The sequence below is a fragment of the Geodermatophilus sp. SYSU D00779 genome (assembly GCF_054050595.1).
This window is the reverse complement of the sequence record NZ_JBJGZQ010000005.1, coordinates 1-55027: the sequence shown is the minus strand read 5'-3', so window position 1 is coordinate 55027 and position 55027 is coordinate 1. Positions and strand designations below refer to the sequence as shown.

Here is a 55027-nt window from a genome sequence, read left to right as displayed (position 1 = left end):
GCCGCGGCGTGAGCGGGGCGCTGGTCGACCGGGTCCGTGCGCGGCTGGTCCTCGAGCCCGGGGTCCCGACGCGGGCCGCCGTGGCCGCGCTGGTGCGGGAGGAGTCCGGCGGCCTGCTCGGCGACGACGACGTGCTGCAGGCGGTCCGTGACGCGGTCGACGAGCTGGCCGGGGCGGGTCCGCTGGAGCCGCTGCTGCGCGAGCCGGGTGTGAGCGACGTGCTGGTCAACGGCCCGGACGAGGTCTGGGTCGACCGCGGCAGCGGCCTGGAGCGCACGCTGGTGCGCTTCCCGGACGAGGACGCGGTGCGCCGCCTCGCCGTCCGCCTCGCCGCCGCGGCCGGACGGCGGCTCGACGACGCCGCGCCCTGGGTGGACGCCGGCCTGCCCGACGGCACCCGGCTGCACGCGGTGCTGCCACCCGTGTCGGGCAGCGGCACCTGCCTGTCGCTGCGGGTGCTGCGCCGGGCCTCGCTGTCCTTCGCCGACCTGGCCGCGCGCGGCGCCCTCCCCGGGGCGTCCGGGGAGCTGCTGCGGGCGCTGGTCGCCCGGCGGCTGGCCTTCCTGGTCACCGGCGGCACCGGCTCGGGCAAGACGACGCTGCTGTCGGCGCTGCTCGGCCTCGTCCCGGGCGGCGAGCGGCTGGTGCTCTGCGAGGACGCCCCGGAGCTGGTGCCGGCGCACCCGCACGTCGTCCGGCTGGCCACCCGGCCGCCCAACGTCGAGGGCGTCGGGGAGGTGACGCTGCGCGACCTGGTCCGCCAGGCGCTGCGGATGCGGCCCGACCGGCTGGTGGTGGGCGAGGTCCGCGGCGCGGAGGTCACCGACCTGCTCACCGCGCTCAACACCGGGCACGACGGGGGTGTGAGCACCCTGCACGCCAACCGGCCGGCCGAGGTCCCCGCGCGGCTGGAGGCGCTCGGCGTCGCAGCCGGCCTCGACCGGCTGGCCGTGCACAGCCAGGCGGCCGCGGCCCTGTCCGTGGTGGTGCACCTGCGCAGGTCGCCGTCGGGACGGCGGGTCGAGGAGATCGGCGTGGTCCGCCGCGCCGGGGACCTCGTCGTCGTGGAGTCCGCCTGGCGCGCCGGCGGCGGCCCCTGCCCGGGCGCGCCACGGCTGTCGGAGCTGCTGTCGGCGGGGTGCGGGTGACCGGCGGGCTGCTGCTGCTCGCCGCCGCCCTGGCGCTGTGGCCGGGCCACGCGGCGCTGCGCCGGGAGCGCCGGCGTTCGCTGACCCGCCGCTGGGACGCCGTCCCCCGCCCGACCGCCGGGGTCCCGCTGCCGGCCGTCGCCGCGGTCGTCGCCGGCGCGGTCGCGGCGCTGCTCAGCACTCCGCTGGTGGCGGCCCTGGCCGGCGGCTGCGCGGCGCTCGCGGCCCGGGCCGAGCTGCGTCGCCGGGCGGGCGTGGAGGAGGAGGCGCGGCTGGCCGCGCTGGTCGAGGCGCTGACCGCCTTGGCCGCGGAGCTGCGCGGTGGTCGCTCGCTGGACGAGGCCACCCGCGCCGCCGTCGCCGCCTGCGCGGACGAGGACAGCGGCCGGGCGCTCGCCCGGGCGCTCCGCTTCCCCGAGGACGGCGGCGGGGAGTGCGGCGGTGAACTCGGGCGGGCGCTGGACCGGGTGGCGGCGGCCGCACGGCTGAGCGCACGCACCGGTTGCTCGCTGGCCGCGGTCGTCGGCGCGGTCGAGGACGACCTGCGTGCCCGGTCGCGGCAACGGCTGGAGCTGCGCTCGGCCACCGCCGGGTCGCGGGCCAGCGCGGCGCTGCTGGCCGGGCTCCCGGTGCTGGGGCTGGTCATGGGTGGGGGCGTGGGAGCCGACCCGTGGCAGGTGCTGACCACGACGCTCACCGGCCAGCTGCTGCTGGTGGCCGGCGTGGGGCTGGAGGTCGCCGGGCTGGCCTGGTCGGCGCGGCTGGTGTCGCGGGCCGCCCGGTGAGCACCACCGCGGTGGCGCTGCTGGGAGCGGCCGCGCTGCTCTGCTGGCCGGCCCGCTCGCCCGTGGCCGTCCGTGCCCGGTGGCTGGCCGACCGGGACGGGACGACCGCAGCCGGGCCCGGCCCCGCCGACCTGCGGAGGCGGTGGCTGCTGGCCGGTGCCGCCGGCCTGGCCGCCGGCCTGCTGGTCGGCGGCGCGACGGGAGCCGGGGTGGCCGGGCTGGTCGCGGTCGGCGGAGAGCGACTGCTGCGCCGTGGCGCGCAGGAGGGCGGACGGGCCGGCCCGGCTCCGGAAGCGGACCTGCCGGTGGCCTGCGACCTGCTCGCGGTCTGCCTGGAGGCGGGGCTGCCCGTGGGCGGCGCCCTGGCCGCCGTGGCCACCGCCCTGCCCGGTCCGCTCGGCCCCGAGCTGGCCACGGTCGCCGGCCTGTACCGGCTGGGTGCGGCGCCGCGACGGGCGTGGGCCGACGTGCCTCCGGGGCTGGCCGTCCTCGGCCGGGCGCTGGTGCGCGCCGGCGAGTCGGGGTCGACCGTCGTCCCGGCGCTGCGGTCGCTGGCCGCCGACGCCCGCGCCGGTGAGCGCAGCCGCGTCGACGCCGCGGTCCGCCGGGCCGGGGTGTGGGTGCTGGCGCCCCTCGGCGCCTGCTTCCTGCCGGCCTTCCTCTGCCTGGGCGTGGTGCCGCTGGTGCTCGGCATCGCCGCCGACGTCTTCGGCTGAGGCCCGCGGCCGGCGTCCACAGCGTGCGGCGGCGTCCACAGATCCGTCGCGGACCTGGGCCCGGGCCGCCGACGTCGCGAGGGTCGACGGCGACGGCCCGGGAGGCGGGCCGCGATCCCGAGGAGGCACCGTGACCGCACCCTGCGAGACCCGACCCGACGAGGAACTGCCCGACGCAGCTGGGGCCCCGGTGCACGAGGCGGCACCTCGCCGCCTGCGAGCGCGCTGGGCCCGGGTCCAGGCCGCCGCCGAGGCCGGGATGAGCACCGCCGAGTACGCCGTCGGCACCGTCGCGGCCTGCGCCTTCGCCGCCGTGCTGTACCGCGTCGTCACCGGCGGCTCCGTCGTCGAGGGGCTCAGCGCCCTGGTGGCCGACGCACTGGCCACCCTGTCCTGATGGTCCCGCGGCGGCGCGGCCCCGTCCGCGGTGAGGCGGGCATGGTGACGGCGGAGACGGCGGTGGCGCTGCCGGTGCTGCTGCTCGTGCTCGCCGGCGCCGTCGCCGCGGTGACCGTCGTCGGGGCCCAGCTGCGGTGCATCGACGCGGCCCGCGAGGGTGCCAGGGCGGCCGCCCGGGGTGAGGACACCGCGCTGGTGACCGCGCTCGCCGGGCAGGCCGCCCCCGACGGGGCGACGACCACGGTGGCCGTCGGCGGGTCCGCCGTCACCGTCACGGTGACGGCGGAGGTGGCGCCGCTGGGCCCGGTCCCGCTGCGGGTCCCGGTCTCGGCCTCCGCGGTGAGCCGGCGCGAGCCGGGCACCGCGGAGGAGGCGGGGTGAGCCTCCGGTCCCGGATGTCGGGGGAGCGGGGCTCGGCCACGGTGTGGGTGATCGCCCTCGCCGGCGTCCTCGCCGCCATCGGTGTGGCGGCGGTGCTCGTCGGGGGGGGGGGGGGGGGGGGGGCCCCCGGCCCCCCCCCCCCCCCCCCCCCCCCCCCCCCCCGGCCCCCCCCCCCCGCCCCCCCCCACCCTGCTCGACTCCCGGACGACCGGGCCGCGGCGAGCGATCCGCCGCTCACCCCGTGCCCTCCTGGGACTCTGCCAGGAACGATCCCCCGGCGCGGCGGCGCGGTCGATGCCGTTCCGGATGGGAGCGCGGGACGGGGCCCGGCCGCGGCGGGTCAGGTGCGCTCGCGCCGGCGCTCGATCGCCTCGAGCACCGTCTTGCGGCCCTTGCCCAGCTCGCGCTCGGCCCGCTCGGCGCGGTCGAGTTGGGAGTCGCCGCTCATCGCCGACACCCGCTTGCGGGCCTCGGCGGCGTCGACGTCGAGCAGCTCGGCGGCCTTCCGGGCCTCCTTGGCCGCGTCGGTGTTGGCCACGTGCTGCTCGTCGCCCTCCTGCTTGCGCCGGTCGGTGGCCGCCTTCTCGTCGTCGGTGAGCAGCTGCCAGGCGGCGTCGGGCAGGTAGCGCCGGGTCCCGTCGGCGCCGCGGGCGCGGTCGCCGCCGTCCGCGGTGTGCCACTCCTGGTCGGTCCACTCCCGCAGGTGCTCCTGCGACTCCGTGCGCTCGCCCTCGTGCCGGTAGCCGCCGCCGTGCGCCTCGTACTCGTGCGTGAGCAGCTGGCTCTTGCGGGCGCTCCACTGCCCGGGCTGCCCGCCGCGGTCGCCCGCCTTGATCTCCTCCTTGAGCCGCGCGCGCAGCTCCGGGTCCGTGTAGTCCGCCGCGTAGTCCTCCGCCGACTTCCCGCTCATGGCCGCCGGGGTACCCGCGGTGTAGCCACTCCACCCACGCCGGTCGGGACGCTCGGCCGGCCGGCGTCCCCGCCGACGCGGGCGCGCGGCCTGCGCCCAGCGGCGCGGGCTGACGCTCGTCCAGCGCCGGGAGGCGGGCACGGAACTCGAGGCCTCCGAGTAGCCGATGCGCTCGGCGACCTGCTCGACGACGGCGCGCAAGTCCGTCCCCTCCTCGTCGAGGGGCCGGCGCAGCGTCCGCACGCTCGTGTGCAGCGCGGCGGCGACCTGTTGCTGGCCGGGCATCCGCCGCGGGTCCCGCCGCAGCAGGTCGCGCACCCGCCGCTCGTGCCGCGGCGTGGGTCGTCGAAGAACAGCGCGAGCTCGCCGTCGCCCTCGTGCGCGCTGATGCGCGTCAGGGCGTAGGTGAGGGCCAGAAGTGCATGGCAACCGGCCGCCGTCGTGGCCCACCGGCTGACCGCCGACGGCACCCCGCTGGTCGGGCAGTTCCTCGTCCACCCCGCGGTCGACGCCGAGGGCGAGTACCCCTCCCGCGTGGGGAACGCCAAGGCCTACTTCCTCGAGGAGGACACCATGACTGGTTCCACGGCCACCACGCCGGAGCCTGGGAGGACGCCGAGGACGCCGAGGACGCCCGGTCGTCCCCGCTGCGCGGCGCCGACCTGAGCGCCCTGCCCCGGCGGTCGTCGTCACGGCGGAGTACGACCTGCTGCGCGACGAGGGCGAGGCCCGCGGGCAGCGCTGCAGGTCGCCGGTGTCCGCGCCGACGTGCAGCGCTGCGACGGCATGATCCACGGCTTCGACATCGGCCCGGTCTCCCGGCCGCGCAGGCCGCCATCGACGAGAGCTCCGCGCTTCGGGGAGCTGATCCGGGGCTGGGGAACCCGGGGTCCGGCCGTGCCCGGCCTCGACATCGACGTCCTGAGAGGTCGACGTCCTGGGGCAACCGCGGGGTCAGCCGGTGCGGGCGCCGGGCTCCCGGCCGGTGAGCACCCGGGTGACCGCGGGGGAGGGGCGCAGCTCCACGGGACGGCCGGCCAGCTCGGCGGCCTCGACGTGGTCGAGCAGCAGCTCCGCGCCGGGCTCGGACAGCGCGGTCACCGACCGGGCGTCGATGCGGTCGACGCGTGCCGGCTCGCGGCCGTAGCGGCGCCAGAACGCGTCGACGGCGGCGGCGTCGACCGCGCCGGCCAGGCAGAGCAGCCGCCCGCCGGTGGTGTTCAGCAGGCGGACGACGCCGCGCCTGCTCAGCGGGCTGTCGGGGGCCTCCGGGCTCACCTCCCCAGTGTGCGGCCGTCGTGTCCGCCGGGCCGGTCGAGCGCGGTCCCGGCCGGTCGGGGTCCGCGCGGTCCGGACGGGGAGGATGGGAGCGTGGAGAACCTCCTCGACGTCGCAGACCCCTGGACGGCGCAGCGCCTCGGCGCCGAGATTGAGGCGGCCGCCCGCCGGCTGGCCGGGGTGGTGGAGCGGACGCCGCTGCAGCGCAACGCGCGGCTGTCGCAGGCGACCGGGGCCGACGTCTGGCTCAAGCGCGAGGACCTGCAGGTCGGCCGGTCCTACAAGATCCGCGGCGCCTACAACACGATCAGCCAGCTGGACGCCGGTCGGCAGGCCGCCGGGGTCGTGTGCGCCAGCGCCGGCAACCACGGGCAGGGCGTCGCCTACGCCTGCCGGGCGCTGGGGGTGCGCGGCTCGGTCGTCGTCCCGGGGACGACGCCGCGGCAGAAGCGCGACCGCATCGCCGCGCTCGGCGGGGAGATGGTCGACCTGGTCGTCACCGGCGACACCTACGACGAGGCCGCGGCCGCCGCGCTGGCGCACGCGCGGGACACCGGCGCGACGTTGGTGCCCGCCTTCGACGCCGTCCCCACCGTGGTCGGGCAGGGGACCGTCGCCCTCGAGCTCCTCGAGCAGCTGCCCGCCCCGCCGGACGTCGTCGTCCTCCCCGTCGGCGGCGGTGGCCTGCTGGCCGGCTGCGCCACGTGGCTGCGGCAGCACAGCCCCGGCACCCGCATCATCGGCGTCGAGCCGGCCGGGGCGGCGAGCATGGCCGCGGCGCTGGCGGCCGGGGAGCCGGTGGAGCTGCCGGCCCTGGACACGTTCGTCGACGGCGCCGCCGTCCGCCGGGTCGGCGAGGTGACGTTCCCGCTGGTGCGGAACTCCGGTGCGGAGCTGGTCGCGGTGCCCGAGGGCCAGATCTGCACCGAGATGCTCGACCTCTACCAGGTGGACGGCGTCATCGCCGAGCCCGCCGGGGCGCTGGCGACCGCCGCGCTGACCGGCGGGCTGGTGCCGGTGGAGCCGGGGCAGACGGTGGTCTGCCTGCTGTCGGGCGGCAACAACGACGTCAGCCGCTACGGCGAGGTGGTGGAGCGCTCGCTGGTGCACCGCGGCCTCAAGCACTACTTCCTCATCGAGTTCCCGCAGGAGCCCGGCGCGCTGCGGCGCTTCCTCGACGAGGTGCTCGGTCCGGACGACGACATCGTGCTGTTCGAGTACGTCAAGCGCGACAACCGGGAGACCGGCGCCGCGCTCACCGGCATCGAGCTCGGCAGCGCGGCGGACTTCCCGGTGCTGCTGGCCCGGATCGAGGCCAGCCCGCTGCGCATCCAGCACGTCGCCCCCGGGACGACGGCCTACCGCTTCCTCGTGTGACGTGCGCGGGGTGACCACCCGGCTGCTGACCGTGGGCGACCGCGAGCTGCTGCGGACGGCGACCCTGGCGAACGTGAACTGGTCGGGGGAGCAGCGGTTCACGCACCGCGACGTCGACGAGCGGCCCGACCTCCGCCACTACACCCTGTTCCGGCCCGAGCGCGGGGACCTCGGGTTCGTGGCCGAGACCCGGGACGTGGTGGTGGGCGCGGTCTGGGCGCTGTTCCTCGACAGCGACGACCCCGGCTACGGGTTCGTGGCGGACGGCGTCCCGGAGCTCAGCCTCTGCGTCTGGTCGGGGTACCGCGGCCAGGGGATCGGAGGCGAGCTGCTGCGGCGGGCACTCACCGAGGCGCGCCGGCGGGGGATCGGCCGGGTGGGCCTCAGCGTCGAGGCCGGGAACCCGTCGGTGCGCCTGTACCGGTCGGCCGGCTTCGCGCCGGTGCCGGGCGCGGCCGAGGGGACCATGGCCGTCGATCTCTGACCCGGCGGCTCAGCTGCAGTCGATCCGCGCGGCCAGGGCGTGCAGCCGGGTGCCGATCACCGGGTCCAGCGAGGTGGCCCGTGCCACCGGGCCCAGCACGGGCTCGGGGGGTGGTGCGCGGGGGTGGGGTGCAGGGTCCCAGCGAGGCCACGGGCCGTTGCCAGCTCCGTCACAGGTTCGCGCGACACCATCTCCTCGACGGCTGGACACACCGGCCGCTGACCGAGGAGACCACCGTGCGCAAGAAGTTGGTCGTCGCCGCCGCAGCAGGCGCCCTGACGCTGACCGGACTGGCCGTGGCCGTTCCCGCCGTCGCGGCCACCGATGAGACGGGCGACACGTCGACGTCCGTCGTGGACCGGATCAAGGACGCCCTCTCCGGCCTGGTCCAGGACGGGTCGATCAGCCAGGAGCAGGCCGACGAGGTGGCCACCACGCTCGGCGATGCCGACCTCGGGTGGCACGGCCACCACGGCGGCTGGTTCGGCCTCGACACCGCCGCCGAGGCGCTGGGCATGACCGCGGACGAGCTGCGGACCGCGCTGGAGGCCGACGGCGCCACGCTCGGGAAGGTCGCCGAGGAGAAGGGCGTCGCGGTGGACACGCTCGTCGACGAGCTGGTGCAGGCCAAGCAGGAGCGCATCGCGCAGGCCGTCGAGAGCGGGATGCCCCAGGACGTGGCCGACGAGCGGCTGGCCGACCTGGAGCAGCAGGTCACCGAGTGGGTCAACTCGACCCACGAGGACATGCCGGGGCGCGGCTGGTGGGGCCCCCGCGACGCCGACGACTGACACCGGCACAGCAGAGCGGCGCCGTCCCCCCGTGGGGCGGCGCCGCTCCGCTGCCCCGCGGGGGTGGACGGCAGCGCGGAGCGGAGGTTAGCCTGGCCTTACCGCGTCCGGACGGGCCGGAGCACGAGGCGAGGGAGATCCGCGTGGGGCTGCGACTGCCGGTCGGCGACGTGACCGTGCTGCTGGGCCCGGCGGCTGCCCGCCGTCAGGTGATGGCCGCGCTCGACGACGACAGCGGCCGCTGCGCCTCCGGGCACTCCGCCGTCCGCGTGCAGCGCCTCGCGGCAGCCGCGCACGACGACGTCGACCGGCGCATCGAGGCGATCGAGGCCGTGCGCGAGGCCGGGGCGACGATCGTGCTCGTCGACCGGCTCACCGAGGGGCTGGCCGCGCCGGACCGCCGCGCAGTCCTCACGGCGCTGCGCCCGGTGGCCACCGGTGGCCGGGCGGTCCTGGTGGACGACGACGACCCGGTCGCCGCGCTGGCGGTGGCCGACGGCGCGCTGCGCGCCGACCCGGCCGGCGGGTTGTCGACCGAGTCGCTCGGGGACCTGGACTACCTGGCCTCGTAGCCGAAGGACCCCGCTGCCCCCCACTGCTCGCAGGCTCGCAGCGGGACCCTGCAGCGGGGCCGTTCCATCAGGTCACCTGGCCTCGTATGTCAAGCAGTCCGCAGCGTCGGTGCTCGGCCCGACCTGCACACCGGGGGCGTGGCACTCGAGCTTGTCGTTGTGCACGCAGTCCGAGCGGTGGCAGGCGCCGACCAGCCCGTTGCGGTCCAGCCCGCCGCGGAAGCTGATCTCCACGAACGTGCCGCAGTGGGCGTGGTCGCCCCCCACGGTGATCGCGCCCGCGTGGCAGCTGTGCTCGGCGTTGTACGAACAGCTGTCGACGGTGCAGTTCTGGACCTGGGGCATGTCCTGGAGAGAGGTCATGGTCAAGGTTGGCACGTCCCCCGGGGGCCCGCCAGCAAACTGAGGCTTGCCTACGTGCAGGTCACGGCCCTGGTCTCACAGCGGTCTCACAGCTGCTCCACCCCCGTCGCCGAGCTCCGGCGGGGACCATGGCGGGAGATCAGGAGGAGGTGGCCGCACGTGAGCGTGCAGACCGGACCTGCCCCCACCGCGGCCTTCGGGCACGGGGGGCCGCACGGCGTCCTGGTGGTCGTCGGCGGGCTCCCGGGGAGCGGCAAGACGACCCTGCTGCGCCGGCTCCTCGCCGACGGCGCGCCCGGGGTCGTCGGCCTGGACTCCGAGGACGTCGCCGCGCGGGTGCAGGCCGTCGCCGTCCGCGTCCCGTACCGGGTGGTCCGGCCGCTGGTGCACGCCTGGCACCGGGTGCGGGTGCTGCGCGTCGTCGCCGGGCCCGCGCCGGTCGTCGTCCTCACCGACCCCTGGACCCGGCCGTGGTGGCGGGCCGCCGTCCTGCGGACCGCGTGGCGGGCCGGACGTTCCGTGCGGCTGGTGCTGCTCGACGCGTCGCGGGAGCTGGCCGAGAGCGGGCAGGCCGCCCGCGGGCGCGGGATCCCGGCGCGGTCGATGCGCCGGCACGCCGCCCGTTGGGGTGCCCTGCTGCGGGACGTCGCCGGCCCGGACCGTGGTGCCGGGCTGGACGCGGTGACCGTCGTCGACCGGGTGCGGGCCGGCCGCCTGACGCTGGCCGACCTGCTGGGCCGGTCGGCGGCCTGAGGCGGCGGGGCCCAGCGGGGGACCCGGCCGGGTCGGGTGGTTCCGGAACCCGGCTGGGTAGGGCGCGGCGGTGGAAGAACTCCTGGTGGACGCGCTCGGCGTCCTGGTCCCCGTGGTGGAGGCGTGCGGCGCCGCGGTGATCGTCGTCGGGGCCCTGTGGGCCTTCGTCCGGTTCGTCGTCGTGGGCCTGCGCGACCGGGACGCCGGCGCCTTCGTGCCCGTCCGGCTGACCCTCGGCCGCTTCCTGGCGCTGGGCCTGGAGTTCCAGCTCGCCAGCGACGTGCTGCGGACGGCGGTCGCGCCCACCTTCCGCGAGCTCGGCCAGCTGGCCGCGGTCGCCGCCATCCGGACGGCGTTGAACTACTTCCTGGCCCGGGAGATCAACGAGGAGCGCCGCCAGCTCGCCGAGGACCGGGCGCAGGACGGCACGACGACGCGGCCGGCGCGGCCGACGTGAGCGCGGCCGTCCAGAGCGCCGGCGCAACGCTGGCACTGCTGGTGACCGCGGCGGCCCTGGTCGCCGGGCTCGTCGCACTGGTGGCGACCCGCTCTCCCGCCGCGGCGCTGCCGGTGTTCCTCGACCTGCTCGTCGCGGCCGGGCTGCTGCGGCTGGTCGGGCAGCCGAGCTGGCCGGCGCTGGCCACCGCAGCCACGATCCTCGTGCTGCGCCGGCTGATCGGGTTCGGCCTGCGCACCGGCGGACGCACCTGGGCCGCCACCCGGCCGGACCGCCCGACCCGCCTGGCGGACCTGCGCCGGCTGGTGCGCCCGGCCTGGCGAGCCTGAGCCCATTCCGTCCGGCGCGGTCCCCTCACGCACGGCCAGGACGCGCGCGCGGCCGTTGACGGCCGGGGGCAACCCCGAGTTGATTCCTGACACCGGGTGTCGCACAGACGCCCCGGGCCAGGGGGAGCACGGTATGCCGGCGTGGACGGTGCAGGTCGCAGAGGACCACGACGAACGGGTGGAGGCCGAGATGCTGGCCACCGAGGCCGGAGCGCTCATCGCGTTCTCGGAGGAGGGGCTGGTGCTGCGCGCCTGGGCCCCCGGACAGTGGCGGACGGTGCGTCACCTCGAGGCAGCGGAGGCGTTCGGGGGCGGGGCGGGCAGCAGGGGCGACGTGCTGCACTGGGTGCCTCGGGTCTGAGGCAGCCCGTCACGCGTGCGGGGACCGGGCACCGCGCGAGCGCAGGTGTCCCGCGAGCGCGAGCACCGCGGCCAGCGCCATGACCAGGCCGAAGACGAGCACGCCGTCGACCGTGTCCACCGCGGCCGCCCCCGCCGCGGCGTAGAGCACCGCGGGCACCGCAGTCCCGACGGTGGCGGCGAGCAGAGCGGCCGGCCAGCGCAGCGGCGAGGTGCCGGCCAGGACGGCCACGGTCTCGGCGAGCACCGGGACCGGGCGCGTGACCACGATCGCCAGCGCGCCCCAGCGGGTCAGCAGCCGGTCGGCCCGCCGCCGCTGGGCCGGGGTGGTCACCCGCTCGACCAGCCCGCGTCCGCGCCGTCCCACGGCGAACCCCACGGCGGTCGCGCCCACGCCGCCGAGCAGGGAGAGCGCGGCCCCGGGCAGCAGACCGAAGAGCGCGCCGTGGGCCACCATCACCAGGCTGGCCGGGACCGGGACGGCGACGTCGGCCACCAGCAGGGCGACGCCGAGCACCGCGGCCAGCGCGCCCACGGCCCGCAGAGTGGGCAGCGGATCGGTGAGCAGCGGGACGCCGGCGGCCTCCACCACGGCGAACAGCAGCAGCGAGGTGCCCGCCAGGGCGGCGACCACCAGTCCGTAGCCGCGGGGGAGCACGGGCGTCACACGTCGCGGCGGTGCAGCACCGCGTCCGCGGCGAACTCCAGGAAGACCTCGCGCAGCAGCAGCTGGTGCGCGCTCTTCTCCGACACGACCCGGAAGGCGACGTCCACCGCCCGCGGCCGGCCCAGGGCCAGGCCGAGCTGCTCGGCGACGGCGAAGGCGCTCATCGAGTCGAGGTTGGACATGGTCAGCTGCCGCAGGTCCCGCCAGGCCGGGCCGCTGCCGCCGGCGAGCAGGCCCTGCACCTGGCCGGCCAGCTCCCGGCCGAGGCCGAGCACGGCCCCGGTCAGTGCGGTGAGCCGGTGCGGGGCGGCGGGGCGGACGTCCAGGCCGGCGGCGATCTCGTCGACCGCGGCCTCGTGCCGGCGCGCGGCGTCGTGCAGCTCGGTCAGCCAGGTCCGCACCTGGGGGTCGCCGACCAGCGGCACGGTCCGGCCGAGCAGCTGCCGGTAGCCGGTCTGCAACGAGGCCAGGGTGGCCAGCCAGGTCGCCGCGCGCTGCCGCTGGGTGGCGAGGGTGGCCTCGTCCAGCTCGACCAGCAGCGGTGTCCTCGTCACGACGCCTCCCCGGAGCCGTCGCGGACGACGCGCCACAGCACGCCGGTGTGCCCGTAGGACAGGTGCTTGCTCGGGTCGACGGTCGAGACGCCGAAGTCGAGGACGTACAGGCTGCCGTCGGGCGCGGCTCTGACGTCGACCGGCCGCTCGATGCCGCCGCTGCCGTGCGCCGACGCCGGTCCGGGGTGCCGGTTGGTCATGAACGGCTCGGCCGACCCGGTGGTCGGGTCGACGGCGACCACCCGGAAGCCGTGGTCGAGGTCCTCCGCCCGCGGGGAGTTCATCGGCGCGAGGGTGCCCCACTCGGCGACGAACAGCAGGCCGCGCATGCCGAAGGCGTCCGAGCGCGAGACGTCGAGGCCGCACAGCGCCGAGTGCGGCTGCTCCAGCCACACCGCCGGCCCCGCCCACTCCGGCAGCGGGTCGGCGATCAGCTGCTCGGCCGGGCGGCCGCGGGTGGGCCGGTGCGACTCGTGCCAGACCGGGTGGCCGTCGCCGCACAGGTCCGGGAAGCCGTACCAGGCCGGCGTCCCCACCTCGCCGTGCGGTGTCTGCGCCGCGTCGATGCGCCAGACCCGGTCGGGGTCGTTCGCGATCGCCCGGTCGCCGTTCTCCTCGTAGTCGTTGTCGGTGACGTACAGCTCGCCGTCCTCGGCGAAGACCCTGCCGTACGGGTTGCGCACCCCCCAGGCGAGCAACTCCATCCCGCTGCCGTCGGGGTGGGCGCGCCAGATGCCGCTGCTGCACTTGAGCCGGCCGTGCACCACCTCGCCGGGCTCGGCGGGGGTCCCGAAGGGCTTGAAGGCGCCGGTGGTCGCGTAGAAGGGGTAGGGCGCCGTCGGGTCGTGGGTGACGACGTTGTTACCGGTCAGCGTCACGTCCACGCCGGGGACGTCGTGGACGCGCTGGTGCCGGGCGAGGTCGACGACGTAGCCCTGCGGCAGGACGACGCCGTTCTGCGACACCGAGCCCTGGCCGAAGTACATGAGCCCGTCGGGGCCGAAGACCGGGCCGCCGGGCTCGTGCCAGCCGCCGTCGGGCAGCCCGTCGACGACGGTCGTCACGCGGCCGTCGGCCAGGTCGTACCGCACGATCCGCGACTGGTGGCCGCCCTTCGCGGAGACGTAGGCCGAGCCGTCGCGCAGCGCGATGTGCCGCGGACCGCCCAGCGGCTCCTCACCGAGGGCGTCCAGGGTGCCGTCGGGGCGCAGCCGCAGGATGCGGCCGGGCAGGTGCGGGCGGGTGGGCCAGGTGCTCCCGCCCTCCAGGACGTAGACGGTGCCCTCGTCGTCCACGCCCATCCCGCAGGGCATCGACAGCCCGGCGAGCACCACCTCGGCGCGGTAGCCGGCGGGCAGCAGGACGTCGGCCGGGTCCAGCCGCGGCCGGGCGGGGGTGGGCAGCTGCTGCAGGGCCTCCGGGGAGGCGGCCACGGTCGGCAGCGTCACGGGCGCTCCTGGGACGACGGCGCCGCGGCGTGCCTCTACGCGCGGACTGGTGCCGTGCCTCGGCCGCGGCCGGGGCAAACCCACGGCGGGGGCGGCGGCGGAGTGGCGCGGCACCGCGGCGGACCGCGGTCACCGATGGTGAGGCCCGCCCGACCGGTGCGCGTCGACGCGGTCGTAGGGTCGCCGCCGTGCTGCCTCCTGTCGTCGACGTCTCCTGGCTGCGTGAGCACCGCGACGAGGTCGTCCTGGCCGACGTCCGCTGGTACCTCGACGGCCGGTCCGGCCGGGCCGCCTACGACGCCGGTCACCTGCCGGGCGCGGTCTTCGTCGACCTGGACCGCTGGCTGGCCGCGCACGCCGGGCCCGACGCGGGGCGGCACCCGCTGCCGGAGCCGGAGGTCTTCGCCGAGGGCATGGCCGCGCTCGGCATCGGGGACGACGACCCCGTGGTGGCCTACGACGACGCCGGCGGGGTGGTCGCCGCCCGGCTGGTCTGGATGCTGCGGGTGACCGGGCACGACGCGGCCCTGCTCGACGGGGGTGCGGCGGCGTGGGACGGGCCGCTGGAGCGAGCCGTCCCGCAGCGGGCCCCGGCGGTGTTCACCGCACGCCCGTGGCCCGCGGAGCGGCTGGCCGGGGTCGACGACGCCCTCGACCCGGCCGCGGTGGTGCTCGACGCGCGCGATCCCGAGCGCTACCGCGGGGACCGGGAGCCGGTGGACCCGCGCGCCGGGCACGTGCCCGGCGCGGTCAACGTGCCGTGCCGGGCCAACCTCGACGCCGACGGCCGCTTCCTGCCGGTCGAGCAGCTGCGCGCGACCTTCGCCGCGGCCGGGGTCACCGCCGACAGCGACGTGGTGTCCTACTGCGGCTCCGGGGTGACCGCCTGCCACAACCTGCTCGCGCTGGAGCTGGCCGGCCTGCCGCAGGGGCGGCTCTACCCGGGTTCGTGGTCGCAGTACAGCGCCGACCCGGACCGGCCGGTCGCCGTCGGGGACCGTCCGTCCTGACCGGGGCCGGTCAGGACCGGGCCGCGAGCAGCGCCTCCGGACGGGTCAGCGGCACCTCCACGGAGGTGCTCGGGCCCTGGACGGCGGCCGGCTGGGGACGGCCGAAGAGGTAGCCCTGCGCGTGCGAGCAGGCCAGGCGGCCGAGGACGGCGTGCTGCTCCTCGGTCTCGACGCCCTCGGCGACCACCTCGAGCTCCAGGCTGCGGGCCAGCTCGATGATCGAGGCCACCAGGGTGGTCGACCGCCCACCGGAGCCCAGGTCCTGCACGAAGCTGCGGTCGATCTTCACGACGTCCGCGGGCAGGCGGCGCAGGTAGGACAGGCTCGAGTAGCCGGTGCCGAAGTCGTCGATGGCGATGCGGACGCCCAGGCCGCGCAGCGCCCGGAGGACGTCGACCACCGACTCCACGTCGTCGATGAGCACGCCCTCGGTCACTTCGAGGGTCAGCTGTCCCGCGGGCAGCCCGCTGCCGGCCAGCGCCGCGCGCACGGTGGCCACCACGTCGTCGTCGAGCAGCTGGCGCGGCGAGAGGTTGACCGCGACGTCGATCGGCCGGCCGGCCTCCCGCGACCACCGGGCCGCCTGCCCGGTCGCCTCGGTGAGCACCCAGCGGCCGATCTCGACGATGGCGCCGCTCTCCTCGGCCAGCGGGATGAACTCCATCGGGGGGACCAGCCCGCGGGTGGGGTGCTCCCAGCGCAGCAGCGCCTCGTAGCCGGTGGTCACGCCTCCACCCAGCTCGATGGTCGGCTGGTAGTGGACGACGAGCTGGCCCTCGGCGACGGCGGAGTCGAGGTCGGTGATCAGCTCGGCCTTGGTCTGGGCGGCCCGCTCCATGCCCTCCGCGTAGACGACCACGCGGTTCTTGCCGGAGGACTTGGCCAGGTACATCGCCAGGTCGGCGTTGCGCAGCAGCGTGCCCGCGGAGCGGTCCCCGGCGGAGGTGGAGTCGGCGACGCCGATGCTCACCCGCACGTGGATCGCCCGGCCGTCGACGACGACCGGGTCGGCCAGGGCGGCCAGCACGCGCTCGCCGACCTCCGCGGCCGTGCGCGCGGAGCCGGCGACCACGACGGCGAACTCGTCGCCGCCGAGCCGGGCCACCTGGTCGACCGAGCGCACGCAGCCCTCGATCCGCCGGCTGACCGTGGTCAGCAGCTGGTCGCCGACGGCGTGCCCGCGGGAGTCGTTGACGTCCTTGAAGTCGTCGAGGTCGAGGAACAGCACGCTCGTGGCGCCCGGGCGCCGGGCCAGCATCCGGGCGGTGGTCTCCAGCAGCAGGGTGCGGTTGGCCAGGCCCGTGAGCGGGTCGCGCAGCCCCTGCTGCTCGTTGAGCCGCCAGGCGGCGAGGTGGGCCAGGCTCGCGGCCAGCACGAAGGCGCCGTGCACGAGCGTCCACGTCCACGGCGAGTGCTGCGCGCTGGCGTGCCCGAACACCGAGTGCGGGAACAGCGTGCCGACGACGCCGTGGTGGGCGAGGACGACGGCCAGCGCCATCCCGAAGGGCACCCAGTTCTGGTACAGCGCCGCGAGGCCGACCATGACGAAGAAGTGGAAGTGCGCCTCGGTGAGACCCTCCATCAGGTAGACCAGGACCACCGAGGCGGTGAGCAGGGACGCCGTGGCCGCCGCCGAGCGCAGCCCGCGACCGGCCCCGGGCAGCACCGTGAACACCAGCGGGTAGACGACCGCCAGCGTGAGCAGCAGGGCGGTCAGCGGTGACCGGTCGAGCAGCAGCGCCATGACACCCAGGCCTCCCGCCTGCGCGGCGGCCACCCGGAGGACGGCCCGGTGACGCCGGCTCCACACCTCCTCGGGCAGGTGCCGCCCCTGGGGGAGGGCCGCGACGAGCCGCTCGTGCAGTGCGGTGACCATGCAGCTGTCCTCGGCCGGCAACCCGGGGTCCTCCAGCGCCGTCCGGCCGGCCTCACCCGTCCGGGGGAACCGGCGCCCGGGGTCCCGACTGGCCGCCGGCCGGCGGGTCGGTCAGGGTGCGGAGGAGGCCGGGACCGTTCCCGGCGGACGGGGAGCGGTCGCTCCGCCACCCGCGAGTGCGAGGAGGTCCTGCGATGCGGGCCATGGTGTACCGAGGTCCCTACAAGGTGCGGGTCGAGGAGAAGGACGTCCCCGCCGTCGAGCACCCGAACGACGCGATCGTGCGGGTCACGCTGGCCGCGATCTGCGGCTCGGACCTGCACCTCTACCACGGCCTCATGCCGGACACGCGGATCGGGCACACGTTCGGCCACGAGTTCATCGGGGTCGTGGAGCAGGTCGGGTCCTCGGTGCGGAACCTGCAGGTCGGCGACCGGGTGATGGTGCCCTTCAACATCTCCTGCGGATCGTGCTGGTTCTGCGCCCGCGAGCTGTACTCCAACTGCCACAACGTCAACCCGAACGCCACGGCGGTCGGCGGCATCTACGGCTACTCGCACACCACCGGCGGCTACGACGGCGGCCAGGCGCAGTACGTGCGCGTCCCGTTCGCCGACGTCGGTCCGGTGCGGATCCCCGACTGGATGCACGACGAGGACGCCGTCCTGCTGACCGACGCCGCCGCGACCGGGTACTTCGGCGCGCAGCTCGGGGAGATCGCGGAGGGTGACACGGTCGTCGTCCTCGGCGCCGGGCCGGTCGGCCTGATCGCCGCCCAGTCCTCGTGGTTGATGGGCGCGGGCCGGGTGATCGTCGTCGACCACCTGCAGGAGCGGCTCGAGAAGGCGCGGACCATGGCCCACGCCGAGACCCTCGACTACGACGAGCACGACGACGTGGTGGTCGAGCTGAAGAAGCAGACCGACTTCCTCGGTGCCGACGTGGTGATCGAGGCGGCGGGCGCGGAGGCCGACGGCAACCTCCTGCAGCAGGTGACCGGGACCAAGCTCAAGCTGCAGGGCGGCTCCCCGGTCGCGCTGAACTGGGCGATCGACGGGGCGCGCAAGGGCGGCACCATCTCGGTCGTCGGGGCCTACGGGCCGATCCCGAACGCGGTGAAGTTCGGCGACGCGCTCAACAAGGGGCTCACCCTGCGGATGAACCAGACGCCGGTGAAGCGGCAGTGGCCGCGGATGTTCGAGCACGTGCGCAACGGCCACCTGACGCCGCGGGCGATGGTCACCCACCGGTTCCCGCTGGAGCACATCGCCGAGGCCTACCACGTGTTCTCCGCGAAGCTCGACGGCTGCATCAAGCCGCTGGTCCTGCCCGACGCGGCCTGAGCGAGGAGGAACGATGACCGACCCGGAGATCCCGAGCGCCTACGTCCGGGACAAGCGACCGCCCCGCGAGACCCGTGAGCAGTTGCGGGCCCGGATCCCCGGCTGGGGGGTCGACCTCGACCCCGCCGACCGGCCGTCGCACCCCAGGCTGCACTACGCGCCGGACACCACCGGCGCGCACTGGGACTTCCCGGAGCGGCAGCCCGAGAGGGAGCCGCGGGAGCGGTCGATCGAGCACGCCTTCGTCACCCCGGTCTTCGGCACCGCCCAACCGCTGAGGGGGCTGTCCGGGGCGATCCGCAAGCTCGCCTACCGCCGCTTCAGCGAGGGCCGGCTGGCGCACTGGCTGCTGCTGATCGTCGGTGACCGGGTCGACGCCTGGGGCAGCCACCTGCGCTCGTTCGCCACGCTGCACCCGGACAACCCGGTGACCGAGACGGGCGTGGAGGCCGAGTTCACCCACGGCGGGCTGCGTTCGCGCCGCGGGCGGTCCGACGCCCGGCACCACGTCCTCGACCCGGTGGTCGTGGCCGGACCGTGGGTGGCCGGCGCCGCGGTGACGTACACCGGCGTCCGCCGGTTGGTGCGCGCACTCCGTCACTGACCGGAAGGCGCGGACGAATCGGTGCCGTTGCCCATCGACGCGCCCCGTCCGGGGCGGTGGAATGGGTGGGCACGGCCTGCGAGGCCTCGTCCCACACAGGGGGACACCGCTCATGACGCACATCGGGGTGCCGAGCCCCCGCAGCGGGCACGAGACGGTGCGCACCGTGTCCCCGCGCCCGACGCGCCGCGTGTTCGGCGCCGACCCGGCGGTCATCGGGCACCGGGGCCTGGGCTGCGGGGTCGTCCGCGGCCACCGGGAGAACACCCTGGGGTCGTTCACGGCGGCGGCCGCGCTGGGGGCGACCTGGGTGGAGGCCGACGTCCGGCGGACGGCGGACGACGTCCTGGTGGTGGGGCACGACGAGGTGTACCCGGACGGCACCCGCGTGGCCGACGTCAGCGCGGCGGAGGCCGACCGGCGCGGCACGCTCCGGCTGCACACGCTGCTGGAGCAGCTGCCCCTCGAGGTCGGGGTGGACGTGGACCTCAAGCCCGCGATGGACGACAGCCTGCGACCGCCGTCGCGCACCACCGCTGCCCTGCTCGCGCCCGTCGTGACCGCCGAGGCGCGTCGCCGCCCGCTGCTGGTCACGTCGTTCGACCCGACGGCGCTGCAGCGGCTGCGCAGCCAGGAGCCCTCGCTGCCGCTGGGTTGGCTCACCTGGCACCGCTTCCCCCTGGACGTCGCGGTGGCCGCCTGTGCGCACATGGACGTCGACGTCCTCGGGCTGCACGTGGGATCGCTCGCGGACCGTGGCTCGGAGGCGGTCGAACCGGCAACCGTCGCCGGGGCGCTGCCGTTCGTCCACGGCGCCGGTCGGCAGCTCGTGGTGTGGTGCCCCGCGCCGGCCTCGGCCGGTGTGCTGCTCGAGGCCGGCGCCGACGCCGTGGTGGTGGACGAGGTGCCGGGAGCCCTGGAACTCCTCGGACCTCAGCACGTCCGGGCGAGCGCCGGGTCGACGGTCGGCGCCGGGAGCTACCGGCTGCAGCTGCGCTGAGTGCAGCGAACTCCCAGGCGACGTCCAGTTCCTGCGCGGAGGCGAGTCCTACGGTCGCTGTCAGTAGCGACGACGACCTCTGGAGTACTCCGTGCAGCACCCCCGACCGGACCGGACGCCCACCTACGAGGGGCGGCCACTGCCCCGGCCCGACGAGGAACTGGTCGACCAGGGGCTCGGCTTCGACGTCGGCACCCTGCTCAGCCGCCGCGGGCTGCTGGCCGTCCTCGGCCTGGGTGCGGCATCGGTGGGGCTGGCGGCCTGCGGCGCGGGCGGGTCGACGAGCTCGTCGGCGTCGTCGTCCTCCGCCGCGTCCTCGGTGGGCGAGATCCCCGACGAGACCGCCGGTCCCTACCCGGGCGACGGCTCCAACGGGCCGGACGTGCTGGAGCAGAGCGGCATCGTGCGCAGCGACATCCGGTCCAGCTTCGGGGAGTACAGCGGCACCGCCGAGGGCGTGCCGATGACCCTGGAGCTGACCGTCTCCGACCTCGCCGACGGCGGGGTGCCGTTCGAGGGCGTCGCGGTCTACGTCTGGCACTGCACCCGCGAAGGCGGCTACTCGCTGTACTCCGCAGGTCTCGAGGACCAGAACTACCTGCGCGGCGTGCAGGTCGCCGACGCCGACGGTCTGGTCCGCTTCACCAGCGTCTTCCCGGCCTGCTACGACGGGCGCTGGCCGCACATCCACGTCGAGGTCTACCCGGACCAGGGCAGCACCACCGACTCGACGAACGCCGTCGCCACCTCGCAGGTCGCGTTGCCGCAGGACGTCTGCGAGGCGGTCTACGCGACCGCCGGCTACGAGGCGTCGGTGAGCAACCTGTCGCGGGTCAGCCTGAGCGGCGACAACGTCTTCGGGGACGACGGCGGCGCGAGTCAGCTGGCCACCGTGACCGGGAACGTCACCAGCGGCTACACCGTGCGCCTCGCCGTCGGCGTCGACACCGCCACGACCCCGACCGGCGGTGGGATGGGCGGCGACGGCGCGCCCTCCGGTGCTCCGGGTGGCCCGCCGCCCGGTGGGGGCCCTGGGGGCACCCCGCCGACCGGCGCCCCGCCGAGCACGTGAGGACGGGAGAGCCGGTGCGGGCCCCTCCAGGCGCACGCGAGCCCGCTGGTCCGGTCGGTCCGGGGCGGCCAGCACCGGAGCGGTGCACCCCGGACAGGCCCTTGTCCTCTGGACCCGCACTCGACGCCTGGCTGAGCATGGTGGCCTGCGATGGCCTGGCCGGACGAGGGCGTTCCATGACCACATCGACGCTGCGACCCGAGCTGGACGATCTCCGCACACGCGTGGCGGGCACCGTGACCGGACGCGATGACCCGGGCTACGACGAGGCCCGTGCCGTGTGGAACGGGATGGTGGACCGCCGTCCCTGGGCCGTGGTGCGCGCGGCGGACGTGCGCGACGTCGCACCGACCATCGCGTACGTCCGGGAGCACGGGCTGGACCTGGCCGTCCGCGGCGGTGGCCACAACGTCGCCGGCAACGGGGCGGTCGACGACGGTGTCGTGCTGGACCTCGCCGACGTGCACGCCGTGTCCGTCGACACGGCCGCTCTAGCTGGACATCCACGGGTTCTGGCCCGACCCGGCCGACGCCCACCGGATCGCGTTCGTCCGCGGCCTCTCCGCGGACATGGAGCCGTTCGCGACCGGGGGCCAGTACGTCGACTTCCAGGGGCTCGAGCCGGCGGGGCACCGCGGGTTCGACCCCCGCAGCGTCTTCGGGCCGGCGAAGTACCGGCGACTCGTCGACGTGAAGAGGCGCTACGACCCCGGGAACCTCTTCCACGTCAACCAGAACATCCTGCCGGGGTGAGGCCCGGAGGCGGACGCGGTCACGACCAGTCACTGGACGACGGACGGCCCAGCGGGTGCCCGGGGTCAGCAGCGGGTGACCGGCTGCTGGGACCTCGTGCTGGGGTCGACCGTCGAGGTTGTTGGGGAGGGCGAGGTGCACGCGGTCATCCGGCACTACAGGGGCGAGTCGCAGCTCTTCGACGAGCTGGAGCGGCGGACCGATGACGTCGAGCAGGTGATCCGGGGTGTGCCCGGGTTCATCAGCTACCACCTGGTGAGGACAGCGGACGGCGGCTTCAGCGTCGGCGTCTTCGAGGACGAGTCCGGGGCGACCGAGTCCACGCGCGTGGCGGCGGACTGGGTCAGGCAGAACCTGCCCCAGCTGACGGTGCGCTCGCCCGAGGTCATCGAGGGTGGGGTGATCCTGCACCTGGGCCGGTGACCCGGCGGACAGGGCGGCGCACGTCCGGCGGGTACGTGCCGATGCGGCGGCAACCGCCCGGCTGGGAAAGGGTGCACCGTGGTGTGAGGGGGAGGGGCACGGATGAGGACGGTCGCGATCGCCTGTCAGGGCGGCGGTAGCCACACGGCGTTCACCGGCGGTGTGCTGCAACGCCTGCTGGCCGATGGGAACCACCGGATCGTCGGGCTGTCCGGCACCTCGGGTGGCGCGGTCTGCGCCCTGCTGGCCTGGTACGGCCTGCTCACCGGCGGCGCGGCCGAGGCGGGCCGGCTGCTGGAGCGCTTCTGGGAGGACAACGCGGCCACCACGCTGAGCGACAAGGCGGCGAACGCCTGGCTGGTCGGTCTCGCCCGGCTCGAGGGCCGGGTGACCCTCCCGACGGTGAGTCCCTACGCCTATCCGGGGTTCGCCGGCACCGCCTTCACCGACCAGCTGACCCGCCACGTGGACGTCGATCGGCTGGCCCGGCTGCAGGAGTCCCCGCCGGAGGACCAGCCGCTGCTGCTCGTCGGCGCCGTCGACGTCCTCAGCGGCGACTTCATGGCCTTCTCCAGCCGGCGCGGGGAGATCACCGTGAACGCCGTGCTGGCCTCGGCCGCCGTCCCCCTGCTCTTCCGCGCCGTCGAGGAGAGGGGCCGGTACTACTGGGACGGGTTGTTCAGCCAGAACCCGCCGGTGCGCCAGCTGCCCGACGCCGGCCCCGAGGAGATCTGGGTGGTCCGGATCAACCCGCGCGCCCGGGCCACCGAGCCGAAGTCGGTGGGCGACATCGCGGACCGGCGGAACGAGCTGGCCGGCAACCTGTCGCTGGAGCAGGAGCTGTACGTTATCCGCAAGGTCAACGAGTGGGCGGACCGCCTCGGCGACCCGTACCGGCGCATCGAGATCCGTGAGATCACCCTGGACCTCGATCTCGACCTGCCCAGCAAGCTGGACCGCCGGCCCGCGTTCCTCCGCCGGCTGTCCGACGCCGGGCGGGAGCAGGCGGACGCCTTCCTGGCCGGGCTGCCCGGCTGACTGCAGCCCGGCGCGCGGTCACGGCCGCACGGATCTCGTGACGTTCGACCACGGTCGGTCCGGTGACCGGAGCGCGTCCCGACCCCCGACGGACCGTCGTCCTCCGCTCGGGCGGCCGCCTGCCTGTCTGTTGCTGAGCGGCCCACTCGGGGCCACCCCGGGTCGGCTACCGACGACTGGACCGGTACCCCAGCAGGCCGCGACCGACCAGGACAGCACCGACAGCCGTGACGACGTAGCCCGCCACCAGGATGGAGCCACCTCCGATGTCGGTCGGCTGTCCCACCACGTCGAGGGCCTCCAGCACGACGTGGACCCCGACCAGTGCAATCCCGATCACGAGGGTGAGCACAGAACTCCTGCGCACTGCACGGGACCGTCGATCCGCGGACACGGCGATCACCGTAGGTCGATGGGGCGTGCGGGGGCACGTGCCTTCCTCCGACAGGTTGGGACGGCACGGCGTCCCTGCAGCCCTCCGTCCCCTGCGACCGACTGTGGGACACGTCCGCGGGCGTCCGTGTGGTTGAGCCGCCGTGTCACACGACGACGCGACAGAGCATGGGGCGGGACTCTCCTCGAGCCGCCACTGCAGAGGCCCGAGGCGCCTTCCCTCGCTGGGCCGTCCCCCGCGCGGACGGGTGGAGGGTCAGCCGACCGCCGATGGTGTCGTACACGACGGACCAGTCCCGGGAGGAACTGTCGGTCGCTCCGCCCGGCCTCCGCCGGCGCGACCGATCGACGGCTGTGGGAGCGGGTTGGCGGCAGGGACCGCGTAACGCGCTCGGAGCGAGCCGCCGGGCCAGGTCTCGCTGTCCCGCAGAGTCAGACGCACGGAGGGCCCGGCCGGATCGAGCAACGGCGTGCCCGTGCCGAGCAGTACCGGAGCCACGAACAGCTCGAGGTCGTCCACCAGCTCGGCGCACAGCAGAGAGCGCATCACGGTGATGCTGCCCCACACGACCGTGGTCCCGGTCGCGCCGGCCGTACGGCGCGACCGGATGTGCTCGACGGCGTCGAGGACGATCCGCGCCGGTGAGTGCTCACCCCACGGCGCGGCGCCGAGCGTGGTGGACGCGACGGTCTTGGGCAGAGCGTTGATCAGTGGGGCAAGCGCTTCGCCATCGGCCGTGGGCCAGAACTGGACGAACTCCTCGTAGGTGCGTCTGCCCAGCAGCACCTCGTCGACGGAGTCGAGCAGCGCCGTGTTGTGCCGGTCCGACGCGGAGAAGTCGGTGACGACGTCGAAGATGTCGGTCTCCCCATTCGGGCCGGCGACCATGCCATCGGCTGAGACCCACTGCTGGACCAGAACGCGTTGCATGCGACCTCGCTCGGACGTCCCACGGCCGGTCCGCGGACCCGCTGCGGAGACCGTCCGAGGCCCGGGCACTCATCGCTCCCCGTGGCAACGCATCGTCCTGCATGCACTCGGTGGCGCGCGGTCCTGCTCAGGTGTGTCCATGCCCCGTGTCGCGCCAGACAGAGGTCGGGCACGGGTCGTCCCACGGAACCCCCGAGGGCTGACGGTGGCGCCGACCTGCGGTCCCACGTGGAGCTGCTCGGGACGTCCCCAGCGCTCGGCTCGCTGTCCGGGGGTACCGCTCAGAAGCGGTAGTGCAGCACGACGGTCCCCTTGCGGGACCAGGACGTGCTGTGCGCGGCCAGCCGGTAGTACGTGCGGAGGGCTGCGGGGAACTGGGCGACCTCGGGCTCCCGGGGGATCAAGACCTCCCTGACCAGGGTCAGCGCTGGGTCCCAGCGCTCCGGGTCGTGCGGGTCGTCGGAGCCGGGGAACCTGATCAGGTCGGCGACGGACCGGGTGCCGCGGGTGTGCTTGATGGCCCAGATCGCGAACCGGGGATAGCTGTTGAAGGCGATCTCCCCGCTGGGGAAGTGGCTCGTGAGCCGGTTCAGCAGGGCCACGACCTGGTCCAGGGTGAGGAACCCCAGCAGGCCGTCGGCGACGATCACCGCGGGCCGGTTCGAGGGGACGGCGGTCAGCCAGTCCGGATCCGTCACGTCCGCGCCGATGGCGTGAGCGTGCGCGCGATCCGGCACCAAGCCCGCTCGGGCGGCGATGACCGCGGGGGTGTCGACGTCGTACCAGTCGACGGTGGGCGGCGGGTCGATGCGCAGGACCCGGGTGTCCAGCCCTGCTCCCAGGTCCAGCCCGACGCCGTCGGGATGACGAGCCAGGAACCGGGACGCGACCTCGTCGAGCTTCTTGGCCCGCAGTGCGGCGTTGAGCATGAGGTTCGTGTCGATGTGCAACTGGTCGTGGTCGTAGTCGAGCGTGCGGACGATCTCGTCGGCCATCGCGTCACCGAGGACGGGATGCGGCGACCGGTTGTCCAGCGCCCTGCAGCAGAGCGTCAGGAACAGGCTGTCCTCGGTCGGCGTCAAGGCCGGCAGGGTGGTCGCCATCGATGCGGCCTCTCGTGCGTGCCGACATGCTGGTGAGGACGCGCCCGGAACGCTGCTGCGCCCCACGACCCCCGCGGGACCCGGCTCGAACGCCATCCTCGACCGAGGCCCCGAGGGTGTCGGGGCTCGTTGCCCGGCCCGTCCGCGTGGGTCGGTCCCCCTCCCTCGTACCCAAGCCCTCGGCCGCGGCCCGTCCCAGGGTCCTAGGGCACGTCGGCGCCGCGTCCGATCGAGTGGACGCCCGTCCTCCGCCCTGGTCCCGGGAGCGACCAGCGCCGGAGCAGACGGGTCCTCCCGCTGCGGAGCCCCTACTGGACCAGGCGCAGTGCGGGCGCTGCGGGGGCGCTGTCGGCGGCCCCGGCCGATCCTCCGGGGAGGACGGCGAGCGCCGGACGGCCGCTGACCAGGGGCCGTCCACCGAGCCTGGCCCGGAGGGATGCGTTCGCGTAGCCGGCGGGCAGCCGGTGGCACTCGTCGTGGGCGTGCGGCGACGTCGCGGGAGCAGCGGGGCGCTGCGCCAGGTGGACGTAGGTGATGCTGTCCGCGGGGTCGTACGTCCTCACCTCGTCCTCGCCTCCTCCCGGACCCGCCGGTGCGGCGGCCGCGATCTGCGGTGGCGACACCGGCGATACGAACCGGACACGCACAGCGTGGCAGTGGGGTACGACAGGAAACCGACCCGATCCGGGCCCGCCGGGTGCCGTCACGACCCGTCGGCCGGGCTCAGCGAGCGGCCAGCGCGGCGCCCATCTGCTCGACGGCCTGCACCAGCACCGGCCGCGGGGTCGCGACGTTCAGCCGGACGAACTGCTGACCGGCGGCGCCGCACAGCAACCCGTCGGTCAGGGCCACCCCGGCCCGCTCGAGGAAGAACGCGCCCGGCTCGGTCAGGTCCAGCTCCCGGCAGTCCAGCCAGGCCAGGTAGGTGCCCTCGGGCGGGGTGTACCGGACACCGGGCAGGTGCTCGGCGACGAGGTCGGTCAGCAGCCGGCGGTTGCCGTCCAGGTACGCCAGGACGTCGTCCAGCCAGCCGGCGCCGCCGGTGTAGGCGGCGGTGTTCGCCACGACCCCGAGGGTCGAGGCGCCGTGCTCGGCGTGCGGGCCCACCCGCGCCCACAGGTCGGCGTCGGCGTCGTTGGAGAGCACCAGCTGGGCGCACTTCAGGCCCGGGAGGTTCCACGCCTTGGACGCCGAGGTCGCGCTGACCGCGTGCCCGGCCGGGACCTCGCCGAGCGAGGCGTAGGGGACGTGCCGGTGTCCCTCGTACACAAGCGGCGCGTGGATCTCGTCGGAGAACACCCGGCCGCCGTGCCGCTCCACCACCTCGGCGACCGCCGTCATCTCCGCGGGCTCCAGCACCCGCCCGATCGGGTTGTGCGGGTTGCAGAGCACCAGCAGGTGGCCGCCGGCCCGGAACGCGGCGTCGAGCGCGTCGAGGTCGTAGACGTACCGGTCGCCGTCCCGCGCCATCGGCACCTGGACGACCTCGCGGCCCAACGCCGGTGGCAGCGTGAGGAAGGGCATGTAGGCCGGCGTCGGCAGGACGACCGGGCTGCCCGGCCGGGAGAAGTGCTCGATCGCCGCGGCCAGCCCGGCGAGGACGTCGGCCACCGGGCGCACCCGCTCCGGCGGCACCGCCCAGCCGTACCGGTCGGCCGACCACGCCGCGTACGCCTCCGACACGCCCTGCAGCAGCGCCGGCGGCAGGTAGCCGAAGGCCGCGATGTCCACCGCCGCGTGCAGTGCCTCGGTGACCGCCGGCGCCGTGCCGAAGTCCATCTCCGCCACGAACGCCCCGATCGCGTCGGGGAACAGCGACCACTTGAGGCCGCCGCGGCGCCGCAGCTGCGCGACGGTCAGCTCGTCGAACCCGGCGTCAGCCACGGGGAGCCCGGGCGAGCAGCTGGGCCAGATGCACGCCCTCGCGGCCGGCGAGCTGGTCGAGCTGGGTGCGGCAGGAGAACCCGTCGGCGAGGACGACGGCGTCCGGCCCCGCGGCCCGGACGGCGGGCAGCAGCTGGTGCTCGGCGATCGCCACCGACACCTCGTGGTGGCCGCGCTCGACGCCCCAGTTGCCGGCCAGCCCGCAGCACCCGCCGACCCGGGTCACCGTGGCGCCGGCCTCGCGCAGCAGCCGCTCGTCGGTGGCCCACCCGAGGACGGCGTGGTGGTGGCAGTGCGGCTGGGCGACGACCTCCACCCCGGCCAGGGACGGCGGCGTCCAGCCCGGGGTCTCGCGCAGCAGCTCGGCCAGCGTGCGGGCGCCCGCGGCGACCCGCTCCGCAGCCGATCCGCCGACCAGCTCCAAGGCCTCGTGCCGCAGCACCGCGGTGCACGAGGGCTCCACGCCGACGACCGGGATGCCGTCGTCCACCAGCGGGGCGAGCAGCTCGACGGTGCGGCCCAGGGTGCGGCGCGCGGCGTCCAGCTGGCCGGTGGTGATCCAGGTCAGCCCGCAGCACGCCTCGGCCGGGGGCACCTGCACCCGGTAGCCGGCGTCCTCCAGCACGGCTGCCGTGGCGAGGGCGACCTCGGGATCGAAGTGGTCGGTGAACGAGTCGACCCAGAGGGCGACTGCTCGGCCACCCGCCCCACGGCCGTCCCCGGCCGGAGCCGGTCGTCCGGCCCACTGCTGCCGGAAGGTGCGGTCGGCGAACGCCGGCAGCGAGCGGCGCTGGTCGACGCCTGCGCCCCACTTGGCCAGCCGGCCGCCGAGGCGCGACCTGGTGACCGCGTTGGCCAGCCGGGGAGCGCGGGCGGCGACGTCGGCCCAGCGGGGCAGCCAGCCCAGCGTGTAGTGCGAGCGGGGGCGCAGCCGGCGGCGGTAGCTCTGGTGCAGCACCTCGGCCTTGTAGGAGGCCATGTCCACGCCGGTCGGGCAGTCCCGCGAGCAGCCCTTGCACGACAGGCACAGGTCGAGGGCCTCGTGCACCTCCGGAGAGCGCCAGTCCCGCACCGGCCCGCCCGGGGCGAGCATCTCCTGCAGCACGCGCGCCCGGCCGCGGGTGGTGTCCTTCTCCTCCCGCGTCGCTGGCCACGACGGGCACATCACCCCGCCGCCGGCCTGCAGGTCGGCGCGGCACTTGCCGACGCCGGTGCAGCGGTGCACCGCGGCGGAGAAGTCGCCGCCGTCGTGCCGGTAGGCCAGCGCGAGGCCGGTGTTCCGGCGCGGCGCGGCCGCCACCCGGATGTCGTCCTCGACCCGCGCCGGGCGCACCAGCACGCCGGGGTTGAGCACGTCGTCGGGGTCGAAGAGGCCCTTCACCCGCTCGAACAGGCCGAGCACGTGCGGCGAGTACATGGACGACAGCAGCTCGCTGCGCGCCCGGCCGTCACCGTGCTCGCCGGACACCGAGCCGCCGTAGCGGGCCACCAGCGCCGCGGCGTCGGTCACGAAGGCCCGGTAGGCCTCGCGGCCGCGGTCGGGGTGGGCGGGGGAGCGGGCCCCGAGCGGGAAGTCGATCCGCACGTGCACGCAGCCGTCGCCGAAGTGGCCGTACGGGACGCCCTGCAGCCCGTGCCGGTCCAGCAGCGCCTCGAACTCGCGCAGGTAGGCGCCCAGCTGCTCGACCGGCACGGCGGCGTCCTCCCAGCCGGCGTGCGCGGGCCGGCCGTCGGAGGTGCGGGCGGCCAGCCCGGCGCCGTCCTCGCGGATCCGCCAGATCGCCGCGGCCTCCGCGACGTCGGTGACCACCATCGAGTCCAGCGCGCCGGCGTCGCTCAGCACGCCCTTGGCCTTGGCCTCGACCTCGGCGACGCTGTCGCCGGTCAGCTCGACGATCAGCCAGCCGTCGCCCCGGGGCAGGTCCGGGACGACGGCCGCGGGGACGTCGCGCAGCCGCTGCACGATCCGCTGGTCGAGGCCCTCCACGGCGGTCGGCTCGTGCGGCAGCAGCCCGGGGGTGGCGTCGGCCGCCTCGGCCATCGACGGGTAGCCGAGGACCACCAGGCCGCGGAAGGGGGCGTCGGTGACCAGCCGGACCGTGGCGCCGAGCACCACCGCGAGGGTGCCCTCGCTGCCGACCAGCGCGCGGGCGACGTCGAAGCCGCGCTCGGGCAGCAGGTGCTCCAGCGAGTAGCCCGACACCTGCCGGCCGAAGCGGCCGAGCTCCGTGCGGATCGCCGCCAGCTCGCCGTCCACGAGCGAGCGCAGCTCGTCGAGCACCCCGCCGCCCACCGCGCCGTCCGGCCCGAGCCGAAGCCGCCGGCCGGCGCCGGTGACGACGTCGAGGCCGACCACGTTGTCCGACGTCCGGCCGTAGCCCAGGGCCCGTGACCCGCAGGCGTTGTTGCCGATCATGCCGCCGATCGTGCAGCGGTTGTGCGTGCTCGGGTCGGGGCCGAACCGCAGCCCGTGCGGCCGGGCCGCGGTCTGCAGCGCCGCCTGCACCACGCCGGGGTCGACGGTCGCCGTCCGGGCCTCGGGGTCGATGCCGTGCACGCGGGACAGGTACCGGCTGGTGTCGAGGACGACGCCCGGGCCGACCGCGTTGCCGGCGATCGAGGTGCCCGCGCCCCGCGCGGTGAAGGGCACGCCGAGCTCGCGGCAGACGGCGAGGGTCGCCTCGATCTCGTCGGGGTGCCGCGGGCGCACCACCGCGCGGGGCAGCACCCGGTACAGCGAGCCGTCGGAGGAGTACAGCGCCCGGGCCAGGCCGGAGTCGTCGACGTCGCCGACCCCCGCGCGGCGCAGTGCCTCCGTCAGGTCGGTCGCCACGTCCGGTGCCAGCGTCATCAGCGCTCCCTCGTCGGCGTCGGTGCCTCCCTCCTTGTACACCGCACCGGCCCGTCGGCGGGACGTCGGCCCCTGGCCCGCGCGGCCCGTGCCCACCAGCCTGGACGGGTGGCCTTCGACGTCGAGCGGCTGCTGCGGCTGTGGTCGGACCCCCTGCCGGGGGACGACGTCGCCGCGGCCGGCGCGTTCCGCGAGCTGTACGCCGACCCCGTGACGGTCAACGGCGTGCCGATCGGCGTGGTCGACCTGGTGGCCCGGGCCAGGGCGGTGCAGCACACCTTCGACCCGGTGCGGCGCGAGGTGCTGTCGGTCGTCGAGGAGGGGGACCGGGTCGCCGTCGCGTTCCGGATGGGCGGCCGTCAGGTCGGCACCTGGACGACGTCCGCCGGTCCGGTGCCGGCCACCGGGCGGGAGTTCTGGCTGCGCGTGGTCGACGTCCTCACCCTCGCCGACGGGCGGATCACCGACATCGTCATGGTCGCCGACGAACTGGGGGTCCTGGTCGCCCTGGACGCCGTCCGGCTGCGCACCCCGGCCGACGCGGGGACCGGCGACTGAGCCGCCCGTGTCCGGCGCGCGGTACCCGGGTTGACGCGCGACCGGCGCCGGGCCAGGGTCGCCTGGCCATGACGGACCCAGCCGGGGACGGAGACCGTCGCTGCTCGGCCACTCCAGGCGCTGGGGCCCCACCGAGGGAGGGCGTCCGTGGAAGTCGACGTGATCGTCGAGATCCCCAAGGGATCCCGGAACAAGTACGAGTACGACCAGCAGCTCGGCCGGATCCGGCTCGACCGGATGCTCTTCACGGCGACCGGCTACCCGGGCGACTACGGGTTCGTCCCCGACACGCTGGCCGAGGACGGCGACCCCATCGACGCCCTCCTGCTCCTCAACGAGCCCACCTTCCCCGGCTGCCTGGTCCGCGCCCGGGTCATCGCCGTGTTCTGGGTGCACGACAAGCGGGGCCCGGACGCCAAGCTGCTGTGCGTCCCCGCGACCGACCCGCGGCACCTGCACCTGCAGGAGCTGGAGGACGTGCCGATGCACCAGATCGCCGAGATCTGGCACTTCTTCGAGATCTACGAGGCCCTCGCACCCGACAAGTCGGCCGAGACCCGCGGGTGGGAGCGCCGGGCGAAGGCGATCGAGGCGCTGGAGGACGCCCAGCGCAGGTTCGCCGACGGGCTCCCCGCGGCGACCGGCACGGAGGGCTGACCGAGGTCAGGCGGGGGCGACCGCCTGCGCCAGGGCGGCGATGTGGGCCGATGCGGGCCGTGGCTCGATGCCGAGGGCCCGCATCCCCTCGGCGCCGCCCTCCTCGCCCACGTCCATGGACAGCGCGATGCCCAGCACCGAGGCGAGCTCCGGCCGGCGCCGGCGCAGTGCCCGGACGCCGAACGCGAGCACCCGGCGGGGGACGACGACCCGGCGCATGCGCACGCCGAGCGCGCGCTCGAAGGCGTCGACGACCTCGTGCCGGGTCAGCGCCTCCGGTCCACCGAGGTCCAGCGCCTCGGGCGGGTCGGCCGTCGTGGCCAGGCGCACGCAGGCCTCGGCGACGTCGTCCTCGGCGACGTACGGCAGCGGCGTGCGGCCGCGGCCGTGGATGACGGCCAGCCGCTTGTCCGGCCGGATGCCGGACTGCGGGGTGAGCCAGGTCTCCTGGAACGCGGCCGGCCGCACGAGCACCGACCGCAGGGATGAGGCCTGCAGCAACCGTTCGGTGGCCCGCTTCGCGGCGAAGAACGGCACCAGGTCCACCATCGCGTCGGTCATGCCCTGCGCGGAGACGAACACGAACCGCTCGACGCCGGCCGCCTCGGCCGCCCGCACCAGTGCCGCGTTGCCCTCGCGGTCGACCCGGTCGATGGAGACGTCCCTGGCCCCCGCCAGGCTGCGTCCGATGCCGTTGGCGGTGGTGACGACCGTCCGCACCCCGGCCAGCACCCGGTCGAGAGCGGCCGGGTCGGTGAGGTCGCCGACGCTGAGCTCGACGCCGGACGACCGCAGGGCGGCGGTGTCGCTGCGCGGCCGGACCAGCGCACGGAACGGGATGCCGCGCTCGGTCAGCCGGGCGGCGATCCGGCCGCCCAGGTCGCCGGTCGCACCGCAGAGCAGGAGCTCGCCCATGGTCCCTCCCGGGTGGGTGGATGACCCAGGCAGGCACGGTTCCAGACCCCCGTCAACGCCCCGTCACGTCCGCCGGTGGCCGGATCGCCGAACGCGCCCGTGTTCCCGGAGCGCTGGGCCTCGCCGTCCCCTCTGCTCGGTGACCGTCCCTGTGGCGAGCGTGATGCCGGGGCGCGTGTCCGCACCGCCCCCGGCGACACGCGAGGAGGCGAGGGGTCCCGGCGTCCGGGTCGTCGATCCTCGGTCGCCATGACGGGCTGGCATGGACTCCTCGGGGCCGAGATCCCGATCGTCACGGCGGTGACCCGGCTGGACTTCCTGAGCCGGCGGGACAGCGCGGCGGCGGTGGAGCGCCCCGCCGTCGGGCCCTCGTACTCCTGGACCGACCACCTGCGCGGGCAGGTCGAACCGCTGGACCTCGAGGAGTCCCTGGAGCTGCTGGGCCTGGGCCTCGGTGTCGCCCGGCGGGCCTACGACGCGCAGCACCGGGGCATCCACGCCGCCCTGCGCGCCGGCGCCTCGTGGGAGCGGATCGGTGCCGTGCTCGGGACCACCGCGCTGACCGCCTGGAACGGCCACCAGCGGTGGATCGAGGAGCAGGTCGAGCTCTTCGAGCTGACCGGACGGTACGGGCTGGACGACGTCGGTGCGGTGGAGGCGCTGCACCTCGCCGGCGAGCGCCCGGCGGGTCTCGGCTACGTCGCGCGGACCGCTCACCCGGAGGACTGACGGTCCCCTCCCGGCACCGCCCGAGCCCGGTGCCGTGGTGGAACGGCCCCTGCAGGGTCCCGCCGCGAGCCTGGTGACGTGCTGGATCGGCCCCCTGCAGGGTCCCGCCGCGAGCCTGCGAGCGGTGGGGGCAGGGGGTCCTTCTTCAGTCCTCGAGCACCCAGACGGCGCTGTTCGGCGGGAGCGCGACCGTGCCGCCGGAGCGCCGGACCGCCGCGGTGGAGGCGAGCAGCACCTGGCCGGGGCAGCCGGCGAGCACCGTCTCGCTGCCCATGTTGACCACGCAGCGCACCGCCTCGCCGTGGCCGACCGACCGGACGGTCAGCACGTCGCCGCGGGTGGTCAGCGTCGCCGAACCCGACGCGAACGCCGGGTGGGCCTTGCGCAGCGCCAGTGCGCGCCGGTGCAGGGTCAGCGTCGAGCCGCCCTGGCCGGTCTGCACCGAGACGGCGTAGCGGCCCCAGCCGGCGGGGATCGGCAGCCACGGCTCGGCCGCGCCCTCGGGGGAGAAGCCGACGCCCTCGGTCGGGTTCCACGGCATGGGCACGCGGCAGCCGTCGCGGCCGGCGCGGGCGCCGCCGCTGCGGTGGAAGATCGGGTCCTGCTTGGCCTCGTCGGGCACGTGCGCCTGCGGCAGGCCCAGTTCGTCACCGGCGTAGAGGTAGGCCGAGCCGGGCAGCGCCAGCGTCAGCAGCGCCGCGGCACGGGCCCGGGCGGTACCGACCTCGCCGCCGCCGAAGCGGGTGACCTGCCGCTCCTTGTCGTGGTTGCCCAGCACCCACGACACCGGCGCGCCGACCTGCCCGTAGGCGTCCAGGGCGCCGGCGATCGCCCCGGCGAACGGCGCGACGGCCCACGGCGACTTGAGCAGCCGGAACGACAGCGACTGGTGCAGCTCGTCGGGCCGTGAGTACAGCGCGACCTGCTCCAGGTCGGCCAGGCAGACCTCGCCGACCAGCATGGTGTCGGGGTACTCGTCGCAGATGGACCGCCAGCGGCGCCACACGTCGTGCACCTCGGGCTGGTTCCAGGTCATCGCCTGCTCGGGGCCGTGGCCGAACAGCGTGGGGGAGTAGGCGCCCGGGTTGTCCCGCAGGCCGGCGTCCTTGTACAGGCCGTAGGCGACGTCGACGCGGAAGCCGCTCACGCCGCGGTCCAGCCAGAAGCGCAGCGTGCGCTCGAAGTCCTCGGCCACGGCCGGGTCGCGCCAGTTGAGGTCGGGCTGCTCGGGGGCGAACAGGTGCAGGTACCAGCGCCCGTCCGGGGTGCGCGACCAGGCCGGCCCGCCGAACAGCGACTGCCAGTTGTTCGGCGGCTCCTCCGACGGCGGCGCGAAGTGGTAGCGCGCGGCCTCGGGTGAGTCCGGGTCGGCCAGCGCCGCCTGGAACCACGGGTGCTGGTCGGAGGTGTGGTTGGGGACGACGTCGAGGACGACCTTCAGGCCGAGCCGGCGGGCGTCGTCCACCAGGGCCTCGAGATCGGACACGTCGCCGTAGTCGGGGTCCACCGCCCGGTAGTCGACGACGTCGTAGCCGCCGTCCGCGCCGCCCGAGGGGTAGTGCGGGTTGATCCAGACGGCGTCCACGCCGAGCCAGGACAGGTAGGGCAGCCGCTGCCGCAGCCCGCGCAGGTCGCCGATGCCGTCGCCGTCGCTGTCGGCGAACGAGCGCAGGTAGACCTGGTAGACGACCGCGTTCCGCCACCAGGGGGCAGGCGCGGCAGCGGGGGCGACCCGGCGCTGGGTCTGGGTCCTCGCGAGGGAGAGGCGGCGTGCCATGCCGCCACCATCGGCGGGATCCGGCCCGAGGTTGTGCAGCACATCCCACCATGTGGTGAGGCCGCTCTGGCAGATCCCGCCAAGCACCCAGCTCGCCTGTGACGCCTGCGCCCCGTGTGTCGAGGGAGGCGCGGACGGACGCGCCGGGAGGCCTCCCGTGCGCACGCATCTGGTCCCGTGGCCCGGCGTCCAGCACAGTCGGTCCCGTGCTCTCGCGCCCGCTCGCGATCGTGTCCGCGGTGCTCACCGGTGTGCTGACCGGCGGGATGGTCCTGATCGACGTGGTGCTGGTCCCCTTCTGGCGCGGCGCGCCCCCGGGGGAGTTCCGCGCCTGGTTCACGGCCCACTCCGGGCGCCTCCGTGCGCTCCTGGTGCCCCTGGGGGCCGCCACCGGCATCGCCTGCACCGCGTCGGCCGTGACGCGGGTGGCCGGCGGAGGGCGGGGCGGCCCAGCTGCCGTGGCGGCAGCGGGAGCCGCCGCGGGCGTCATCGCCGTGACCGTCACGGTGAACGAGCCGGCCAACCACCGGTTCACCTCGGCCACGCTGACCGACCGCGAGACGACCGAGCTCCTCCGCCGGTGGGCGCGCTGGCACCACCTCCGGGTGGTCCTGGGGCTCGTGGCCACCGTGGCGGCCGCGTGGGCGCTCGTCGACGCCGAGGACCGGGTCGGCCGCCGGACCCGGTCGCGTTTGCGCGGTGTCCGGACCGGGGACGACGTGACGTGAGGCCGGTCACCCCCGACCTCGAGCGCCACGCCAGCTCCAGGACCCGCGACGACCGAGGCGGCCATGGACCCCGATCCCCGACCCGGTGAGGACGACGTCGATCGCGACGACGCGCAGGCGCTGAGCCGGGCAACCGGCGGCGGGCCGGACGGCGCCCCGGATGCGGAGGCCACCACCGGGACAGGTGAGTCCGACACGTTCGTCGGGCGGGTGGCCGGACAGGACGTCGGCTATGCCGAGGAGACCGGTGCCGAGAGGCGTGCGGCCGAGCAACGGGACGGCTGACCGCGGCGGCGTCCGTCCGGGGGAGTCGTGTGGTGTCCCCGGTCTCCGGGACCCCCGTCGGGCTGTCGGCGGGGTCCCGGAGCCGAAGGCCTGCAGGCGTGCCGGGTCGTGCGGTCGGCACCACCCAACAGCCGCCTGACCCACCGTCCCGGTCGGTTCGACCGCGGAGGTCGGCCGGGGAAGCCACCCGTGCTCAGGAGGTGCGAGGGGCGCTGGGAGTCCCCCGAGGGTCAGACCTGCGCGCCGAGCCTGGCCTCCAGCGCGGCGATCCGGCGGGAGACGTCGCGGAGCAGGACGAGGATCTCCCCGGTCTTGGCGTCGACACCGGCCTCGCGGGTAGCCGCCCAGGGATGGCCGTTCTCGATCTGGCCGTTGGGCGCGATCGGGGCGTGGTGCACCGCCCGGCGGATGCGGTCGAGGTTCTCCTCGCTGATGGGTGTGGACATCCAGTCCTCCTCGGGGTTGTCGTCGAGCCCGGCGACCTGCCGGGCGCGGGCGATGATCTGCGGGATCTGGGCCACCCGGCGGTTGCCCGGACAGACCTTGCCCCGGGCCGAGGACCAGACCTCGCCCCCGGGGACGCGCCACGGGTCGATGCCCTGGCGGTGGAAAGCGATGCCGCGGGAGCCGGGCAGGCTGTTCGGGGCGGCCACCAACGGGACGCCGTGCTCACGGTGAGCCCACGCGCAGATCCGGGCGATGGCCTCGACCTGGTGGTGGGTGAAGGCCGGCACGGCCGCGCCGTCGTTGGTGTTCCAGGGCGCGAAGCCCGGCCCCATGTCGGCGTTCTCGATGGTGACGGAGCGGTGGTTGCCGGCGGCGTTCGCGCCGGAGCGGACGGTGGTGTCGACCCACTGGTAGATCTCGCCACCGCCGCCGGTGCCGAAGTGGGAGTTGACCCCGTTGGTCAGCCGTCGGAAGTAGGCGTCGGTACCGGCGAGCGAGCCGACCATGGTGTGGATGACCACGAGGTCGTAGCGGGCCATGCGGGAGGTGGAGGGGCGGGGGAGGGGCTTCCAGAGGGCCCCGGGCATCCGGGCCATCAGGTGTCGTCCTCCTGCTCCGCGGACAGGTCGGCGATGGCCTCCCACTCCTCGGCGGTGAGCTTCGGGGAGTCGTCGCAGTCGATCTCGGGCTCTGGAGCGGTCATGGGAGTACTGCTCCTCTCGGGTGGGTGGGTTGCGTACAGAGCTACCGGGCGACGCGGAGGACGCCGCGGCCGGTGACCACGAGCAGCGACGCCGGCACGAGCACCGGGGAGACCCCAGCCAGGGCCAGGAGGTCCCCATGGAGCCCTCGCACCGTGCGGCGTTGGCCGGGACGCCCACCGGACGCCGTCCCACAGAGGCTTGGCGGTGACGGGGTCGACGCCCTGGCCTCGGCACCTCCGCGTCGATGCTCGTCGTCGCCGACTCCCCCGTGACGGCGTCCACGTGGAGGCGACGGTGCGGGAGCGCCGGGACTCCTGCTGGAAGCGGCGGGTCCTGGGCGGCTCCCCGGGCGCCTCGACGGTGACCGTGGCTCGCCTCCCCCGTAGGTCACCGTGGCGGCGGACGTGGGCGGTCACGGTCGTGCAGGGGAACGCGGAGGTGACGCCGTCCCCGTAGTGGATCCGCCGTGCCGTCGTTTCGTCCGCGGCACGAGGGCGGCGATCCAGTGGACGCGGTCGACGCCCCTACCGACGACCCCGCCGGCCGTCTGCAGGGCGTCGGTCGTGAGGGGCGCCTCCGGCTCGACGGTCATGTCGTCCTCCTTCGAGGGTGTGCGCGCGGTGGGCCGCGCGGCCGTGGCCGTCCGGGCGGGCGCGGGCCAGAGCCGGGAGGCCGGCGACAGGCCGACCGGGCCGGGCACACCTCCCCTCGGGAGGGGCCCGGTAGGGGCCGGCGCCCGTGTGGACGTCGGCCATCCCGCGTGCCCGCGGGCACGGGCTCGACACAAAGCGTCGGGCGCTGGCGTCACCGGAGCATCAAGCAGCCGTCACCACGGGCAACGCGTGCCCGGCCCCGGGCCAGCGCTGCCCGCGATCACTCCGGCCGGCGCCGCCGGATCTTCGACCCCAGCCAGGTGAGCGGGTCGTACCTGCGGTCCACGACCCGCTCCTTGAGCGGGATGATCCCGTTGTCGGTGAGGTGGATGCCCTCGGGGCAGACCTCGCTGCAGCACTTGGTGATGTTGCAGTAGCCGAGGCCGAACTCCTCCTGGGCGGCGTCCCGCCGGTCGACGACGTCGAGCGGGTGCATGTCGAGCTCGGCCAGCCGGATGAGGAACCGAGGCCCGGCGAAGGCGGCCTTGTTCTCCTCGTGGTCCCGGATGACGTGGCAGGTGTCCTGGCAGAGCCAGCACTCGATGCACTTGCGGAACTCCTGCGGCCGGTCGACGTCGACCTGCTGCATCCGGTGGTGGCCGTCGGGGTCCCGCGGCCGGGGGGTGAACGCCGGGATCTGCGCGGCCTTCTCGTAGTTGTAGGAGACGTCGGTGACCAGGTCGCGGATGACCGGGAAGGTCCGCAGCGGGGTCACCGTCACCGTCTCGTCCTCGGCGAAGGTGCTCATCCGGGTCAGGCACATCAGCCGCGGCCGCCCGTTGACCTCCGCGCTGCAGGACCCGCACTTGCCGGCCTTGCAGTTCCACCGGACGGCGAGGTCGCCGGCCTGGGTGGCCTGCAGGCGGTGGATGACGTCGAGGACGACCTCGCCCTCGTTCACCGGGACGGTGAAGGTCTGCAGCTCCCCGCCCGAGGCGTCGCCGCGCCAGACGCGGAACGTGGCGTCGTAGCCGCCGTGGGTCCTGGCTGGGCCCTCGTCGACCGCGCGGGTGCTCGGTTCCCCCACCTCGGTCACGTGCCCTCCTCGCTGGCGCTCGTCGTGCTCGTGCCCGGCGGTGCTGCGTCCCTGCGTGACCTCGCGAGCTCGGTCACGTGCCCTCCTCGAAGACCTCGGCCAGCTCCGGTGGCATCTCCGGCAGCGGTTGCCGGGTCACGGTCAAGGCACCGTCCGGCGTCCGGGTGCAGACCAGGTTGGTGCGTCCCCACTCCGGGTCGGTTGCGGGGAAGTCGTCGCGGGTGTGCCCGCCGCGGCTCTCCTCGCGGGCCAGCGCCGCGCGGGCGATGCACTCGCTGACCGCCAGCAGGTGCGGCAGGTCCAGCGCCAGGTGCCAGCCGGGGTTGTACTGCCGGTGCCCCTCCACCGACAGCGCCGCCACCCGCTCGCGCAGGACGGCGATCCGCTCGAGCGCCCGCTCCATCTCCGGGGCGGTGCGGATGATGCCGACCAGGTCGTGCATCGTCTGCTGCAGCTCGGACTGCACGGCGTAGGGGTTCTCCCCGCCTTCCCGCTCGAACGGCGCCAGGGCCGCCCGCGCGGCCTCGACCAGCGCCTCCTCGCGCAGCGCCACCACGCCGGCCCGCTTGGCCGCGTGCTCGGCGGCGGCGACACCGGCGCGCCGGCCGAAGACGAGCAGGTCCGACAGAGAGTTGCCGCCCAACCGGTTGGAGCCGTGCATGCCGCCGGCGACCTCGCCCGCCGCGAACAGCCCCGGCACGGACGCCGCGGCGGTGTCCGGGTCGACCTCGACACCGCCCATCACGTAGTGGCAGGTGGGCCCGACCTCCATCGGCTCGGCCGTGATGTCGACGTCCGCCAGCTCCTTGAACTGGTGGTACATCGAGGGCAGCCGCCGGCGGACGTACTCGGCCGGCCGGCGCGACGCGATGTCGAGGAACACCCCGCCGTGCGGCGAGCCCCGGCCGGCCTTGACCTCGCTGTTGATGGCCCGGGCGACCTCGTCGCGGGGCAGCAGCTCGGGCGGGCGCCGGTTGTTCTTCTTGTCGTCGTACCAGCGGTCGGCCTCGTCCTCGGTCTCCGCCGTCTCCTTGCGGAAGAAGTCGGGGATGTAGTCGAACATGAACCGGTTGCCGGCGGAGTTCCGCAGGACGCCGCCGTCGCCCCGCACGCTCTCGGTCACCAGGATCCCGCGCACCGACGGCGGCCACACCATGCCGGTGGGGTGGAACTGGACGAACTCCATGTTGACCAGTCCCGCGCCGGCCGCCAGTGCCAGGGAGTGCCCGTCGCCGGTGTACTCCCACGAGTTCGAGGTGACCTTGTAGGCCTTGCCGATCCCGCCGGTGGCCAGCACGACCGACGGGGCCTCCCAGGCGAGGAAGCGCCCCGACTCGCGCCAGTAGCCGAACGCGCCCGTGACGCCGTCGGCGTCGGTGAGCAGCCGGGTGACCGTGCACTCCATGTAGACGTCCACGCCGAGTGCCACGGTGCGCTGCTGCAGGGTGCGGATCAGCTCCAGGCCGGTGCGGTCACCGACGTGCGCGAGGCGGGCGTAGCGGTGGCCGCCGAAGTCGCGCTGGCTGATCAGCCCGTCGGGGGTGCGGTCGAACAGCGCGCCCCAGTCCTCGAGCTCGCGCACCCGGTCGGGCGCCTCCTGCGCGTGCAGCTGGGCCATCCGCCAGTGGTTGAGCATCTTCCCGCCGCGCATGGTGTCCCGGAAGTGCACCCGCCAGCTGTCCTCCGGATAGGCGTTGGCCATCGCCGCGGCGATCCCGCCCTCGGCCATGACGGTGTGCGCCTTGCCGAGCAGGGACTTGCAGACGACGGCCGTGCGCGCCCCCGCCTCGTGCGCGGCGATCGCGGCCCGCAGACCGGCGCCGCCGGCTCCGACGACCACGACGTCGTAGGCGTGCCGTTCCAGCTCCATCAGAAGAACCTCGGGTCGGAGATCGTGCCGGTGGCCAACAGGAACACGTACAGGTCGGCGAACGCGACACCGAACAACGAGATCCAGGCGTACTGCATGTGCCGGGCGTTCAGCCGGGAGACCAGCGTCCAGGCGCGGTAGCGCAGCGGGTGCCGGGAGAAGGAGTTGATCCGGCCGCCCACGGCGTGCCGGCAGGAGTGGCAGGACAGCGAGTACAGCCACAGCAGGGCCGCGTTGGCGAGGAGCACCAGGGTGCCCAGGCCCATGTGCCCCCACGCGCCGGTCTCGTCGCGGAAGGCGAGGACGGCGTCGTAGGTGAGGACGACGTTGAACAGCAGCCCCAGGTAGAAGAAGTACCGGTGCAGGTTCTGGCCCAGCAGCGGCAGCCGCGTCTCGCCGGTGTAGCGCCGGTGCGGCTCGGCCACCGCGCAGGCCGGCGGGGACAGCCAGAACGACCGGTAGTAGGCCTTCCGGTAGTAGTAGCAGGTCAGCCGGAAGCCCAGCGGCACGACGAGGATGTAGATCGCCGGCGAGATCCAGGCCGGCCCGGTGAAGAGCTCCGGGAACGTGTTGCCCTCGCAGCCGGTGGTGATGCAGGGCGAGTAGAACGGCGAGATGTAGGGCTCGGAGAAGTAGTACGCGTTCTGGAACGCGCGGAACGTCGAGTAGACGACGAAGGCCACCAGCGCCAGCACGGTGAGCAGCGGCTGCAGCCACCACCGGTCGGTGCGCAGGGTGCGCGCCGCGATGGCCGCGCGCCGCGGGGCCGGTCCTCCGCCGCGTCCCGGGGAGGCCGCCCCGGCCCCGCGCGGCGCAGTCGTCGTCACCGGAGGCTGCGGCCGGATCCGGCGACCCCGTCGTCGTAGCCGTCGTCCCACATGACGGCCGACGAGCCCGGGACGTCCGGGGCCGAGCGCGACGCGCCGCACAGGAGGGCGAGGTCGTCGCGCAGCCGGGCGACGTCGATCCTCAGCCGGCGCGCGTCCACCGTGTCCCCGAAGTACCGGGTGAGCGGGCTGCACGCCGCCTCGAGTTCGTCGACGGCCCGGCGGGCCGCCGCCACGTCCTGCTCCAGGGACATCGCTGCCTCCAGGTGCCGGTCACACCCCCCGCCGGGGACGGTGCAGCGAAGTCGACCACGGACGCGCGGCCGGCGGAAGGACTTCGGCGGCGGGCGCCCTGGGCGGCCTAGCATCGGCGCCCGTGCGGCCCTTCCTCCTGCTGGCCTCGCGGCCCGAGGACGAGGCCGCGGACGACGAGTACGCCGCCTTCCTCCGCGCCACCGGCCTGGAGGAGCACCAGCTGCGGCGGATCCGGCTGGAGGCGGGGCCGCTGCCGCCGCTGGACCTCGACGACTACGCCGGGGTGTTCCTCGGCGGCGGGCCGTTCAACTCCAGCGACCCGGCCGAGGACAAGTCCGCCGTCCAGCAGCGGGTCGAGGCGGAGCTGTCGGGGCTGCTCGACGAGGTCGTCGCCCGCGACCTCCCCTTCCTCGGCGCCTGCTACGGCGTCGGCACCCTCGGCGTCCACCAGGGCGGGGTGGTCGACCGCACCCACGGCGAGCCGGTCTCCTGCGTGCCGGTGACGCTGACCGACGCCGGGCGGGCCGATCCGCTGCTCGCCGGGGTGCCGGACGTCTTCGACGCGCTGGTGGGGCACAAGGAGGCCTGCCGGGTGCTGCCGCCCTCGGCAGTGCTCCTGGCGACCTCGGCCGGATGCCCGGTGCAGATGTTCCGGGTCGGCCGCAACGTCTACGCCACCCAGTTCCACCCCGAGCTCGACGTCGCCGGCGTCGTCACCCGGGTGCGGGTCTACCAGCACGCGGGCTACTTCCCGCCCGCGGAGATGGAGGAGCTCATCACCCGGGTCAGCCAGGCGGTGGTCACCGAGCCGAGCCGGCTGCTGGCCAACTTCGTCGCCCGGTACGCCTGAGCAAGGACCTCCTGCCCCCACCACTCGCGCGCTCGCGGTGGCACCCTGCAGGAGGCCGCCTGGGGGCAGGCAGAGGTGGTGGGAGGTGCCATGGGTCGAGCGGCGGTGGCCCCGGACGGCGGCCTGCGCATGGGCACGCCGCGGGCCCGGTGGGTGCTGCTCACCACGGTGCTGGGCTCGGGTCTGGCATTCCTCGACGCGACCGTGGTCAACGTGGCACTCGAGCGGATCGGCACCGACCTCGACGCCGGCTTCTCCGGCCTGCAGTGGACGGTCAACGCCTACACCCTCACCCTGGCCTCGCTGATCCTCATGGGCGGCTCGCTCGGCGACCGGTTCGGCCGTCGGCGGGTGTTCGTCGTCGGGGTCGTATGGTTCGCGGGCGCCTCCTTGCTCTGCGGCCTGGCACCCGACGTGCGGACCCTCATCGCGGCACGGGCCCTGCAGGGTGTGGGAGGAGCGCTCCTGACCCCCGGCAGCCTGGCGATCATCTCGGCGTCCTTCCACGGCAGCGACCGCGCCGCGGCGGTCGGTGCGTGGTCGGGGCTGGGCGGGGTCGCGGGAGCGATCGGGCCGTTCCTCGGCGGCTGGCTGGTGGAGTGGAGCTGGCGGGCGGTCTTCCTCGTCAACCTGCCGCTGGCCGTGGTGATCGTCGCCGTCGCCGCCCGGCACGTGCCCGAGTCGCGGGACCCGGAGGCCGCGCAGCGGCTGGACTGGACCGGGACGGGGCTGGTCGCCGTGGGCCTGGGCTGCCTCACCTACGCGCTGACCGCGGCGGGGGAGCCCGGGGGTGGCGCGGCGTACCTGGCCTGGGGCGCGGCGGGGGTGGTCGCCCTCGTCGCCTTCGCGCTCGCGCAGCGCCGCTCCACCCACCCGCTGGTGCCGCCGGCGCTCTTCCGGGACCCCCAGTTCAGCGCGGCCAACGCCGTGACGCTGCTGGTCTACGCGGCCCTGGGGGTGTTGTTCGTCCTGCTCGTGCTCCAGCTGCAAGTCGTCTCGGGCTTCTCCCCGCTGCTCGCCGGCACCGCCCTGCTGCCGGTCACCGTGCTCATGCTGGTGTTCTCGGCCCGCGTCGGGGCCATGGCCCAGCGGATCGGTCCGCGCCCGCTGCTGATCGCCGGTCCGCTCGTCGCCGCCGCGGGGGTGCTGCTCATGCTGCGCATCGGACCCGATGCCTCCTACATCGCCGACGTGCTGCCTGCGGCGGTCCTCTTCGGCGCCGGGTTGACCCTGCTCGTGGCGCCCCTGACCGCGACGGTGCTGGACTCCGCCGCCGACCGCTACGCCGGCGTCGCCTCGGGCGTGAACAACGCCGTCGCCCGGGCCGCTGGGCTGCTCGCGGTCGCCGTGGTGCCCGTCGCGGCAGGGATCACCGGCGACGCGTACACCGACCCCAAGGCTCTCGGCGCCGGCTTCCGGACGGCGATGCTGATCTGCGCCGGGCTGCTGGTCGCCGGAGCGCTCGTGGCCGCCGTCCTCGTCCGCCGTCCGCTGGGCGTCGGGCGACCTGGGCCGGCCCGCATCCCCCTGGAGGAGTGCGTGCACTGCGGCGTCACCGGGCCCCAGCTGTACCCGCAGGAGCCGGCCACGACGGCGGGGGAGGCGCCGCGGTGAGCACGAGCGCCGTCCAGCAGTCCACGTCCGGCGGTCGGGGCCTGCTCGCCCGGGTCGCCCCGCTGCGGCAGCGGCTGCGCACCGAGGCCGGGGGCGCCGGGCTGCTGCTGGCCGCCACCGTGGTCGCGCTGCTGTGGGCCAACTCGCCGTGGGGCGGGAGCTACGACGCCTTCTGGCACACCGAGGTCGCCGTCCGGTTCGCCGGTGCCGAGCTCGCCCTGGACCTGCAGCACTGGGTCAACGACGGCCTGATGGTGTTCTTCTTCTTCGTCGTCGGGCTGGAGATCAAGCGCGAGCTCGTCATGGGGGAGCTCACCGACCGGCGCCGGGCCGCCGTGCCCGCACTGGCCGCGCTCACCGGACTGGCGGTGCCGGCACTCGTCTACGTGGCGTTCACCCGCGGCGGCGAGGCGGCCTCGGCGTGGGGCGTGGTGATCTCCACCGACACCGCGTTCCTGCTCGGCGTGCTGGCGCTGGTCGGCCCGGCCTGCCCCGCGCAGCTGCGGCTCTTCCTGCTGACCCTGGCCATAGCCGACGACGTCGGTGCGCTGACCGTGATCGCGCTCTTCTACACCGAGGACCTCGCCGTCGGCCCGCTCGTCCTGGCGCTGCTCGGGCTGGCGCTCATGGTCGGCCTGCGCTACCTGAACGTCTGGCGCGGGCCGGCCTACCTGGTGCTCGGCGTCGCGGTCTGGGTCGCCATGTACCTCTCCGGCGTGCACCCCACCCTCGCCGGGGTGGTGATCGCGCTGTTCACGCCGGCCTACCCGGCGCGCCGGGAGGAGGTGGAGGACGCCGCCCGGCGGGCACGGGCCTACCAGCAGTCGCCCAACCCGGAGTTCGCCCGCGCCGCCCGGCTCTCGATCGACCGGTCGGTGTCGGCCAGCGAGCGGCTGCAGCAGCTCTGGCAGCCGTGGACCAGTTTCGTCATCGTCCCGGTGTTCGCCCTTGCCAACGCCGGCGTCCCGCTGACCGGCGAGACGCTGCGCACCGCGGCCACCTCGCCGGTCACCCTGGGCGTCGTCGCCGGGCTGGTGCTGGGCAAGCTCGTCGGCATCCTGCTCGGCACCGGTCTGGCGGTCCGGCTGCGTCTGGGCGAGCTGGCCCCGGGGCTGACCTGGCTGCAGCTGGCCGGCGGTGCCGCGCTGTCGGGCATCGGCTTCACCATCTCGCTGTTCATCGTCGACCTCGCCTTCGACGACGACGAGGCGCTGGCCGACCAGGCGCGGGTCGGCGTCCTGGTCGCCTCGGTGCTGGCCGCGCTGCTCGGCTGGGCGTTGTTCCGGGTGGCCGACCGCCGCCGTTCCCCCGGTGCCGGCACCCGCCCGGTGCTGCTCGACCCGCCGGTGGACCTCGCCCGCGACCACGTCCGCGGGCCGGTCGACGCGCCGCTCACCCTCGTCGAGTACGGGGACTTCGAGTGCCCGTTCTGCGGCCGCGCCACCGGGACGGTCGAAGAGCTGCGCGAGCGCTTCGGCGACCGGCTGCGCTACGTCTTCCGGCACGTGCCGCTGGTCGACGTCCACCCGCACGCCCGGCTGGCCGCCGAGGCCGCCGAGGCCGCGGGCGCGCAGGGGCGGTTCTGGGAGATGCACGACCGGCTGTTCGCCGGCCAGGACCGGCTCACCGCGGCCGACCTGCTGGAGCACGCCGCGGCGGCCGGGCTGGACGTGCCGCGCTTCGCCCGCGACCTGGGGTCGAGCCGGTTCGCCCGCCGGGTCGAGGAGGACGTCGAGTCGGCCGAGGCCAGCGGCGTCGGCGGCACCCCGACGTTCTTCGTCAACGGGCGCCGGCACACCGGGCCGTTCGACACCGACTCCCTGACCGCCGCGCTGCTCGCCGCCGCGGGGGAGGAGGAGCTGCCGCCGGCCGGCGACGACGGACTGGCCGGGCTGGTGCTGCCGGCGCTCGGCCAGCGGCGCGGCCAGCCGCGCCCGGCGGCGGACGAGGCGCCCGCGGACGTGCCGGCCGACCTGCCCGAGACCCCCGACCGGGACGGCGCCTACGCGCGGCTGACCGACGAGCAGGTCGCGCTGGTCGAGCGCTCCGCCACCCGGCTGCACTGCGCGCCGGGGGACACCCTCTTCCGCGAGGGCGACGCCGGGTACGCCTTCCACGTCGTCGTCTCGGGGACCGTCGCCATCGTGGAGGACCTCGGCCGGGCGCACCAGCGCGTCATCTCGGTGCACGGGCCGCACCGCTTCCTCGGCGAGCTCGACCTGTTCAGCGGCCAGCCGGTGTCGTTGACCGCGCTGGTGCTGCAGTCGGCCGAGGTGCTGCGCGTCGAGCGCGAGCAGCTGCGGGCCGTCTTCACCGCCGACCCGGCGTTCAAGGAGATGGTGCTGCGGGCCTTCCTGCTGCGCCGCTCCATGCTGCTCGAGCTCGCCGCCGACCTGCGCATCGTCGGCCGGGGCCGGTCACCGGACAGCCTGCGGCTGCAGGAGCTGGCGCGCAGCCACCGGCTGGCGGCCGGCTTCGTCGACCTGGACGCCGGCGGCGACGGCGCGGCGGTGCTCGCCGAGCTGGGGGTCACCGAGGACGACCTGCCCGTGGTGGTGTGGCGGCACGGTGGCGTGCTGCGCAACCCGAGCGACGACGAGGTCCTCGCAGCAGTCGAGTCAGGGGCCTGAGCGGCGTCCCTCCCAGGTCTTCACGGGTGGGTCACCGACACGGCAGGTGGCCGTCGTCCTCCGGTCGCGGGCGACGGCGAGCGTCCGAGCCATGCGCGTCATCGGCCATCGCGGCACTCCCACCGGCCCCCGGCACACCGAGAACACCCTCCCCGCGGTGGTGGCCGCCCTGGAGGCCGGCGCCGACGGGGTGGAGGTCGACGTACGCACGACCGCCGACGGGGTCCTCGTCCTCGCCCACGACCCCGACCTCGGGCGGGTGCTGGGCACCGGCGTCGGCACCGGTCCGGTCGTCGCGGAGACCCACTCCGCCGCGCTGCGCGCCCTCCGGTTGCCCGGCGGCGCCCACGTCCCGACCCTCGACGAGGTCCTCGACCTCGCCGCCGACTCCCGCGCGCTCGTCGTCGCCGAGGTCAAGGCCGGCCTCGGCACCCGGCGCGCCCGGACCGCCGTGCTGCTCGCGGACCACCTCCACGGGCGGAGGCGGCGGCGACCGGGGGCCGACCGGGTCGTTCCGTCCTCCTTCGACACGGTCAGCGCCCGGGCCCTCGCCGGGTGCGGCACCGTCGGCGGGGCGGTCATCCTCGAACCGTGGCAGGACCCCCGCCGGATGGCCGGGTGGGCGCGGCGCTGCGGGCTCACCGAGCTGCACCTGTCCGTCGAGCACGTCCGCCGCGACCCGGGCGTGGTCGCCGACCTGCACACGACGGGCCTGGCGGTCGCCGCGGGCATCGTGGACAACCCCGAGGAGTCCGCCCGGCTGGCCCGGCTGGGCGTGGACCTGCTGTGCACCGACGCCGTCGCCCGGGTCGGTCGCCGGCGCCGAGCCGTCGTCCCCGCCCGGACCGCGTCGGTCGGCCGGGCCGTGCGGCGCGAGGCGGCCGGCGACGAGGTCCTCGCCGCGGTCGAGGTGAGGGCCTGAGTTCCCCTCAGGCGGGGACGCGCTCGTCCTCCAGCAGGTGACGGTCGAGACGCAGCCGGCTCAGCACCCGCTGCAGCTCCGGTGAGGCGCCGTACAGCGTCAGCCGCCGGTCGTGCCGCAGCAGGCGGCGGTAGGACGCGCCGATGGCGCGCAGCCCGGTGTGGTCGGTCACGGTGACCGCGGCGACGTCGAGCACCCACCGCCGCTGCTCGGTCAGCAGCAGTCCGGACACCGCTGTGTGCAGCGCGCGGACGGTCCGGGAGTCCAGCCGGCCGGTCACCGTCAGGCGACCGGCGGCGACGTCGACGTCGACGAGGAGGGCTCCGGGCGAGGGGAGCGGCGGGAGGGACAAGCGATCACCTCGGGAGGCGCACACGAGGCGACGGGGACCGGCGACCGCGCTGCGTGACGACGACGGGCCGGCGTCTGGACCCGCGGACAGCGTATCGGAACGATGTCGTCTCGACAACGGATCCTCGACCGGGTGCACCTGCGGGGAGCCCGGGGCTCCCCGCAGGTGTGTCAGCGCTGCGCCAGGTAGGCCGCGGCGGTCTCCCGCAGGCGGTCGTGGACCCCGTCGACCGCGACGGCACCGGGCAGGAACCGCTTGGGCAGCTTCGCCACCATCGTGTAGTTGGTGTCCACGACGTTGCCCGCGGGCGCGAGGCCGGCCTGGCTGACCAGCTGCAGGGCGTCGAGGGTGTCCCAGCCGGTGAGCTCGGCCGCCCAGGTGACCAGGTCGTGCTGGCTGATTCGGAAGGCGTCCTCGAGCGGCCGGACCGAGCCGGTCGACATGAGGTGTTCGTCGGTCTCCAACCGCGGCCATGCCGGCGGTGTCCCACCCGGTGTCCCGCCCTTGACCAGGTCGACGACGACGACCGTGCGCATCGCCGCCTCGACGGCGGTGCCGCACACCTCGCCCTCGCCCTGCCGGCAGTGCCCGTCGCCGATGGAGAGCAGCCCGCCGGGGGCGTTGACGCCGAAGTACAGCGTCGTCCCCGCCCGGGCCTCGGGGGTGTCCATGTTCCCGCCGTGCGCGCCCGGGGTGATGCTGGCGAAGACCTCGCCGCCCGCGGGGGCGACCCCGATCGTGCCGTGCATCGGGTCCAGCGGGAGCTCGACCTCCGGGCCGCCGCGGTGCGGCCGGAACAGGCACGTGCCCCGCTCCCGGTCGACCTCGTAGACCCAGACCCGCTCCTCCAGCGCCTCGTGCAGCATCGCCGTCGAGTGGGTGGTGGTCAGCGCGCCGAAGTGCGGGAACGTCGAGGACACCGCCCAGCCGCGGGCGGGGGCGATCTCCACCAGGTGCACCGCGAGGGTGTCCCCGGGCTCGGCGCCCTCGACCGCGATCGGCCCGGTGACCGGGTTGAGGTAGGGGAACTCGCACACCTGGCTGGGCAGGTCGCCGACCCCGCGCACCCGCCCGCCGAAGCAGTCCTCGGTGGTCAGCTCGACGACGCTGCCCGGGGGGACCGTGACCAGCGGCTCGCCGCCCCCGAAGGTGTAGCGCAGCTGGTCGGCCGCCGGCGCCACGGTCACGACCTCCAGTGAGGCCGTCATCGCTCCTCCTCGCCGGCGCTCGTCTGCCCGGTGCCGGGCCGTGCTGTGCTGATCGGTGACCTCGCGAGCTCGGTCACAGACCCTGCTCCGCCCGGATCTCCGGCTTGCGGCCGGTGGCCACGAGCACGCCCATCAGGACCAGGCCGACCACCAGCCACACGAAGCCGAGCTCCTGCGCGGCGACCTGCGCGTTGTAGACGACGTAGGCGAGGATCGCGAACCCGGTGACCGGGACCGCGAGGTGCAGCCACCAGTTCCGGCTCCTCTGCCGGAACACGAAGTGGACGACGACCGAGACGTGCAGCAGCAGGAACGCCGACAGGGCGCCGAAGTTGACCAGCGTCGAGAGCAGGGTGATGCCGTCCTCGCGCGACTCCATGTAGAGGCCGAGCACCAGGGAGACGGCGGCCACGAGGAACGTGGCGTTGACCGGGACCCGGCGGGTCGGGTGCACCTTGCGCAGGAAGCCGGGCAGCTGGCGGTCGCGGGCCATGGCGAACAGCAGGCGGGAGGTGGCCGCCTGGGCGACCAGCGAGTTGGCGAAGCCCCAGGCGACCGCCGTGGCGACCGCGGTGAGCGTCGACAGCCAGGCCCCGCCGGCCACCGCGGCGGCGTCGTAGAACGCCGTCCCGGCGGCGTCGCCCTCCGCGATGAGGGTGTCGGGGTCGGGCACCAGCAGCGCGGCGACCCAGGTCTGGACGATGAACAGCGTCCCGGCCAGGGCCAGCGCGGCGATCATCGCCTTGCCGATCGAGCGCGCGGAGTCGCGGTTCTCCTCGGCCAGCGTGGAGATGCCGTCGAAGCCGAGGAAGCTCAGCACCGCGATCGACACCGCGCCGAAGACCAGCTCCAGCGAGAACGTGTCGCTGTTGTAGATGGGTGAGAAGTCGAAGCCGCGGCCCTCGCCGGAGGCCAGTGCGACGACCCCGATCACGAGGAAGACCGCCAGCACGACCAGCTCGGCGACGAGCATGACCTTGTTGACGCGGGCGGTGAACTCGATGCCGAAGTAGTTGACGACGGTGTTGAGGACGACGAAGGCGACCAGCCACACCCACACCGGGACGGTCGCCAGGATCGAGTTCATCGCGATCGCGGCGATGAGGTAGAGCAGCGCGGGGACCAGCACGTAGTCGAGCAGGATCATCCAGCCGGCGATGAAGCCGACCGGCTGGGCGATGCCGCGACCGGCGTAGGTGTAGACCGAGCCGGCCATCGGGAAGGCCCGCGACATCTGCGAGTAGGACGCCGCGGTGAACGCCATGGCGAGCCCGCCGATGGCGTAGGCGAGGGCGACCATGCCGCCCGAGCCCTGGAAGACGCTGCCGAAGATGCCGAACGGCGCGATCGGCACCATGAAGATCAAGCCGTAGACCAGCAGGTCGGTGAAGCTCAGCGAGCGCTTGAGCTCCTGGCGGTAGCCGAAGGCCTCGACGCTCCGGTCGCCGGTCGCGCCGGCCGGGCCGCCTGTCGTGTTCGTCGCGGTGGTGCTGGGGTCGCTCACGCCCACTCCTCTCCTCCGGCTCCGGGCCGGGCGGGGAGAGAGTAGGCGGGGTTGTTTCCAGATGGAAGCAGTGCCCCCTCAGCCGGGGCGCACCGCGCGGAAGGCCAGCCCGTCGGCGAGCGCCAGGCGGGGGGCGGCGGGGGCCGGGCGCGGCGCCGCGCCGTCCTCGGCGAGCGCGACGGCCAGGCGGACCCCGTCGTAGACACCGCGGGCGTAGGCGCAGACCACCGGCGCGGTCGGCCCGGCCCGCCGCGCGTGCCGCTCCTGCAGCGCGAGCTGCCCCTCGTCGTCCGCCGCGTCGACCGTGCCGTCGGCCGCGGCGAAGGAGGGCATGCAGGCGTACAGCTCGCCGGTGGAGTCGCCGCCGGCGGCGTAGAGGCCGTTCTCCTCCAGGGCGCCGGACAGCCGGACCACCCGGCGGTCGAGGCCCGCGCGGGCGAACTCGCGGTTGAAGGTCACCAGGTCGCGACCGACGAGGCTGAGCAGGACGGCGTCGGCGCGGGTGCGGCGCACCAGGTCGAGCAGCGCACCGGGGTCGTCGACGCCCAGGGGGACCAGGGCCTGGCCCACGACGTCGGCGCCGAGGCCGCCCAGCACCCCCGCCGCGGCGCGGTGCACGGCCCGGGGCCAGACGTAGTCGTTGCCGACGAGCGCCCACCGCCGGGCCCGGCGGTGCCGGACCAGCCAGCCGAGTGCGGCGGTGTGCTGCGCGCGGGGGGAAGAACCGATCCGCACCACGCCGGGCAGGCGCCGTCCGCCCTCGTGGGGTGGCGTGAAGACGTAGCGGACCCGGCCGGCGAGCGCCGCCTCGACCGCGCGGTGCACGGCGCTGGTGTGGAAGCCGACGAGCACGTCGAAGGCGCCCGCGTCGTGCAGCGTGGCGGCTTCCGCCGCCACCGCCTGCGGCGCTCGCCCGGAGTCGACGGTGACCAGCTCCACGGCGCGGCCGCGCACGCCGCCGGCGGTGTTGGCCTCGTCCGCCGCGAGGCCGGCGAGGTCCAGCGCGGAGGGGGCCGTGAGGGCGAGGGGGCCGGTCAGCGGCACGGCCAGCCCGACGCGCACGACGTCCGGACGGCGGGGGAGGAGGGCGGCCTCCCAGGCGTCGAGCAGGACCGTCGGCTCGGGCACCGTCTGAGTATGGTGCGGCCCATGGGTGTCGAGCCGCCGGCCACCTCCCCGGTGACGGCGCCGCCCGGTGCCTCCCTCGTGGAGCTGCTGACGGTCACCCAGCGGCGGGTGGCCCGCGGCGTCTCCGCGGTGCTCGCCGAGGACGGCGCCACGCTCGACGCCTACCGGGTGCTGCGGTGCCTCGCCGCCGGGCCGGGCCGGTCGATGACCGAGCTGGGTGCCGCGCTGTCGCTGCCCGCCCCGACGCTCACCCGGCTGGTCGACGGGCTGGTCGACGCCGCCGAGGCCTACCGGCTGCCCGACCCCGGCGACGGTCGTCGGGTCCGGGTGCACCTGTCCACGCGCGGACGCACCCGGCTGGTCCGCCTGGAGGGCCTGGTGCAGGCGCACGAGGCCGCGCTGTCGAGCGCCTGGGGCCCGGAGCGGGTCGACGCGCTGACGCGTGCGCTGGCCGCCCTCGAGGACGGCGACTGACTCAGTCGGTGGCCGGCGGCAGCAGCCGCGGCATGAACACCTCGTCGATCGGGCGCGGACCGACGTACTGGCGGCAGGTGCACGGCACCCACTGGTGCCCGGACCAGCGGCCCCGCTTGTCGTAGGTGTCGCGCCGCAGCTCGGCGTAGCAGGTGTTGGTCTCGGTGTCGTGCTGGCTGAGCGTGTGGCCGCACCCGCACAGCGGCGCGGGCGGCGCCGGCGGGGGAGTGGGCCGCTGGCGGCTCAGCCGGCCGCCGAGGAAACCGGCCGCGAGCAGCGCCGCACCGACCAGCAGGCTGACAGGTTCCACCGACGTGCTCCTCTGCGCTCGCGACCCCTCGACGGTAGCGCGCGCGAGGAGCCGCCGGTGGCCTCGGCCGGTGCGCTCAGCCCTCGCGCTTGCCCCGGCCGCTGACCGCGTCGCGCAGGTGGTCGAGGAGGCTGGCCAGCGGCCCGGCGACCGCGCGGACGGCGCCCTCGTTCGGCGTCATCGGGTGCGGCCGGGTGGGCGCCATGGCCTTGACCCGCTCGACGTCCTGCGCCATCTCCACCAGCTGCTCGCGGGTGAACGCCGCCCGCAGCTCGGTGAACATCCGGCCCTCCTCGTGCTCGACGTGGTGCCGGATCTCGCGGATGAGCGTGGCCACCTCGGTGTCGAACTGCGGGTCGCCGGGGTCCATCCGCTCGAGCCGCTTCATGGTCTCCTCGGCCTCGGCGTGCTCGTGCTTGGAGTGCTCGGCCTCCTCGCGGTCGACCTGCTGTTCGACCTTCGGGTAGACGCGGGTCTCCTCGGCGACGGAGTGCTTGACGAGGCCGATGGTCACCTCGTCGACCAGTTCGCGCTTGCGGCGCAGGACGTCGGGGTCGCTCTGCCCGAACAGGCCTTCGAGCTCGGTGAAGATGCGGTCGAACTCGCGGTGGTCGGCGCTGAGCAGGTCCACCACGTCGCGCTGGCTGTCGGTCTGGGTCACGGCTCGCTCCTCGGGGCTGGGGGATCCCTGCTGGGTTCCCCTCGGTCGCGGCGGACACACTCCCTGCCGCGTCCGGCGTGACCTGTTCGTGTTGTTTTGCCAGTGTGAGGCAGGGCACAACTCGGTCGTGCAGTCCTATGCAGTGGGGTTCGCCCGGCCGGACCGCTGGTCCCCGGGGCGGCCGACCGAGCAGAGCAGGCCGTGGCACGCCGTCGAGGCCCACCGGCCGCCGACCGAGCTGGACGGTGAGGTGGAGCTCGCCGTCTGCGGGGCGATCGTGCAGGTGTGGGGTGCGCAGGACTGGCGGCGCGTCGGCGTCGGCCGGACGGCGTGCCTGGAGTGCCGTGAGCTGACGTCGGTGGTCCGGCCGCTCAGCCGGGTGGGCTGAGCGGCCGCACGCTCCCGCCCGTCCCGGTCAGCGGCGCTCGGGCCGCCGTCCGCTGATCGCCGAGAGCCCGGTGATCTCCCGGCCCACGATGAGCGCCTGCACCGAGTCGGTGCCCTCGAACGTGAAGACGGCCTCCATGTCGGCGTGGTGGCGGGCCACGTGGTGGTCGATGAGGATCCCGTCGCCGCCGAGGATGTCGCGGGCGTCGGCCACGATGGCCCGGGCCTTGGCGGCGTGGTTCATCTTGGCCAGCGACGCCATGGCCGCGGTCATCCGGCCGGTGTCGGCCAGTTTGGACAGCCGCCAGCACATCAGCTGCATCGCGGTGATCTCGGCGAGCATCCGGGCCAGCTTGTCCTGCACCAGCTGGTAGCCGGCGATCGGCTGGCCGAACTGCTCCCGGCGCAGCGCGTGCGCCAGCGCCAGCTCGTAGGAGGCGGTGGCCAGCCCGAGCGCCCGCCAGGCGACGGTGTAGCGGGTGCGGTCGAGCACCTTCGAGACGTCCTTGAAGCTGTGGCAGTTGGCCAGCCTGTTCTCCGCGGGCACCCGGACGTCGGTCAGCGTGATCTCGGCCTGCCAGACCGCGCGCAGCGCCGTCTTGCCGGTCATCACGCGGGCCTCGTAGCCCGGCGTCCCCTTGTCGACGACGTAGCCGCCGACCGCGCCGTCCTCGCCGCGCGCCCAGATGAGCACGTGGTCGGCGATGCTGCCGTTGCCGATCCACTTCTTCTGCCCGTTGAGCACGTAGGAGTCGCCGTCGCGGCGGGCGGAGGTCTCCAGGCCGACGGCGTCCGAGCCGTGCGCGGGCTCGGTGAGACCGAAGGCGCCGACCTTCTCCAGCCGGGCCATCGGTGGGAGGAAGCGCTCCCGCTGCTCCTCGTCGCCGAGCATGGCGATCGACTGCATGGCCAGGAAGCTGTGCACGCCGTTGAAGGTGCCGATGCTGCCGTCGGCCCGGGCGAGCTCCGCGGCCACCAGCCCGGCGGAGACGTTGCTCATCCCGGGGCAGCCGTAGCCCTCGATGGTGCCGCCGGCGATGCCGAGCTCGGCGAGCTTGGGCACCAGCTCGAAGGGGAACTCGGCGCGCTCCCAGTACTCGTTGATCCGCGGGATGACCTCCTTCTCGCCGAAGGCGCGCACGCGGTCGCGGATCTCGATCTCCTCCGGCTCGAGGAGCTCCTCCAGGTCGTAGAAGTCCGGGCTCGACTCGCTCATGTGACCGACGCTACGACCGGCCCGGCTCGTCCGCCCGGTCGCGGTGCACGCCGGTGGTCCGCGCACCCCCCCCCCCCCGCCCCCGACGGCGTGCCCGCCGCGGGGGGGGGGCGGGGCGTGCGGGCGCGGGGGCGCGCTCGCGCCGGCCGACCACCACGAACTCGGTGGCCCCGAGACGGACGACGTCCCCGTGCTCGAGGACCACGCGCCCGGTGACCCGGTTGCCGTTGACGAACGTCCCGTTGCGGCTGTCGAGATCGACGAGGGACAGGGCCAC

At 75.2% G+C, this 55027-nt stretch carries 62 protein-coding genes and 1 pseudogene (1 of these 63 cut by a window edge); 35 read left to right on the top strand and 28 right to left on the bottom strand.

The window, feature by feature from the left end:
• The 6 genes from ssd to ACI79G_RS05050 form a co-directional block, all read left to right on the top strand.
• Positions 1-12 carry the final stretch of a septum site-determining protein Ssd gene (gene ssd, locus ACI79G_RS05075; protein WP_456880058.1) on the top strand. It extends 1086 nt beyond the left edge of the window, so 12 of the gene's 1098 nt are visible here — the last part of the coding sequence; its start codon lies beyond the left edge, outside the window; its stop codon occupies positions 10-12.
• A complete protein-coding gene (locus ACI79G_RS05070; RefSeq protein ID WP_456880057.1) occupies positions 9-1148 on the top strand; it encodes a TadA family conjugal transfer-associated ATPase in 1140 nt (379 codons plus the stop codon). Before ssd ends, ACI79G_RS05070 begins: the two co-directional genes overlap by 4 nt.
• Positions 1145-1933: a type II secretion system F family protein gene (locus ACI79G_RS05065; protein WP_456880056.1), complete on the top strand. Its 789-nt coding sequence runs from the start codon at positions 1145-1147 to the stop codon at positions 1931-1933. Before ACI79G_RS05070 ends, ACI79G_RS05065 begins: the two co-directional genes overlap by 4 nt.
• A complete protein-coding gene (locus ACI79G_RS05060) occupies positions 1930-2649 on the top strand; it encodes a type II secretion system F family protein (RefSeq protein WP_456880055.1) in 720 nt (239 codons plus the stop codon). Before ACI79G_RS05065 ends, ACI79G_RS05060 begins: the two co-directional genes overlap by 4 nt.
• 130 nt (positions 2650-2779) lie before the next feature.
• Positions 2780-3046, top strand: a complete 267-nt coding sequence (locus tag ACI79G_RS05055; protein ID WP_456880054.1) for a DUF4244 domain-containing protein — start codon at positions 2780-2782, stop codon at positions 3044-3046.
• The gene (locus ACI79G_RS05050; RefSeq protein ID WP_456880053.1) at positions 3046-3429 is read left to right on the top strand and encodes a TadE family type IV pilus minor pilin; all 384 of its coding nucleotides are present in this window, start codon (positions 3046-3048) and stop codon (positions 3427-3429) included. Before ACI79G_RS05055 ends, ACI79G_RS05050 begins: the two co-directional genes overlap by 1 nt.
• A 340-nt stretch (positions 3430-3769) precedes the next feature.
• Here ACI79G_RS05050 and ACI79G_RS05045 read toward each other — a convergent pair whose 3' ends face one another.
• Entirely contained in the window at positions 3770-4657 is an 888-nt protein-coding gene (locus tag ACI79G_RS05045; RefSeq protein WP_456880052.1) for a hypothetical protein, read from the bottom strand.
• 123 nt (positions 4658-4780) lie between these two features.
• On the opposite strand from ACI79G_RS05045, the gene ACI79G_RS05040 reads away from it, so the two are divergent.
• Positions 4781-5005 carry a hypothetical protein gene (locus ACI79G_RS05040; RefSeq protein ID WP_456880051.1) on the top strand — a complete coding sequence of 75 codons (225 nt, stop codon included), beginning with the start codon at positions 4781-4783 and terminating at the stop codon, positions 5003-5005.
• 288 nt (positions 5006-5293) lie between these two features.
• On the opposite strand, the gene ACI79G_RS05035 is transcribed toward ACI79G_RS05040, so the two are convergent.
• On the bottom strand, positions 5294-5617 hold the full coding sequence (locus ACI79G_RS05035) for a hypothetical protein (RefSeq protein WP_456880050.1): 324 nt from the start codon (positions 5615-5617) through the stop codon (positions 5294-5296).
• 93 nt (positions 5618-5710) lie between these two features.
• Between ACI79G_RS05035 and ilvA the strand changes: the two genes are divergently transcribed.
• The 4 genes from ilvA (at position 5711) to ACI79G_RS05015 (ending at position 8841) form a co-directional block, all read left to right on the top strand.
• On the top strand, positions 5711-6994 hold the full coding sequence (gene ilvA, locus ACI79G_RS05030; protein ID WP_456880049.1) for a threonine ammonia-lyase IlvA: 1284 nt from the start codon (positions 5711-5713) through the stop codon (positions 6992-6994).
• Between the two features lie 10 nt (positions 6995-7004).
• Entirely contained in the window at positions 7005-7478 is a 474-nt protein-coding gene (locus ACI79G_RS05025) for an N-acetyltransferase family protein (RefSeq protein WP_456880048.1), read from the top strand.
• A gap of 236 nt (positions 7479-7714) precedes the next feature.
• Positions 7715-8269: a hypothetical protein gene (locus tag ACI79G_RS05020; protein WP_456880047.1), complete on the top strand. Its 555-nt coding sequence runs from the start codon at positions 7715-7717 to the stop codon at positions 8267-8269.
• Positions 8270-8412: 143 nt separating this feature from the next.
• On the top strand, positions 8413-8841 hold the full coding sequence (locus ACI79G_RS05015; protein WP_456880046.1) for a hypothetical protein: 429 nt from the start codon (positions 8413-8415) through the stop codon (positions 8839-8841).
• Between the two features lie 72 nt (positions 8842-8913).
• Here ACI79G_RS05015 and ACI79G_RS05010 read toward each other — a convergent pair whose 3' ends face one another.
• Positions 8914-9204 (bottom strand): DUF1540 domain-containing protein, encoded by a 291-nt coding sequence (locus ACI79G_RS05010; RefSeq protein WP_456880045.1) that lies wholly within the window; start codon positions 9202-9204, stop codon positions 8914-8916.
• 159 nt (positions 9205-9363) lie between these two features.
• On the opposite strand from ACI79G_RS05010, the gene ACI79G_RS05005 reads away from it, so the two are divergent.
• The 4 genes from ACI79G_RS05005 to ACI79G_RS04990 all read left to right on the top strand — a co-directional run bounded on the left by ACI79G_RS05005 (position 9364) and on the right by ACI79G_RS04990 (position 11104).
• Positions 9364-9957 (top strand): AAA family ATPase, encoded by a 594-nt coding sequence (locus ACI79G_RS05005; protein WP_456880044.1) that lies wholly within the window; start codon positions 9364-9366, stop codon positions 9955-9957.
• 70 nt (positions 9958-10027) lie between these two features.
• Entirely contained in the window at positions 10028-10414 is a 387-nt protein-coding gene (locus ACI79G_RS05000) for a DUF1622 domain-containing protein (protein WP_456880043.1), read from the top strand.
• Positions 10411-10743, top strand: a complete 333-nt coding sequence (locus tag ACI79G_RS04995; RefSeq protein WP_456880042.1) for a hypothetical protein — start codon at positions 10411-10413, stop codon at positions 10741-10743. The genes ACI79G_RS05000 and ACI79G_RS04995 overlap by 4 nt, the downstream gene beginning before the upstream one ends.
• Before the next feature lie 133 nt (positions 10744-10876).
• On the top strand, positions 10877-11104 hold the full coding sequence (locus ACI79G_RS04990; protein ID WP_456880041.1) for a hypothetical protein: 228 nt from the start codon (positions 10877-10879) through the stop codon (positions 11102-11104).
• Between the two features lie 9 nt (positions 11105-11113).
• Here ACI79G_RS04990 and ACI79G_RS04985 read toward each other — a convergent pair whose 3' ends face one another.
• Genes ACI79G_RS04985 through ACI79G_RS04975 form a run of 3 tightly spaced genes read right to left on the bottom strand, consistent with a single transcriptional unit; the run spans position 11114 to position 13772 of the window.
• Positions 11114-11770, bottom strand: coding sequence for a TVP38/TMEM64 family protein (locus ACI79G_RS04985; protein WP_456880040.1), 657 nt, complete (start codon positions 11768-11770; stop codon positions 11114-11116).
• The gene (locus tag ACI79G_RS04980) at positions 11767-12324 is read right to left on the bottom strand and encodes a hypothetical protein (RefSeq protein WP_456880039.1); all 558 of its coding nucleotides are present in this window, start codon (positions 12322-12324) and stop codon (positions 11767-11769) included. The genes ACI79G_RS04985 and ACI79G_RS04980 overlap by 4 nt, the downstream gene beginning before the upstream one ends.
• The gene (locus tag ACI79G_RS04975) at positions 12321-13772 is read right to left on the bottom strand and encodes a PQQ-dependent sugar dehydrogenase (RefSeq protein WP_456880038.1); all 1452 of its coding nucleotides are present in this window, start codon (positions 13770-13772) and stop codon (positions 12321-12323) included. Before ACI79G_RS04975 ends, ACI79G_RS04980 begins: the two co-directional genes overlap by 4 nt.
• A 188-nt stretch (positions 13773-13960) precedes the next feature.
• Here ACI79G_RS04975 and ACI79G_RS04970 point away from each other — a divergent pair, with 188 nt between their 5' ends.
• Positions 13961-14782: a sulfurtransferase gene (locus ACI79G_RS04970; protein WP_456880037.1), complete on the top strand. Its 822-nt coding sequence runs from the start codon at positions 13961-13963 to the stop codon at positions 14780-14782.
• A 10-nt stretch (positions 14783-14792) separates the two neighbouring features.
• On the opposite strand, the gene ACI79G_RS04965 is transcribed toward ACI79G_RS04970, so the two are convergent.
• Positions 14793-16658 (bottom strand): putative bifunctional diguanylate cyclase/phosphodiesterase, encoded by a 1866-nt coding sequence (locus tag ACI79G_RS04965; protein WP_456880036.1) that lies wholly within the window; start codon positions 16656-16658, stop codon positions 14793-14795.
• A gap of 194 nt (positions 16659-16852) precedes the next feature.
• Here ACI79G_RS04965 and ACI79G_RS04960 point away from each other — a divergent pair, with 194 nt between their 5' ends.
• The 8 genes and pseudogenes from ACI79G_RS04960 (at position 16853) to ACI79G_RS04925 (ending at position 22891) form a co-directional block, all read left to right on the top strand.
• Positions 16853-18001, top strand: a complete 1149-nt coding sequence (locus tag ACI79G_RS04960; protein WP_456880035.1) for a zinc-dependent alcohol dehydrogenase — start codon at positions 16853-16855, stop codon at positions 17999-18001.
• A gap of 13 nt (positions 18002-18014) precedes the next feature.
• The gene (locus ACI79G_RS04955) at positions 18015-18605 is read left to right on the top strand and encodes a hypothetical protein (RefSeq protein ID WP_456880034.1); all 591 of its coding nucleotides are present in this window, start codon (positions 18015-18017) and stop codon (positions 18603-18605) included.
• A gap of 112 nt (positions 18606-18717) precedes the next feature.
• Positions 18718-19605 carry a glycerophosphodiester phosphodiesterase gene (locus tag ACI79G_RS04950; RefSeq protein WP_456880033.1) on the top strand — a complete coding sequence of 296 codons (888 nt, stop codon included), beginning with the start codon at positions 18718-18720 and terminating at the stop codon, positions 19603-19605.
• A gap of 91 nt (positions 19606-19696) precedes the next feature.
• Positions 19697-20677 (top strand): intradiol ring-cleavage dioxygenase, encoded by a 981-nt coding sequence (locus ACI79G_RS04945; protein WP_456880032.1) that lies wholly within the window; start codon positions 19697-19699, stop codon positions 20675-20677.
• 137 nt (positions 20678-20814) lie between these two features.
• Positions 20815-21150 (top strand): annotated as a pseudogene (locus ACI79G_RS04940) (FAD-binding oxidoreductase); the annotation flags it as partial.
• Between the two features lie 97 nt (positions 21151-21247).
• Positions 21248-21430 (top strand): BBE domain-containing protein, encoded by a 183-nt coding sequence (locus ACI79G_RS04935; protein ID WP_456880031.1) that lies wholly within the window; start codon positions 21248-21250, stop codon positions 21428-21430.
• A 75-nt stretch (positions 21431-21505) separates the two neighbouring features.
• Positions 21506-21853, top strand: a complete 348-nt coding sequence (locus tag ACI79G_RS04930) for a hypothetical protein (protein WP_456880030.1) — start codon at positions 21506-21508, stop codon at positions 21851-21853.
• 102 nt (positions 21854-21955) lie between these two features.
• Positions 21956-22891 carry a patatin-like phospholipase family protein gene (locus tag ACI79G_RS04925; RefSeq protein ID WP_456880029.1) on the top strand — a complete coding sequence of 312 codons (936 nt, stop codon included), beginning with the start codon at positions 21956-21958 and terminating at the stop codon, positions 22889-22891.
• A gap of 166 nt (positions 22892-23057) precedes the next feature.
• On the opposite strand, the gene ACI79G_RS04920 is transcribed toward ACI79G_RS04925, so the two are convergent.
• The 6 genes from ACI79G_RS04920 to ACI79G_RS04895 all read right to left on the bottom strand — a co-directional run bounded on the left by ACI79G_RS04920 (position 23058) and on the right by ACI79G_RS04895 (position 30053).
• Complete coding sequence (locus ACI79G_RS04920; RefSeq protein WP_456880028.1) at positions 23058-23243, bottom strand: hypothetical protein; 186 nt, start codon at positions 23241-23243, stop codon at positions 23058-23060.
• Positions 23244-23540: 297 nt separating this feature from the next.
• Positions 23541-24215 (bottom strand): dihydrofolate reductase family protein, encoded by a 675-nt coding sequence (locus tag ACI79G_RS04915; protein WP_456880027.1) that lies wholly within the window; start codon positions 24213-24215, stop codon positions 23541-23543.
• A 281-nt stretch (positions 24216-24496) separates the two neighbouring features.
• Positions 24497-25297: a class I SAM-dependent methyltransferase gene (locus ACI79G_RS04910; RefSeq protein WP_456880026.1), complete on the bottom strand. Its 801-nt coding sequence runs from the start codon at positions 25295-25297 to the stop codon at positions 24497-24499.
• Between the two features lie 329 nt (positions 25298-25626).
• The gene (locus tag ACI79G_RS04905; RefSeq protein ID WP_456880025.1) at positions 25627-25881 is read right to left on the bottom strand and encodes a hypothetical protein; all 255 of its coding nucleotides are present in this window, start codon (positions 25879-25881) and stop codon (positions 25627-25629) included.
• A 160-nt stretch (positions 25882-26041) separates the two neighbouring features.
• On the bottom strand, positions 26042-27202 hold the full coding sequence (locus tag ACI79G_RS04900) for a MalY/PatB family protein (protein ID WP_456880024.1): 1161 nt from the start codon (positions 27200-27202) through the stop codon (positions 26042-26044).
• A complete protein-coding gene (locus tag ACI79G_RS04895) occupies positions 27195-30053 on the bottom strand; it encodes an FAD-binding and (Fe-S)-binding domain-containing protein (RefSeq protein ID WP_456880023.1) in 2859 nt (952 codons plus the stop codon). The genes ACI79G_RS04900 and ACI79G_RS04895 overlap by 8 nt, the downstream gene beginning before the upstream one ends.
• Positions 30054-30161: 108 nt before the next feature.
• On the opposite strand from ACI79G_RS04895, the gene ACI79G_RS04890 reads away from it, so the two are divergent.
• Together ACI79G_RS04890 and ACI79G_RS04885 are read left to right on the top strand one after the other, a co-directional pair.
• Complete coding sequence (locus ACI79G_RS04890; RefSeq protein ID WP_456880022.1) at positions 30162-30611, top strand: ester cyclase; 450 nt, start codon at positions 30162-30164, stop codon at positions 30609-30611.
• Positions 30612-30758: 147 nt separating this feature from the next.
• Positions 30759-31268, top strand: coding sequence for an inorganic diphosphatase (locus ACI79G_RS04885; RefSeq protein WP_091220694.1), 510 nt, complete (start codon positions 30759-30761; stop codon positions 31266-31268).
• A gap of 6 nt (positions 31269-31274) precedes the next feature.
• Here the strand turns inward: ACI79G_RS04885 and ACI79G_RS04880 are convergent, their stop codons facing one another.
• Complete coding sequence (locus ACI79G_RS04880; RefSeq protein WP_456880021.1) at positions 31275-32183, bottom strand: SDR family oxidoreductase; 909 nt, start codon at positions 32181-32183, stop codon at positions 31275-31277.
• A 249-nt stretch (positions 32184-32432) separates the two neighbouring features.
• Between ACI79G_RS04880 and ACI79G_RS04875 the strand changes: the two genes are divergently transcribed.
• Entirely contained in the window at positions 32433-32912 is a 480-nt protein-coding gene (locus ACI79G_RS04875) for a hypothetical protein (protein WP_456880020.1), read from the top strand.
• A gap of 145 nt (positions 32913-33057) precedes the next feature.
• On the opposite strand, the gene ACI79G_RS04870 is transcribed toward ACI79G_RS04875, so the two are convergent.
• Positions 33058-34689 carry a glycoside hydrolase family 13 protein gene (locus tag ACI79G_RS04870; RefSeq protein ID WP_456880019.1) on the bottom strand — a complete coding sequence of 544 codons (1632 nt, stop codon included), beginning with the start codon at positions 34687-34689 and terminating at the stop codon, positions 33058-33060.
• A 206-nt stretch (positions 34690-34895) separates the two neighbouring features.
• Between ACI79G_RS04870 and ACI79G_RS04865 the strand changes: the two genes are divergently transcribed.
• Both ACI79G_RS04865 and ACI79G_RS04860 read left to right on the top strand, forming a co-directional pair.
• Positions 34896-35417, top strand: a complete 522-nt coding sequence (locus tag ACI79G_RS04865; RefSeq protein ID WP_456880018.1) for an anthrone oxygenase family protein — start codon at positions 34896-34898, stop codon at positions 35415-35417.
• Between the two features lie 63 nt (positions 35418-35480).
• Positions 35481-35702 (top strand): hypothetical protein, encoded by a 222-nt coding sequence (locus ACI79G_RS04860; RefSeq protein ID WP_456880017.1) that lies wholly within the window; start codon positions 35481-35483, stop codon positions 35700-35702.
• 230 nt (positions 35703-35932) lie between these two features.
• Here ACI79G_RS04860 and ACI79G_RS04855 read toward each other — a convergent pair whose 3' ends face one another.
• The 5 genes from ACI79G_RS04855 to ACI79G_RS04835 all read right to left on the bottom strand — a co-directional run bounded on the left by ACI79G_RS04855 (position 35933) and on the right by ACI79G_RS04835 (position 41493).
• Positions 35933-36745, bottom strand: coding sequence for a peptidoglycan recognition protein family protein (locus tag ACI79G_RS04855; protein WP_456880016.1), 813 nt, complete (start codon positions 36743-36745; stop codon positions 35933-35935).
• Positions 36746-37726: 981 nt separating this feature from the next.
• Entirely contained in the window at positions 37727-38542 is an 816-nt protein-coding gene (locus ACI79G_RS04850; RefSeq protein WP_456880015.1) for a succinate dehydrogenase/fumarate reductase iron-sulfur subunit, read from the bottom strand.
• Positions 38543-38615: 73 nt separating this feature from the next.
• Positions 38616-40412 (bottom strand): fumarate reductase/succinate dehydrogenase flavoprotein subunit, encoded by a 1797-nt coding sequence (locus ACI79G_RS04845; protein WP_456880014.1) that lies wholly within the window; start codon positions 40410-40412, stop codon positions 38616-38618.
• Positions 40412-41239, bottom strand: a complete 828-nt coding sequence (locus ACI79G_RS04840; protein ID WP_456880013.1) for a hypothetical protein — start codon at positions 41237-41239, stop codon at positions 40412-40414. The genes ACI79G_RS04845 and ACI79G_RS04840 overlap by 1 nt, the downstream gene beginning before the upstream one ends.
• Positions 41236-41493, bottom strand: coding sequence for a hypothetical protein (locus ACI79G_RS04835; protein WP_091220708.1), 258 nt, complete (start codon positions 41491-41493; stop codon positions 41236-41238). The genes ACI79G_RS04840 and ACI79G_RS04835 overlap by 4 nt, the downstream gene beginning before the upstream one ends.
• A gap of 122 nt (positions 41494-41615) precedes the next feature.
• Between ACI79G_RS04835 and ACI79G_RS04830 the strand changes: the two genes are divergently transcribed.
• The 4 genes from ACI79G_RS04830 to ACI79G_RS04815 all read left to right on the top strand — a co-directional run bounded on the left by ACI79G_RS04830 (position 41616) and on the right by ACI79G_RS04815 (position 47510).
• Positions 41616-42344 carry a glutamine amidotransferase gene (locus ACI79G_RS04830; RefSeq protein ID WP_456880012.1) on the top strand — a complete coding sequence of 243 codons (729 nt, stop codon included), beginning with the start codon at positions 41616-41618 and terminating at the stop codon, positions 42342-42344.
• A 90-nt stretch (positions 42345-42434) separates the two neighbouring features.
• Positions 42435-43958 carry an MFS transporter gene (locus ACI79G_RS04825; protein ID WP_456880011.1) on the top strand — a complete coding sequence of 508 codons (1524 nt, stop codon included), beginning with the start codon at positions 42435-42437 and terminating at the stop codon, positions 43956-43958.
• Positions 43955-46588, top strand: a complete 2634-nt coding sequence (gene nhaA / locus ACI79G_RS04820; protein WP_456880010.1) for a Na+/H+ antiporter NhaA — start codon at positions 43955-43957, stop codon at positions 46586-46588. Before ACI79G_RS04825 ends, nhaA begins: the two co-directional genes overlap by 4 nt.
• A gap of 91 nt (positions 46589-46679) precedes the next feature.
• Positions 46680-47510 (top strand): glycerophosphodiester phosphodiesterase, encoded by an 831-nt coding sequence (locus ACI79G_RS04815; RefSeq protein WP_456880009.1) that lies wholly within the window; start codon positions 46680-46682, stop codon positions 47508-47510.
• Between the two features lie 7 nt (positions 47511-47517).
• Here the strand turns inward: ACI79G_RS04815 and ACI79G_RS04810 are convergent, their stop codons facing one another.
• The 4 genes from ACI79G_RS04810 to ACI79G_RS04795 all read right to left on the bottom strand — a co-directional run bounded on the left by ACI79G_RS04810 (position 47518) and on the right by ACI79G_RS04795 (position 51702).
• A complete protein-coding gene (locus ACI79G_RS04810; protein ID WP_456880008.1) occupies positions 47518-47862 on the bottom strand; it encodes an STAS domain-containing protein in 345 nt (114 codons plus the stop codon).
• Between the two features lie 170 nt (positions 47863-48032).
• Positions 48033-49070, bottom strand: coding sequence for an acetamidase/formamidase family protein (locus tag ACI79G_RS04805; RefSeq protein ID WP_456880007.1), 1038 nt, complete (start codon positions 49068-49070; stop codon positions 48033-48035).
• 73 nt (positions 49071-49143) lie between these two features.
• Positions 49144-50574: an APC family permease gene (locus ACI79G_RS04800; RefSeq protein ID WP_456880006.1), complete on the bottom strand. Its 1431-nt coding sequence runs from the start codon at positions 50572-50574 to the stop codon at positions 49144-49146.
• Between the two features lie 78 nt (positions 50575-50652).
• Positions 50653-51702, bottom strand: a complete 1050-nt coding sequence (locus tag ACI79G_RS04795) for an ABC transporter substrate-binding protein (RefSeq protein ID WP_456880005.1) — start codon at positions 51700-51702, stop codon at positions 50653-50655.
• A 21-nt stretch (positions 51703-51723) separates the two neighbouring features.
• On the opposite strand from ACI79G_RS04795, the gene ACI79G_RS04790 reads away from it, so the two are divergent.
• Positions 51724-52176, top strand: coding sequence for a MarR family winged helix-turn-helix transcriptional regulator (locus ACI79G_RS04790; RefSeq protein ID WP_456880004.1), 453 nt, complete (start codon positions 51724-51726; stop codon positions 52174-52176).
• A 1-nt stretch (position 52177) separates the two neighbouring features.
• On the opposite strand, the gene ACI79G_RS04785 is transcribed toward ACI79G_RS04790, so the two are convergent.
• Together ACI79G_RS04785 and ACI79G_RS04780 are read right to left on the bottom strand one after the other, a co-directional pair.
• Positions 52178-52486 (bottom strand): hypothetical protein, encoded by a 309-nt coding sequence (locus tag ACI79G_RS04785; protein ID WP_456880003.1) that lies wholly within the window; start codon positions 52484-52486, stop codon positions 52178-52180.
• A gap of 76 nt (positions 52487-52562) precedes the next feature.
• Complete coding sequence (locus ACI79G_RS04780) at positions 52563-53147, bottom strand: hemerythrin domain-containing protein (protein WP_456880002.1); 585 nt, start codon at positions 53145-53147, stop codon at positions 52563-52565.
• A 127-nt stretch (positions 53148-53274) separates the two neighbouring features.
• Between ACI79G_RS04780 and ACI79G_RS04775 the strand changes: the two genes are divergently transcribed.
• On the top strand, positions 53275-53535 hold the full coding sequence (locus tag ACI79G_RS04775; RefSeq protein ID WP_456880001.1) for a hypothetical protein: 261 nt from the start codon (positions 53275-53277) through the stop codon (positions 53533-53535).
• A 27-nt stretch (positions 53536-53562) separates the two neighbouring features.
• Here the strand turns inward: ACI79G_RS04775 and ACI79G_RS04770 are convergent, their stop codons facing one another.
• Both ACI79G_RS04770 and ACI79G_RS04765 read right to left on the bottom strand, forming a co-directional pair.
• Positions 53563-54750 carry an acyl-CoA dehydrogenase family protein gene (locus ACI79G_RS04770; RefSeq protein WP_456880000.1) on the bottom strand — a complete coding sequence of 396 codons (1188 nt, stop codon included), beginning with the start codon at positions 54748-54750 and terminating at the stop codon, positions 53563-53565.
• A gap of 10 nt (positions 54751-54760) precedes the next feature.
• Positions 54761-55027, bottom strand: a 267-nt coding sequence (locus ACI79G_RS04765) for an FHA domain-containing protein (RefSeq protein ID WP_456879999.1), incomplete at its 5' end; no start/stop codon positions are given.

What these genes read in the sequence shown, in the direction of transcription:
- ACI79G_RS05050 (WP_456880053.1), top strand. Translation starts at nt 3,046, where the DNA reads ATGGTCCCGCGGCGGCGCGGCCCCGTCCGCGGTGAGGCGGGCATGGTG.
- ACI79G_RS05010 (WP_456880045.1), bottom strand. Translation starts at nt 9,204, where the DNA reads ATGACCTCTCTCCAGGACATGCCCCAGGTCCAGAACTGCACCGTCGAC.
- ACI79G_RS04990 (WP_456880041.1), top strand. Translation starts at nt 10,877, where the DNA reads ATGCCGGCGTGGACGGTGCAGGTCGCAGAGGACCACGACGAACGGGTG.
- ACI79G_RS04965 (WP_456880036.1), bottom strand. Translation starts at nt 16,658, where the DNA reads ATGGTCACCGCACTGCACGAGCGGCTCGTCGCGGCCCTCCCCCAGGGG.
- ACI79G_RS04960 (WP_456880035.1), top strand. Translation starts at nt 16,853, where the DNA reads ATGCGGGCCATGGTGTACCGAGGTCCCTACAAGGTGCGGGTCGAGGAG.
- ACI79G_RS04955 (WP_456880034.1), top strand. Translation starts at nt 18,015, where the DNA reads ATGACCGACCCGGAGATCCCGAGCGCCTACGTCCGGGACAAGCGACCG.
- ACI79G_RS04950 (WP_456880033.1), top strand. Translation starts at nt 18,718, where the DNA reads ATGACGCACATCGGGGTGCCGAGCCCCCGCAGCGGGCACGAGACGGTG.
- ACI79G_RS04935 (WP_456880031.1), top strand. Translation starts at nt 21,248, where the DNA reads ATGGAGCCGTTCGCGACCGGGGGCCAGTACGTCGACTTCCAGGGGCTC.
- ACI79G_RS04925 (WP_456880029.1), top strand. Translation starts at nt 21,956, where the DNA reads ATGAGGACGGTCGCGATCGCCTGTCAGGGCGGCGGTAGCCACACGGCG.
- ACI79G_RS04915 (WP_456880027.1), bottom strand. Translation starts at nt 24,215, where the DNA reads ATGCAACGCGTTCTGGTCCAGCAGTGGGTCTCAGCCGATGGCATGGTC.
- ACI79G_RS04895 (WP_456880023.1), bottom strand. Translation starts at nt 30,053, where the DNA reads ATGACGCTGGCACCGGACGTGGCGACCGACCTGACGGAGGCACTGCGC.
- ACI79G_RS04880 (WP_456880021.1), bottom strand. Translation starts at nt 32,183, where the DNA reads ATGGGCGAGCTCCTGCTCTGCGGTGCGACCGGCGACCTGGGCGGCCGG.
- ACI79G_RS04875 (WP_456880020.1), top strand. Translation starts at nt 32,433, where the DNA reads ATGACGGGCTGGCATGGACTCCTCGGGGCCGAGATCCCGATCGTCACG.
- ACI79G_RS04870 (WP_456880019.1), bottom strand. Translation starts at nt 34,689, where the DNA reads ATGGCACGCCGCCTCTCCCTCGCGAGGACCCAGACCCAGCGCCGGGTC.
- ACI79G_RS04860 (WP_456880017.1), top strand. Translation starts at nt 35,481, where the DNA reads ATGGACCCCGATCCCCGACCCGGTGAGGACGACGTCGATCGCGACGAC.
- ACI79G_RS04855 (WP_456880016.1), bottom strand. Translation starts at nt 36,745, where the DNA reads ATGGCCCGGATGCCCGGGGCCCTCTGGAAGCCCCTCCCCCGCCCCTCC.
- ACI79G_RS04845 (WP_456880014.1), bottom strand. Translation starts at nt 40,412, where the DNA reads ATGGAGCTGGAACGGCACGCCTACGACGTCGTGGTCGTCGGAGCCGGC.
- ACI79G_RS04835 (WP_091220708.1), bottom strand. Translation starts at nt 41,493, where the DNA reads ATGTCCCTGGAGCAGGACGTGGCGGCGGCCCGCCGGGCCGTCGACGAA.
- ACI79G_RS04825 (WP_456880011.1), top strand. Translation starts at nt 42,435, where the DNA reads ATGGGTCGAGCGGCGGTGGCCCCGGACGGCGGCCTGCGCATGGGCACG.
- ACI79G_RS04815 (WP_456880009.1), top strand. Translation starts at nt 46,680, where the DNA reads ATGCGCGTCATCGGCCATCGCGGCACTCCCACCGGCCCCCGGCACACC.
- ACI79G_RS04805 (WP_456880007.1), bottom strand. Translation starts at nt 49,070, where the DNA reads ATGACGGCCTCACTGGAGGTCGTGACCGTGGCGCCGGCGGCCGACCAG.
- ACI79G_RS04790 (WP_456880004.1), top strand. Translation starts at nt 51,724, where the DNA reads ATGGGTGTCGAGCCGCCGGCCACCTCCCCGGTGACGGCGCCGCCCGGT.
- ACI79G_RS04770 (WP_456880000.1), bottom strand. Translation starts at nt 54,750, where the DNA reads ATGAGCGAGTCGAGCCCGGACTTCTACGACCTGGAGGAGCTCCTCGAG.